36 protein-coding genes are annotated in these 43,764 nt (G+C 71.5%); 12 read left to right on the top strand and 24 right to left on the bottom strand.

Going from position 1 to position 43,764, the window contains the following annotated elements:
• Positions 1 to 122: 122 nt before the first annotated feature.
• The gene (locus tag ABD331_RS57580; protein WP_344495550.1) at positions 123 to 2,048 is read right to left on the bottom strand and encodes a Xaa-Pro dipeptidyl-peptidase; all 1,926 of its coding nucleotides are present in this window, start codon (positions 2,046 to 2,048) and stop codon (positions 123 to 125) included.
• A 74-nt stretch (positions 2,049 to 2,122) separates the two neighbouring features.
• On the opposite strand from ABD331_RS57580, the gene ABD331_RS57575 reads away from it, so the two are divergent.
• Positions 2,123 to 3,220, top strand: coding sequence for an ADP-ribosylglycohydrolase family protein (locus tag ABD331_RS57575; protein WP_344495548.1), 1,098 nt, complete (start codon positions 2,123 to 2,125; stop codon positions 3,218 to 3,220).
• A gap of 51 nt (positions 3,221 to 3,271) precedes the next feature.
• On the top strand, positions 3,272 to 3,931 hold the full coding sequence (locus ABD331_RS57570) for a FadR/GntR family transcriptional regulator (RefSeq protein WP_344495546.1): 660 nt from the start codon (positions 3,272 to 3,274) through the stop codon (positions 3,929 to 3,931).
• 48 nt (positions 3,932 to 3,979) lie between these two features.
• Here ABD331_RS57570 and ABD331_RS57565 read toward each other — a convergent pair whose 3' ends face one another.
• The 10 genes from ABD331_RS57565 to ABD331_RS57520 all read right to left on the bottom strand — a co-directional run bounded on the left by ABD331_RS57565 (position 3,980) and on the right by ABD331_RS57520 (position 17,493).
• Positions 3,980 to 8,377, bottom strand: a complete 4,398-nt coding sequence (locus ABD331_RS57565) for an SCO7613 C-terminal domain-containing membrane protein (RefSeq protein WP_344495544.1) — start codon at positions 8,375 to 8,377, stop codon at positions 3,980 to 3,982.
• Between the two features lie 352 nt (positions 8,378 to 8,729).
• Complete coding sequence (locus tag ABD331_RS57560; protein WP_344495542.1) at positions 8,730 to 10,031, bottom strand: NADH-quinone oxidoreductase subunit N; 1,302 nt, start codon at positions 10,029 to 10,031, stop codon at positions 8,730 to 8,732.
• Positions 10,028 to 11,491, bottom strand: coding sequence for a complex I subunit 4 family protein (locus ABD331_RS57555; RefSeq protein WP_344495540.1), 1,464 nt, complete (start codon positions 11,489 to 11,491; stop codon positions 10,028 to 10,030). Before ABD331_RS57555 ends, ABD331_RS57560 begins: the two co-directional genes overlap by 4 nt.
• A 2-nt stretch (positions 11,492 to 11,493) precedes the next feature.
• Positions 11,494 to 13,656, bottom strand: coding sequence for a proton-conducting transporter transmembrane domain-containing protein (locus ABD331_RS57550; RefSeq protein ID WP_344495538.1), 2,163 nt, complete (start codon positions 13,654 to 13,656; stop codon positions 11,494 to 11,496).
• Entirely contained in the window at positions 13,653 to 13,958 is a 306-nt protein-coding gene (gene nuoK / locus ABD331_RS57545) for an NADH-quinone oxidoreductase subunit NuoK (RefSeq protein WP_344495536.1), read from the bottom strand. Before nuoK ends, ABD331_RS57550 begins: the two co-directional genes overlap by 4 nt.
• On the bottom strand, positions 13,955 to 14,455 hold the full coding sequence (locus ABD331_RS57540) for an NADH-quinone oxidoreductase subunit J (protein WP_344495534.1): 501 nt from the start codon (positions 14,453 to 14,455) through the stop codon (positions 13,955 to 13,957). The genes nuoK and ABD331_RS57540 overlap by 4 nt, the downstream gene beginning before the upstream one ends.
• A complete protein-coding gene (locus tag ABD331_RS57535; protein ID WP_344495532.1) occupies positions 14,452 to 15,339 on the bottom strand; it encodes an NADH-quinone oxidoreductase subunit H in 888 nt (295 codons plus the stop codon). The genes ABD331_RS57540 and ABD331_RS57535 overlap by 4 nt, the downstream gene beginning before the upstream one ends.
• A gap of 33 nt (positions 15,340 to 15,372) precedes the next feature.
• Positions 15,373 to 16,350: a hypothetical protein gene (locus ABD331_RS57530; RefSeq protein ID WP_344495530.1), complete on the bottom strand. Its 978-nt coding sequence runs from the start codon at positions 16,348 to 16,350 to the stop codon at positions 15,373 to 15,375.
• A complete protein-coding gene (locus ABD331_RS57525; protein WP_344495528.1) occupies positions 16,341 to 16,670 on the bottom strand; it encodes an NADH-quinone oxidoreductase subunit A in 330 nt (109 codons plus the stop codon). The genes ABD331_RS57530 and ABD331_RS57525 overlap by 10 nt, the downstream gene beginning before the upstream one ends.
• 115 nt (positions 16,671 to 16,785) lie before the next feature.
• A complete protein-coding gene (locus ABD331_RS57520; RefSeq protein WP_344495526.1) occupies positions 16,786 to 17,493 on the bottom strand; it encodes a hypothetical protein in 708 nt (235 codons plus the stop codon).
• Between the two features lie 145 nt (positions 17,494 to 17,638).
• Here ABD331_RS57520 and ABD331_RS57515 point away from each other — a divergent pair, with 145 nt between their 5' ends.
• Positions 17,639 to 17,884, top strand: coding sequence for a hypothetical protein (locus tag ABD331_RS57515; protein WP_344495524.1), 246 nt, complete (start codon positions 17,639 to 17,641; stop codon positions 17,882 to 17,884).
• Positions 17,885 to 18,026: 142 nt separating this feature from the next.
• On the opposite strand, the gene ABD331_RS57510 is transcribed toward ABD331_RS57515, so the two are convergent.
• From ABD331_RS57510 to ABD331_RS57485, 6 genes are all read right to left on the bottom strand, one after another.
• Positions 18,027 to 18,587: a YybH family protein gene (locus ABD331_RS57510; protein WP_344495522.1), complete on the bottom strand. Its 561-nt coding sequence runs from the start codon at positions 18,585 to 18,587 to the stop codon at positions 18,027 to 18,029.
• A 415-nt stretch (positions 18,588 to 19,002) separates the two neighbouring features.
• Positions 19,003 to 19,374 carry a nitrite reductase small subunit NirD gene (gene nirD / locus ABD331_RS57505; protein ID WP_344495520.1) on the bottom strand — a complete coding sequence of 124 codons (372 nt, stop codon included), beginning with the start codon at positions 19,372 to 19,374 and terminating at the stop codon, positions 19,003 to 19,005.
• Positions 19,371 to 21,800, bottom strand: coding sequence for a nitrite reductase large subunit NirB (gene nirB, locus ABD331_RS57500; RefSeq protein WP_344495518.1), 2,430 nt, complete (start codon positions 21,798 to 21,800; stop codon positions 19,371 to 19,373). The genes nirD and nirB overlap by 4 nt, the downstream gene beginning before the upstream one ends.
• Entirely contained in the window at positions 21,797 to 23,191 is a 1,395-nt protein-coding gene (locus ABD331_RS57495; RefSeq protein WP_344495516.1) for an FAD-dependent oxidoreductase, read from the bottom strand. Before ABD331_RS57495 ends, nirB begins: the two co-directional genes overlap by 4 nt.
• Entirely contained in the window at positions 23,188 to 25,218 is a 2,031-nt protein-coding gene (locus ABD331_RS57490) for a molybdopterin oxidoreductase family protein (protein WP_344495514.1), read from the bottom strand. The genes ABD331_RS57495 and ABD331_RS57490 overlap by 4 nt, the downstream gene beginning before the upstream one ends.
• Entirely contained in the window at positions 25,205 to 26,518 is a 1,314-nt protein-coding gene (locus tag ABD331_RS57485) for an MFS transporter (protein WP_344495512.1), read from the bottom strand. The genes ABD331_RS57490 and ABD331_RS57485 overlap by 14 nt, the downstream gene beginning before the upstream one ends.
• A gap of 203 nt (positions 26,519 to 26,721) precedes the next feature.
• Here ABD331_RS57485 and ABD331_RS57480 point away from each other — a divergent pair, with 203 nt between their 5' ends.
• Positions 26,722 to 27,009, top strand: coding sequence for a hypothetical protein (locus ABD331_RS57480; protein WP_344495510.1), 288 nt, complete (start codon positions 26,722 to 26,724; stop codon positions 27,007 to 27,009).
• 128 nt (positions 27,010 to 27,137) lie between these two features.
• Here the strand turns inward: ABD331_RS57480 and ABD331_RS57475 are convergent, their stop codons facing one another.
• The gene (locus ABD331_RS57475; protein WP_344495508.1) at positions 27,138 to 27,614 is read right to left on the bottom strand and encodes a GNAT family N-acetyltransferase; all 477 of its coding nucleotides are present in this window, start codon (positions 27,612 to 27,614) and stop codon (positions 27,138 to 27,140) included.
• A 118-nt stretch (positions 27,615 to 27,732) separates the two neighbouring features.
• On the opposite strand from ABD331_RS57475, the gene ABD331_RS57470 reads away from it, so the two are divergent.
• The 4 genes from ABD331_RS57470 to ABD331_RS57455 all read left to right on the top strand — a co-directional run bounded on the left by ABD331_RS57470 (position 27,733) and on the right by ABD331_RS57455 (position 33,698).
• Positions 27,733 to 29,715 carry an ATP-binding protein gene (locus ABD331_RS57470; protein ID WP_344495506.1) on the top strand — a complete coding sequence of 661 codons (1,983 nt, stop codon included), beginning with the start codon at positions 27,733 to 27,735 and terminating at the stop codon, positions 29,713 to 29,715.
• Between the two features lie 91 nt (positions 29,716 to 29,806).
• Complete coding sequence (locus ABD331_RS57465; protein WP_344495504.1) at positions 29,807 to 31,189, top strand: aminotransferase-like domain-containing protein; 1,383 nt, start codon at positions 29,807 to 29,809, stop codon at positions 31,187 to 31,189.
• 79 nt (positions 31,190 to 31,268) lie between these two features.
• The gene (locus ABD331_RS57460) at positions 31,269 to 32,555 is read left to right on the top strand and encodes a vanadium-dependent haloperoxidase (protein ID WP_344495502.1); all 1,287 of its coding nucleotides are present in this window, start codon (positions 31,269 to 31,271) and stop codon (positions 32,553 to 32,555) included.
• Between the two features lie 165 nt (positions 32,556 to 32,720).
• A complete protein-coding gene (locus tag ABD331_RS57455) occupies positions 32,721 to 33,698 on the top strand; it encodes an aldo/keto reductase (RefSeq protein WP_344495500.1) in 978 nt (325 codons plus the stop codon).
• Between the two features lie 710 nt (positions 33,699 to 34,408).
• Here ABD331_RS57455 and ABD331_RS57450 read toward each other — a convergent pair.
• Positions 34,409 to 35,140, bottom strand: a complete 732-nt coding sequence (locus ABD331_RS57450; protein WP_344495498.1) for a DUF7873 family protein — start codon at positions 35,138 to 35,140, stop codon at positions 34,409 to 34,411.
• Between the two features lie 145 nt (positions 35,141 to 35,285).
• On the opposite strand from ABD331_RS57450, the gene ABD331_RS57445 reads away from it, so the two are divergent.
• Both ABD331_RS57445 and ABD331_RS57440 read left to right on the top strand, forming a co-directional pair.
• Complete coding sequence (locus ABD331_RS57445; protein ID WP_344495496.1) at positions 35,286 to 38,351, top strand: rhamnogalacturonan lyase family protein; 3,066 nt, start codon at positions 35,286 to 35,288, stop codon at positions 38,349 to 38,351.
• 142 nt (positions 38,352 to 38,493) lie between these two features.
• Entirely contained in the window at positions 38,494 to 38,763 is a 270-nt protein-coding gene (locus tag ABD331_RS57440) for a hypothetical protein (RefSeq protein WP_344495494.1), read from the top strand.
• A gap of 16 nt (positions 38,764 to 38,779) precedes the next feature.
• Here ABD331_RS57440 and ABD331_RS57435 read toward each other — a convergent pair whose 3' ends face one another.
• Together ABD331_RS57435 and ABD331_RS57430 are read right to left on the bottom strand one after the other, a co-directional pair.
• Positions 38,780 to 39,055: a hypothetical protein gene (locus ABD331_RS57435; protein ID WP_344495492.1), complete on the bottom strand. Its 276-nt coding sequence runs from the start codon at positions 39,053 to 39,055 to the stop codon at positions 38,780 to 38,782.
• An 85-nt stretch (positions 39,056 to 39,140) separates the two neighbouring features.
• Positions 39,141 to 39,512 carry a DUF5997 family protein gene (locus ABD331_RS57430; protein ID WP_344495490.1) on the bottom strand — a complete coding sequence of 124 codons (372 nt, stop codon included), beginning with the start codon at positions 39,510 to 39,512 and terminating at the stop codon, positions 39,141 to 39,143.
• Positions 39,513 to 39,566: 54 nt separating this feature from the next.
• Between ABD331_RS57430 and ABD331_RS57425 the strand changes: the two genes are divergently transcribed.
• Both ABD331_RS57425 and ABD331_RS57420 read left to right on the top strand, forming a co-directional pair.
• On the top strand, positions 39,567 to 40,277 hold the full coding sequence (locus ABD331_RS57425; protein ID WP_344495488.1) for a LysR family substrate-binding domain-containing protein: 711 nt from the start codon (positions 39,567 to 39,569) through the stop codon (positions 40,275 to 40,277).
• A gap of 94 nt (positions 40,278 to 40,371) precedes the next feature.
• A complete protein-coding gene (locus ABD331_RS57420; RefSeq protein WP_344495486.1) occupies positions 40,372 to 40,749 on the top strand; it encodes a PASTA domain-containing protein in 378 nt (125 codons plus the stop codon).
• Between the two features lie 50 nt (positions 40,750 to 40,799).
• Here the strand turns inward: ABD331_RS57420 and ABD331_RS57415 are convergent, their stop codons facing one another.
• The 3 genes from ABD331_RS57415 to ABD331_RS57405 all read right to left on the bottom strand — a co-directional run bounded on the left by ABD331_RS57415 (position 40,800) and on the right by ABD331_RS57405 (position 43,385).
• Positions 40,800 to 40,979: a hypothetical protein gene (locus ABD331_RS57415; protein WP_344495484.1), complete on the bottom strand. Its 180-nt coding sequence runs from the start codon at positions 40,977 to 40,979 to the stop codon at positions 40,800 to 40,802.
• A 149-nt stretch (positions 40,980 to 41,128) separates the two neighbouring features.
• The gene (locus ABD331_RS57410; protein ID WP_344495482.1) at positions 41,129 to 41,437 is read right to left on the bottom strand and encodes a CPCC family cysteine-rich protein; all 309 of its coding nucleotides are present in this window, start codon (positions 41,435 to 41,437) and stop codon (positions 41,129 to 41,131) included.
• A gap of 1,219 nt (positions 41,438 to 42,656) precedes the next feature.
• On the bottom strand, positions 42,657 to 43,385 hold the full coding sequence (locus ABD331_RS57405) for a hypothetical protein (RefSeq protein ID WP_344495480.1): 729 nt from the start codon (positions 43,383 to 43,385) through the stop codon (positions 42,657 to 42,659).
• Between the last annotated feature and the right edge of the window lie 379 nt (positions 43,386 to 43,764).

The raw sequence follows: 43,764 nt of genomic DNA, 5'->3' as shown, positions 1-43,764 counted from the left end.
CTCTTCAGCAGATCATCGACCCTCACGTAGAGTGCGGTTGCGAGGGTGTCCAGTTCGGTCGTCACAACCCGAGAATGGACATCCTCGCCCTATCTCCGCAGCTATGCCTTGGACTCATCCATCTAGAAGAACTGGAACTCGGGCTCGGGCTGCGGCAGCTCCACCCGCTCGGGCCCGCGGAACGTGGCCGCGTCCTTGGGCATGTCGGCCAGCGGCGTCCCCAGCACGAACGGCACGCTCACGCTGCTCCCGGCCAGATCGACGGTGACGGCCGCCCCCGTCCCCGCCTCGTCGGTGTACGTCGCGTCGGTGCCCGCGATCACCAGCCCGATCCGGTGTCCCTTCTTGAACGTGTAGTCCTGCGGCAGGGTCAGCCAGCGCACCGTGCCGTACGTCCCCGCGGGCAGCGGCGTGGACTGGCTGAGCGACAGCCGGTTCTGCACGTCGATCCAGCCGCGCGCGACGATCTCCAGCGGCCGGGTGGCGACGTTCGTGACCACCTTGCGGTAGCAGGCGTCGTCGGCCGCCGTGCTCTCGCCGTGGCAGTCCTCCTCCGCCAGCGTGGTGATGCCCTGGCCGCGCCGCCAGTCCACGCGGGTGTCCTCGCCGAAGTCCACCAGCAGCGCCGTCAGGTTGGCGGTGGGCTTGTCGAGCTTGACCCGCAGGTCGGCGGTGGGCGTGCCGGACAGCCGCAGGTTCAGCGGGAGCGCTCCGGTGGTGAACGCCACCCGTCCTGGGTTCGGCGTGCCCACGTCGGCCACCATGTCGTTCTCGCTCATGGCGACGTCGGTGAAGGAGGCGGTGCTGTTCCTGGCGGCGGGCTTGAGGCCGAGCGAGCCGTCGGGCGCGGGCCGCAGCGACGCCTTGATCGCGTACGGGGCGGGCCAGTCGCGCTGCGTGATCCACTGCGCCGGCCCGATCTCGACGTCGGCGCGGGGCTCGCCGGTGATCCCGTTGCGCACGCCGTGCAGCCAGTGGTCGAACCAGCGGTGCAGGGTGTCCACCCACAGGTCGCGGCGTCCCTGGAAGTCGAACGGGTCCACGTGCTGGGTCTGGCCGACCCAGATCTTGCGCGGCACATGCCGGTCGGCCAGGGCCTTCCACCAGGTGGAGAAGTTGTCGGGCTTGACGTTGAGGTCGTTGACCGTGTGCACGACGAAGACGCTCGCCCTGACCTTGGAGACGTCGGCGAGCAGGCCGCCGATGTAGTCGCGCTCGGCCCAGAAGGCGTTGTAGTTCCCCGTGTCGTCGCCGTCCTCGGCGTCCATCCTGGCGCGCACGGCCTGGCACTTGGCGTCGGGGTCGGTGTCGACGTAGTTGGCCAGGAAGGAGGCGTAGTCGTAGTTGTAGATCACGCCGTTCGAGCGCTGATACTTGTACCAGGAGCTGATCGCCGAGATGGGCACGATGGTCTTCAGCCCCTCGACGCCCGTGGCGGCGACGGCGTTGGCCAGCGTGCCGTCGTACGACTTGCCGATCATGGCGGACTTGCCGGTCGTCCAGTCAGCCACGGCCGGGGTGCCGTCGGCCCTGAAGGCCTTGGCGCGGCCGTTCAGCCAGTCGATGACGGCCTTGCCGCCCAGCACGTCGGCCTTGCCGCCGACGTCGGGGCAGCCGTCGGACTTTGTGGTGCCGAGCATGTCGACGTTCAGGACGGCGTAGCCGCGCGGGACGAAGTAGTTGTCATAGAAGAGCGGAAATTTCGTGACATTTCCGGCGGCGTCGTAGACCTTGCGCTCCGACTCGTTGCCGCGGCCCGAATTGTCGTAGTACGGGCTCTCATCGATGATCACCGGCACCCTCAGCGAGGGGCCGGACTCCCTGGGCCGGATGATGTCCACCCTGACCTTGTCCAGCGCGCCGTCGAGATCGCTGTCGACGGTCGACTCGACGTACACGTGTTCACGGACGGCGTCCGCGTACGAGAAAACCGGCTGCGTGCGGCCGTCCTGGACAGTGATCACAGGAGCGGCTGCGGCGGCCTGGGCAGGGGTCGCTATCGCGAGGGTGAGGGCGACTGCGAAGAGGGCTGGGCGTAATTGTGACACGCGTGACCTCCGGGACGGTTGGCCGAAACAAGCGCAATCTCTCAAACGGCCAGAGAGGTGGCAATATCCAGGGCATGGAAGTGTTGGATCGGGTACGGGGCTGCCTCCTCGGCGGCGCGATCGGCGACGCGCTCGGCGCGCCCATCGAGTTCCAGTCGCTGCGGGAGATCCGCAAGCATCACGGCACCAACGGCATCACGGGATATGTCACGACCTGGCGCGGCAGGACCGGCCTGATCACCGACGACACCCAGATGACCCTCTTCACCGTCGAAGGCCTGCTGGACGCCCGCATCACCGCAGCTCACGCTAGCGGAGCGGAGGGTGAGAGAGGCGGCGACGCGCGGGACACCGCGCGAAGCGGTGCCGGGGCCGGGTCCTCGGCCGCCGACCACCGGGCAGGGGCGGTGGCCGCCGTGCGCCGGGCCTACCTGCGCTGGCTCGACACCCAGCAGCACCAGGCCCCACCTCCGGCCACCCTCCCCCACCAGACGGGCCCGCTGCGCGAGGAGCCCTGGCTGTACTCCCGCCGCGCCCCCGGCAACGCCTGCCTGTCGGGCCTGCACCGCCCCTTCCCAGGCCCGTCCAGGTGGGGCGCGCCAGGCCCGGTGAACCCCGACTCCAAGGGCTGCGGCACGGTGATGCGCTCGGCCCCGTTCGGGCTGGTCAACCGCCTGCCGCAGGAGGCGTTCGAGCTGGCGGCGGCCTGCGCGCAGATCACCCACGGCCACCCGACCGGCTACCTCGCGGCCGGCGCGTTCGCGGCGATCATCACGCACCTCATGGCGGGCGAGGCGCTGGAGCCGTCCGTCCGCCAGGCGATGGAGCTGCTGGCGCGATACCCCGGCCACGAGGAGACCACCGGCGCCCTGCGCGCCGCCGTGCACCTGGCGGGCGGCGGCGGGCACTCGCCCGAGGCGGTCGAGTCGCTGGGCGGCGCCTGGGTGGCGGAGGAGGCGCTGGCCATCGGCGTCTACTGCGCCCTGGTCGAGCCCGCGGTGGACAAGGCGCTGCTGCTGTCGGTCAACCACTCGGGCGACAGCGACTCCACGGGCTCGGTGTGCGGCAACCTGCTGGGCGCCCTGCACGGCACCGCCGCGCTGCCCGCCGCCTGGCTGTCCCCGCTGGAGGGCAGGGACACGATCGAACGCCTCGCCGCTGAGCTCGCCTGATCGCGCCGGCGTCTAAGGTGGATGTTCTTCAGCCGTTGAGGAGATGGGTGCATGCGTAACGTCGCCAGGACGTCGCTCGTGGACGCCGCCATCGCCGAGCTGCGCCGCGAGATCGCCGCCGGGGTGTGGCCGGTCGGCACCAAGATCCCGTCCGAGAGCCGTCTCGCCGAGAGCCTGGGCATGAGCAGGCTCTCGGTGCGGGAGGCGGTGCGGGTCCTGGCACACGCCGGCCTGCTGCACACCCGGCAGGGCGACGGCACGTACGTGACCGCGACCGACGAGTCCAAGGTCGCGCTGCGGCGGCGGCTCGACACGGCCGCCGCCATGGACATCATCGACGTACGCCGCGGCCTCGACCTCGTCGCCGCCAGGCTGGCGGCCGGCCGGCGCACCGACCAGGACCTGACCGCCATGCGCGAGAGCCTGGCCCGCAGGGACGCGGCGGGCCGGGCCGGCGACCTCGACGGGTTCGCCGACGCCGACGTGGACTTCCACCTGATGGTGGCGGACGCGGCGCACAACGCGCTGCTCGGCGACCTCTACCGGAGCATGAGCGACGCGCTGCGCGACAGCGTCAGGGATCAGGAGGAGGCGGCGCTGGTCCCGGACACGTCGCACGAGGAGTTGCTGCGGGCGATCGAGGAGGGCGACGCGGCGAAGGCCGTGGCCGTTTCGGTGTCCATCCTCGACCAGCAGGAACGCGACCTCTGACCGCTCCTTCGACGACCGCTCCTTCGACGACCGCCCCTTCGACGACCCTCAGCGCATCCTGACGATCAACCGACGGATCCTGCGCAGATCACGCACCCTGTGCTCGTACGTGGCGCCGGTGAACAGCAGCAACGCGCCCGCCACCGCGATCGGCAACCAGCGCGGCCCCTGCCCCACCAACTCGGCCACCGCGGGCGCGAACTCCTGCGCCGCCGTCACCACCAGCACCGCCCCGCCAAGGATCAGCGGCGCCTGCAACCGCGCCCGCGCCCCGGCCAGGGTCGCGGCGAACGCGGCCACGCCCAGCAGCAGCGGCCTGGCCAGGCCGAAGTCGTTCCAGGCGGCGTACACGCTGGGCAGGAACGTGAGCGCCAGCGCCGCGCCGTACCCCGTCCAGGAGGAGATCCGGGGGTCGCGCCGCCTGGCCAGCCACGCCGCCACCAGCCCGGCCACCGTCAGGGGGACGGTGTACGCCTCGGGGGCCGTGACCCCGGACAGCGCCAGCCGCAGCCAGAGCGCCCCCTGCAGCAGCGCCAGGCCGGGCCAGACGGCGGCCCTGCGGTCGGGGCGCAGGGCCACGACCAGGGCCAGCACGCCGACGACGGCCAGGGCGGCGGCCAGCAGGCCCCGATCGCCGCCCGCCATCACCACACCCACCACGGCCAGCCCCCACCCGGCCACCTCACCCCCGACCACCACCCGCCCCAGCCTCGGCTCCTGCGTCGTGAGCCCCGCAGCGACCAGCACCCCTGCGGCGGCGACGCCGAGCACCGCGAACCCCGCCTCCGCCACACCCGCCCCCGCCGACAACGCCCACGCCGCAGCCAGCCCACCCGCCGCGACGGTGGCCCCCGCCGCGGCCCCCGTCCGTACGACGCCATCCCGCGCCCCCACCGAGGCCACCAAACCCACCACCACAACCCCGGCAAGAACCACCAGCGTGTACGCCTCCACGTCCATCGACCAGGCCACCACGTACCCACCGGCCACGAGCGCCATCACCCCGGCCACCCCCGCCCGCTCCCCCACCCCCGCCTGCACGGTCAGCGCCACCAGCACCACCCCGTAGAACCCCAGCACCCACGGATAAGCCAGCCCCGCCACAGCAGGCACGACCCCCAGGCACAACGGCGCCACCACGGTCGCCACAGCCCGAGCGGCCCCGCCCCCGCGCAACCTCCGCGCCATGATCACCACGGTCGCCACCACGAACACCCCGACCCCGAGCGCGGTCGCCGCCTCCCCCCGCTCGAACCCGAAGGCCCCCGACTCCCACACCTCCTGATACGGCACGAACCGCTCTTCCCACGGATGTCCGACCACCTGGGCCGGGAACCCCAGCACCTCACCCCAAACCCCCACATGCGGCAGGATCGCCACACCACCGGCAACCCCCGCCAGCGCGTACGCCGCCCCCCTGACCCCACCGCTCAACCGCCACGCCGAAGCGGCCAGCGCCAGCGCCCCCACGGCCAGCACCAGCGTCAGCCGCGCCACGTCCTGCGCCAGCACCGCGGCCACCGGCCACAACGCCAGCGCCGCCACCCCCAACGCCCCGGCCACCGCCGCGGGCAGGACGGGCAGCGCGGCGGCCCGCGACATCAGCACGATCACCAGCAGCAGCACCAGTGCCGCGTCCGACTCGCCGAGCCCGCCGCCCAGCGCCGCCGCCACGCTCTCCGCCCCGACGGCCAGCCCGGTGATCGTGGCCGCCACGCTGGTCACCGGCGAGCCCTTGCCCCGGACCGCGCACACCAGCCCGGTCACCACGATCGCCGCCAGCACCGCGAGGGTCGCCGTCCGGTCGGCCAGCGACCAGGACACGGCCAGCGTCGCCGTCCAGAGGCTCGCGCCGCCCGCCGCCGACCGGCTCACCGCCGACCAGAGCGCGAGCGCGGCCGTGAGCGTGACGAGGAAGGCCAGCGCCGCCCAGTACGGCAGGTCGGCCACCACCGGCAACGTCGTCGCCGCCACGGGGAACGCGATCCCGGCCACCCCCGCGGCGGCCTGCCTGCCCCAGCGCGCCCAGGCCGCCAGCGCACCCGCGGCTCCGGCCAGCACCAGCACGGGCATCAGCAACGGCTGCGCCTCCCAGGCCCCGGCCGGGCTGAGTGCCTCCCGCGCCCCTTCCGCCGCACCGGCCCACGCGTGCGTCAGCCATCCGTACGGGCCCACGAGCGCCGGCACGACGGCCCCGCTCAGCGGCAGCGGCGCGAGCACGGCCAGCAGGCACGCCTCCACCGCCGCCACCGTCCGCCACGCCCCTCGCGGCCTGCGCCACGCGGAGGCCGCGGCCAGCACCGCACCGACCGCCATCAACAGCGCCAGCCCCTCCTCCCCACCGAGGGACGGCACTGCCACGAACTGCGCCAGCCCTTCCTCACCACCGGCGGACTGCACCAGCCCCTCACCACCGGCGGACGGCGCTGCCAGCCCTTCCTTCCCGCCGGGCAACGGCGCTGCCGCGAACTGCACCAGCGCCACCGACCCCACCACCACGGCCGCCACCTCGGCCGCCGTCCTCCCACCCGGCCGCACCAGCCTGCTCAGCCGGTCGAGGATCCCGAGTGCGACGGTGGCGCCCGTCCTCTCGGCCCGCACCACGGCGGCGGCCAGCTTGCGCGACGGCCTCGTCACCACGAGCGTGGCGGCCCGCACCCCGAGCATCGCCGACGCCGCCGCCAGCCCGCTCCCGAACAACGCCCACACCAGCACCCCTGCCGCCAGCGTCGCCCCGGCACCCCCGACGGCCTGCACCACCCTCGGCCTGCCCGCCACGGCACAACCGGCCAGCACCCCCAGCAGCACGGCCGCCACCACGACACCGGCCTCCCGATCGGCCAGCGCCCAGCACAGAGCCAACCCCGCCAGATACACCCCGAGCCACAACGGCGCCGCACACCCACCCACCAGCACGCCCGCCAGCCCGCCCCTCAGCCTGCCCGCCGGCCCGTCAGCCCGCCTGCCCACCGGCGTGGTGCTGCCGGACCGGCGGGCGGCCAGCCACAGCAGCGCCCCTGCCAGCACCACGAGCACCCCCAGCGCCACCTCGTACGGCATCCCCGCCGCCACCGGCGCCGTGAACACCGCCAAGGAGCCCAGAACCAGGCAGAACGTCCGGCGAACCGCAGCCGTCCACAACTCCCCCCGAGGCGGCACCAGCACCAGCCCCACCGTCACAGCCGCAAGCACCACAGGCACGGCCCCGCCGTCGTCCCACCGAACCCCAGGGCCGAGCAGGTCAGACGCCCGACCAGCACGCTCCCCCCGCACGGACGTGAGCCAGCCGACCGGCCCGACCGCCACCGCGACCACCGCCTGCGTCTTCCAACAGGCGGCCACCGCCAGCACGAACCCACCACCGGCCCGCACCCCGTCCCGCAGCCGCACAGGCAACCGCAGCGCGGCGACCAGCACCAGCAGCCCCGCGCACGCGACGACGGCGGCCCGCCACGAGAGCGGCACCATCGAGGCGGGCACGGCACAGCAGGCGCCCACCGCAGCGAGCGCGGCACAGGCGGCGATCACCAGGCGCGCGTTCCTGCCCCGCGTCGCGCCCGCCCACAGGGTCGCCACCACCGAGGCAGCCCCCAGCACGACGGTCATCGCGGGCGCGTAACTCACACTCACCAGAGCGGGCCTAGGATCGGTGACGGGTGTGAAACCGCTGCTCGCCGTCACCGTCACGAACGCCGCCACCCCCGTCCCTCCCACCCAGGCCAGCGACCCGGCCACGGCGGTGGTCACGTATTCGGCCGCGAGCCGGGCCCGCCGCGCCACCCGCCACAGGACGAGATCGAACGCGGCAGTGACCACCAACGCCCCGGCAAGCCACGCCAGCCCGGGCACCGCAGCCCACCCGGCCGGCCCGGGGGACCACGTCAGCGCGGTAGACCAGGCCAGGCCGGGTCCGGTGGCGGATTCCATGGCCAGGGCGGCCAGCGGTAGAGGGGTCTGGGCCAGGGCGATCGCCACCGGGGTGGGGAGCCGCAGCGGGGCCCGCCACGCGTACAGGGCCCACAGGACGCTCAGCGCGGCGCCGCCCAGCGCCCAGCCCCACAGGGGATCCGGCCCCGGCCCTCCGGCGGGTCCGCCGTCGGCGAAGACCTGCGTGACGGCGACTCCATCCAGGGGGATCAGTACGAGGCCGAGCAGGGCGACGGTCTCGGCGGTCGCGACCAGCCGCCGGCGTACCAGCAGCCATGGGGCGGCCAGCACCACGAGCGTGAACACGATCAGGATGAGCGCCCGCAGCGCGGGGACCTGCCAGCTCACCAGCGTGAACACCACCGCCGCGATCGACAGCAGGGTGCCGCCGAGCAGGAGCAGCAGGTTCTGCACCGCCCGATGCGACAAGTCCCGCCGAGGCCCCCGCCCACCCACCGCCTGCACGACCGCCGCGGGCTGCACGTCGGCCGCCACGGGCACGGCCTGCACGTCAGGCACTGCGGACGCGATAGGCGCGGGCTGCGCGACCGGCGCGGGTTGCGCGACCGGTGCGGCGGTGGCTGCGCGCATGCACGCCAGCGCCTCCTCCCGCCGCCGCAACAACTCAACCCGCCGCGACTCAAGCTCAGCAAGCGCCCCGGAAACCTCCAGAAACGCATCGGCAGCAGCCCCATGAAGCACCAGCCCGCAAGCGGCGCACCTCTCGACCGCCCCGGTCAGGGCGGCGCCACAAGCGGGACAGTCCGGCAAGTCCATGGCACGAACCTCGCGAAGATCGGAGACGCCCACGACCATGCCGTACATTTCGTCATTTGTCTGGTAATCAGCAAAGCCGCATACACCCCACCGATCACCACCCGAGCAGCACCACCCCCGCCCCCACCCCCAACATCACCGACCCCCCAGCCGCGACCACCGCAACGACGCCCACCCCTCGCGCCTCCCCCGGCGCCCCTTCCAGGGCGAACACGGGCCGGATCCACCGCAGGTAGTAGAAGACGCTGGCCACGGTGTTGACGGCGGCCACCACCGCGAGCCACCCGTACCCCCCGTCCCAGGCCGCCGCGAACATCAGCACCTTGCCCGCGAACACCGCCGTGGGCGGCGTCCCGACCAGCCCCAGCAAGCACACCACCAGCGCGAACGCCGTCCACGGCGACCTCCGGGCCAGCCCCGCGTAGTCCCGCAACGAATCGGCGCCGACCGCGACCACCACGGCGAAGGCCCCAAGGTTGGTGATCGCGTACGCGGCGAGGTAGAACAGCAGCGCGGGCCCGGCCAGCTCGGTCCGCCCGGCGACGGCCACCGGCACCAGCAGGTACCCGGCCTGGCTGATCGTCGAGTACGCCAGCAGCCGCCGCACCTGAGACTGGTGAAAGGCGGCCAGGTTGCCCAGCGTCATCGTGGCGGCGGCGACGACCGCGAGCAGCGCCGGCTCGTCGAGCACCTCCGACGACGCCAGCCGGTACAACGCCGCGAAAGCCCCGACCTTAGGCACCGTGGTGACGAACGCCGCCACCGCCCGCGGCGTCCCCTCGGCCACGTCAGGCACCCAGAAGTGGGCGGGCACGCACCCGGCCTTGAACAGCGGCCCCGCCAGCAGCAGGACCGCCGCGACGGCGGGCGCCCGCGCGCCGGCGTAGGCGGTGGTGCCGGTCAGCCCGTACGCGAGCGTGACGCCGGCCAGCATGAGCACGCCGAGGAAGGCGCCCATCAGGTAGTACTTGAGTGCCGCCTCGGTGCCGGCCGCGTCCTTGGCGAACCCGGCGAGCGCGTACGCGGGGATGCTCGCCAGCAGGTACGCGGCCACGAGCACGAGCAGGTCCGTGGCCCCCGCCATGAGGATCGTGCCGAGGGCGGCCAGCGAGGTAAGGGTGTACAGCTCGCTCTCGCGCGGGTGCGCCCTGGCCTGCCCGGCGAGCAGGCACAGGACGAGGAGCGTGGTGAGGGTGACGGTGAGGCGGGCGACGCCGGTGACGGCATCGGCGGCGTACCCGTCGGACGTCGAGGCGACGGCGGCGGCCACCAGCGCCGCCCCGTTCACCCAGGCGGCCAGGCGCTGCCGTTCCCTGGCGACGAACAGGCCCGTGACCAGCCCGGCCACCGCGCCCGCCAGGATCAGCAGCTCCGGCAGGAGCGCCAGAGGGTTCATCGCCCGGCCAGGGTGACGAGGGTCCGGGCGGCGGGCTCGATGACGTCCAGCAGCCAGCGCGGGAAGACGCCGATGACCAGCGACAGTCCCAGCAGCGGGACGATCGCGGCCTGCTCGCCCGCCCGCAGGTCGGTGACGCGGCCGGTCAGCTCGCCGGGCCCGCCGAGAAAGGCGCGGTGCATCACGCGCAGCAGCAGGGCCGCCGTGATGAGGATGCCGAGCAGCGAGACCGCGCCGGCGACCACCGCGCCCGCCCCGATGACGCCGGTGAAGATCTGGAACTCCGCGATGAACCCCGACAATCCCGGCAACCCCAGTGAGGCGAACGCCGCCACCGCCGTCACCCCGGTCAGCATCGGCGCCTGCCCAGCGAGCCCGCCGAAGCGTCCCAGGTCGTAGCTGCCCGCCCGTTCCCACAGGACGCCCGCGATGAGGAACAGCGCGCCGGTGATGAGGCCGTGGCTGACCATCTGGGTGACGGCCCCGCTGACCGCCAGCTCCCTGGCCGCCCGGCCGCCGCTCAGCCCGGCCGCGCCCAGGGCGAGGACGATGTAGCCCATGTGGTTGACGGAGGTGTAGGCGATCAGGCGTTTGAGGTTGTCCTGGGCGAGGGCGACGAGGGCGCCGTACAGGACGCTGACCACGCCGAGCACGATGATCAGCCAGGCGTGGGCGCGCCACTGCTGCGGCAGCATGGGGACGGCGATGCGGGCCAGACCGTACGTGCCCATCTTGAGCAGCACCCCGGCCAGGATGGCCGAGCCGGCGGCGGGCGCGTCGGTGTGGGCGGGCGGCAGCCACGTGTGCACGGGCACGACGGGGATCTTCACCGCGAGCCCCACACCCACGGCGAGCAGCACCAGCGCGCCCGCTCGCGGCGGGTGCGCGGTCAGGGCCGTCATGTCGAACGTGTGCGGCTCGGCGGCCAGGAACAGCCCGATGAAGCCGAGCAGCAGCGCCAGCGAGCCGAGAAAGGTGTAGAGGAAGAACTTCAGCCCTGACCGGGCCCGGTCGCCGTGCCCCCAGCCGACGATCACGAAGTACATGCCGACGATCGCCAGGTCGAAGAAGACGAAGAAGAGCAGCAGGTCCAGCGCCGCGAACAGGCCGAGGCAGACGGTCTGCAGGAACAGGAACAGCGCCGCGTACGCCCTGGGGCGGTGCGTCTCGCGCAGCGAGTAGACGGCGCAGACCAGGAACAGCAGCGACGTCATCGCGATGAGCGGCAGCGACAGGCCGTCCACGCCGACGTGGTAGCCGGCGCTGACGGACGGGATCCAGCGCAGGCTGGTCTCGTACGCGATGCCGGCGCCGGGGTAGCCGATCCACAGGGCGATGACCAGGGCCAGGTCGGCGGCCGTGGCGGCGATCCACACCCGGACGGCCGTTCGCGCGCTCAGCCGGGGCAGGGCCAGTGCCGAGGCCGCCAGCAGCGGCAGGAAGATCACTACAGTCAGCACGGTCACCTCAGCAGGGCGAAGACGATGGCCAGCACGGTCAGCGCCACTGCGGCCTGGGCGAAGTAGAGGTGCACCTGGCCGGTCTGCGGGCGTCTGGCCAGCCCGCCCAGCCTTCCCGCCGCTCCCGCTACCGTTTGTACGACGTCGTCCAGGCGGGCTTCGAACGGTTTCCTGGCGAGTCGCGCCATGCTCATGCCCGCGCGCGGCACGGCCTCCACTGCGGCGTCGATCGCCCGGTCGTCGAAGCGGGCCAGCGCTCTGGCCAGGGCCATGACCGGGCGCGCGATCACCGTCACCGCCGCCCGCTCCAGCCACAGCCAGCTCGCGAACCCCTCACCGGCCCGCGCTCCCCACCCACCGATCCGCGCCACCCACGCGCCGACCCACGCGCCGACCCGCGCCGGGCGCCCAACAGCGCGCAGCGGCGCCAAGCGCCCCACGGCGCGTTGTGCCGGGTGGCCGACGGCACGCAATCGGGCTAGACGCCCATCCGCGCCCAGCCGCGTAGGGCGTTCATCCGCGCCCAGCCGCGTAGGGCGCTCGTGCGAGCGTGCCAGGCGCGTGCCGGGGTGTCGCCGCATGAGCGCCACCGTCACCGTCGCCGCCACGACGATCGCCAGCCCGCCGGACCAGGCCAGCCCGCTCGCCGACGGTGCAGCGGCGTGCGGGTCGCCCACCAGCCGTCCCCACGCCTCGAACACCCCGGGCAGCCCCACGGCCCCGAGCCCGGCGGCGGCCAGAGCCAGCACCGGCAGCGGCGCCTGCTCCCAAGCCGTCACCTCCCGCACACCGGCCCGCCCCGCACCGGCCCGCCCCGCCTCGTCCCGCCGCGCACCGGCCCGCACCTCACGAGCCTTCCCCGCCTCGTCCCGCCCCGCACCGGACGGCTTCTCGCCGGCCCGCCACACCGAGGCGAGTGCCTTGGCCGAGTAGGCGGCGGCCAGCACCGCGGCCCCGAGCAGCACCACGTACAGCCCCGGCGAGCGCACCGCCCCCAGGATCACGTCCTTGGTCACCCACAACGACCACGGCGGCACCCCGGCCAGCGCCACCGCCCCCACCCAGAACGAGACCCCGACCACCGGCCACCGCCGCCCCGCCCCACCCAGCCTCCGCAACTCCTGCGTGCCGAGCGCCGACAACCACACCCCCGCGGCGAGAAAGAGCAGGCTCTTCACGGCGGCGTGCGCGACGAGCTGCGCCGCCCCACCGGCCACCGCGCCGACCCCCGCCGCACACACCATGAACCCCACCTGCGCGCAGGTGGACGCGGCGAGCAGTTGCTTGAGCTCCCGCTGCCCGACCGCCACCGCCCCCAGCAGCAGCGCCGTCACCGCACCGGCCCACGCCACCACACCGGCCGCCCACCCGACGGCGGCGAGCAGGGGTTGCACGCGCAGCAGCAGGTAGGCCCCGGCAGCCACCATGGTCGCCGAGTGCAGCAGCGCCGAGACGGGGCTGGGCCCGTCCATGGCCCGCGACAGCCAGAACGAGAACGGGAGCTGCGCCGACTTCCCCAGCGCCGCCAGCACGATCCCGCCCGCCACCAGATCCCGCCACGGCTCCCCAAGCCCCGCCAGCCCGCCCCCACCCAGCCCGCCCTCACCCAGCCCAGCCGCACCGGCCGCGTCCAGTCCCATCGCTCCGGCCCCCGCCACGGCCGCGCCCGCCGCGAAGTAGAGCCCGAGATCACCGGCCCGGGTGGTGAGAAAGGCGACCGTCCCAGAGCTCACCCGGCGCCCGTCGTGCCACCAGTACCCGATGAGCGCGTACGACATCGCGCCCATGACCTCCCACCCCATCAACAACAGCACGAGATCACCGGCGGTGACGGTCACGAGCATCGCCCCGACGAAGACCAGCATCAGCCCGTAGAACCGCGCCTCCCGCACCTCCCCCGCCGCGAACACCAGCACAACCAGCCCCACCACCGCCACGACCACGACCATGACCGCCGACAGCCCGTCCACCGCCAGCCCTTGCCCGCCACCGAGCACGAGCCGAACGGTCGCGACAGGCCGGGCCAGGGCCACCACCACGGCGGTGACCAGCGTCAGCGCTCCCACGGTGATCGCCACGGAACGCCCGCAGCGCCGTACGAACAGCAGCAGCAGCCCGCCCGAGCAGGTGGGAAGGCCGGGAAGCAGCCACAGCAGAGCCGTCATCCCTTGAGGTCCCCCGCGTCGTCCGTCAGGTCCACGTCGCGGGCGCGGAAGATCGCGGTGACGACGGCGAACCCCATGGCCATCTCCAGCGCCATGACGGTGACGGCGACGAGCACGAGGACCTGCCCGTCGGCGTTCTGGGGCGCGACGTGGTACCAGAACGCCCCGCCGGCCGCGATCAACCCGTTGATCATGAGTTCCAGACCCATCATCAGCATCACGATGGACTGCTGGGACAGCACCCCGTACAGGCCGATCGAGAACAGTGCGGCGGCGAGCAGGAGGAAGGCCTGGAGCGTCATCGGTCGTACCGTCCCCGGTGCGTGGCGAGCACCACGGTGGAGATCATCGTCGCCAGGATGGCCACTCCGATGACCATCATGACCAGCGTCTGCTGTCCCATGATCGCCAGCCCGAGCGCGTGCGTGGGGTCGGCGGGCGGCGGCCCCTGACGCCTCGGCCACGGCGTCACGAACACCCCGGCCGACAGCAGCACGAAGACGCTTGCGGCGATGGCGATCGCGCCCCGCTGGTTGTGCACCATCGTCATGGGCGTCAGCCCGCCCGGGTTCATCATGTACATGATCATGAAGACGGCCATGATCAGCATCTCCATGACCATCATCAGAACGACCAGCACTCCTAGGTACCGCAGCCCGACGAGCAGCAGCGTGCCGCCCACTGCGAGCAGCGAGGCCAGCAGCGCGAACGTGGCCCGCGCCATCGAGTCCACCACGAACACGGCCACCCCGCCCGCCACCGCCACCAGGCTCAGCACCCAGAACAGCACTCCGCTCACAGCAGCACCACGATTCCGACGGCCAGCGTCTGCACGAGCGTGAGCGGGATCAGCGCCACCCACGCGAACTCGGTGAACCGATCCATCCGTACGGCCGGAACCCGGTGCTTGACCAGCACCAACACGCCCAGCACGGCCACCGTCTTGACCGCCGCCCACGCCCATCCCGGCAGCACGGGGCCCGCCCCGCCGCCCAGGAACAGCGGCACGGAGGCGGCGGCCACGACGACCAGCAGCGCGTACCGGCCGGTCTCGAACAGCAGCCGGTCCGCCCCTGACAGCTCCGCGGGCACCCCGCCGGCCACGTTCCGGCCGACCGGCTCGCCCATGGGGCCCCAGAAGGCCATCGCGAGCGCCGAGACGAGGTAGACGACGAACGCGACGGGCATCCACACGACGAACCACAGCTCGCGTTGCGCCGCCACCACGTCCCCGATCCGCAACGAGCCGGCCCCGAGCGCCACGGTGATCAGCGCGAACATGTGCGGCAGCTCGTAGCTCAGGCCTTGCACCAGAAACCGGTAGCCGCCGATCAGCGGATACACCGAATTGACGCCCCACCCGACCAGCCACAGCGCGCCCCAGACGCACACCTCCATGGCGTTGAACCAGACGATCCCCACGTCGCTGTCCAGCACGGGCCTGTCGCCGACGGGCAGCACGACCGCCGCCAGGAGCGGGGCGAGGAGGAGGGTGGTGATGCCGGTGCGGACGAGCAGGGTGTCGGGGGCGAGCGTCCGCCGCCGCTCCTGGACGAGCAGCCTGGCCGCCTCCCGCAGCGGCACGCCCGCCGCTCCTCGCGCCCCGCCCAGCCGGGCGTCCAGGGCCGCCGCCAGGTACGCCAGCGCCGCCAGCGCGGCCACCAGCCCCACGGCCTCACCCATCGGACGCTCCCCTTCGAACGGCCGGGGTCTCACTCACGGTGTGCCGTCACCTCGCCCGGCAGTCGTTCGAGGTCCCGGTCGAGGCTCGCCAGGCAGCCGTTCGAGGTCCGGGTCGAGGCTCGCCACGATCAGCCGCGCCACGGCCAGCTCGGCACCGGTCAGCAGGCCGGGCAGCAAGGCGAGCGCCACAGCGGCATCACCACGCCCCCCGCCCCCGGCGTGGTCGGGCGCGGCGATGCCGGTCTCAACCGCGTTCAGCCACGCGTACGTACGGTCCAGCACGTCCCCCCGCATCCACCCCGGCACGTCCCCCTCGACGCGCCCCACCCCCCGCAACATCCACCGCAGCACCCTCGACCCCCGCACCCGCCGCGCGAACCGCTCGTGCTCCCGCCCCACATCACCCCCGTGGAGCAGCCGATCCCGCAACCGGCGCGCCTCCCGTGCCGCCCACGGCCACCCGGCCACCCCGAACAGCCGCCCAAGGCTGTCCAAACGCCAGGCCGCGTCCCCGTCCGCCCAGAAACACATCCCCTCCTCCCCAGGCGGAAGGACCCGGACCACGGCCTCCTGAATCACGTCCCCTTGCAGGACCGTCTCGACGACCAGCCCGGCAGGCCAGTCGGCCAGCACCGGCCCGAGCGGCACATGCAGCCGATCGAGCCGCAGCCCGTCCCGATCCGCCCCCCGCGCGGCCATCCCCACGTCACCACGCGGTCCCGTCCAGGAAGGGTCGGACCCGTCAGAAAGGTCCAGGGCCCGGGCCACCTCCGCCCCGGACGCGCCCGCCGCCAGCTCCACCAGCGTCCGAGGCCGGGGCACGGCCTCCCACACTCCCCGGACGGCCGGCCTCATCGAGTCGCCGGGTGTCCCGCACACCACCATCACCCCGGCCTCGGCAGGAGTCACGGCCACGCCCCACCCCCGCCGCCCCATCTCGGCCTCCACGAGGAGCCGGACGCGGGTCCCGTACAGGCAGCTCACGACGAGCACGCGAGGCCTCACACCCACCGGAACGCCCCCTCGCGCCACGCGTACAGCACCCCGACCAGCAGCAGCGCAAGGAAGGCGAACATCTCGGCCACCGCCATGGCGCCCAGCTCGGCCACGACGACCGCCCACGGGTACATGAAGATCATCTCCATGTCGAAGGCGAGGAAGACCAGCGTCACGGCGTACCACCGCACGTGGAAGCGGGACAGCGCGTGCTCGCGGGGCCATGCCCCCGACAGGAAGGGCCCCACCTCGGCGACCCCGCGGGGCGCGAGGCGGGCGGACACCGCGTACACGCCGGCGATGCCCGCCGCCAGCAGCCCCACGAGACCGAGCACCGCCCACACAGCGCCTCACCCCCGGCCGGGCATGGCCGGAGCCGGGGTGAGCCCCGACGCGCGCCGCTCGGGAAAGGGGGCGTCGGGTGCGCACCCCGGCGGTCTGCCCCCGTCTCTACCCAGAAATGACGATGGTGTCCGCCGAGGAGTGATCCGGCTTGTCCTCGCGGCGCCGCCGCGCCGGCGTCGGCAGCCCGAGCACCACCCAGACCAGCAGCGCGCCGCCGGCCGCGGCCAGCAGCAGCGTGTACGCGGGCACCCCGCCGCCCTCGTCACCGGTGCGCGCCGCAGGGGAGGGCGTGACCACGGGCGCGGCCGAAGCGGTGGGCGCGGCCGACGAAACGGGTTCGTCGCCTGCGGGGAAGCCGGGCGGCCGCACCTCGCCCCAGTACTGCTGCCCGCTCTCCCCCACGGAGTCGACCAGCCCGGGGTCCACGGGCTTGATCCGCAGCCCGCCCGGCACGGTGAGCGTCCCCACCTCGTGCGCCGCGAAGGGCCCCTGCACGCCCTCCACCTTCCACACGCCCGCCGGCACGACCACGGACGCCGCGTAGTGCGCCGCCTCCGGCAGCGCCGTCCCCGCGAACAGGAGACTCTCGCCGCTCTCCGCGGTGAGCCGCAGCCCGACGGGCTCCATCTTCCCCTCGTACGGATGCGTGCCGTGCTGCAGCACCCAGAACCCCAGCGCGTACGACTTCCCCTCCTCGAACCGGGCGGGGGCGGGATCCAGGTACGTCACCGCCCATCCACCGGCCGCCGCGGCCGGCACTCCCCCGGCGATCAGCGCCAGGGCCGCGATCACCACGGCCAGGATCTTCTTCATGGGACCACCTCCGGTGTTGGTACACCGGCGGCCCGGCGGAGGTTCCCGGGGCTGCGATCGATTCCGTCAAAGACATTTCCCGAAACGGCGCGCACAATGGACGGCAAAGGGCGAGAATTCGGCGAGGAGCGAGGAGGCTTGCGCCGTGTCCGCCGCCGGGCGTGAATATCTGACCGCGATGCTCGACGTGCTCGTTTACGAGAACGTTTTGGTCGCGTGGCGGCGAATGCCGCTGGGCGGGTACATGATCGTCTCGCACGAGGGCGAGGAGATCAGGCTGACCGCGCAACAAGCGGAGATGTGGGCGCGGGGTGCCTTCGCGGTGTACCTCGCCCTGGTGGATCAGCGACGCATCAACCCCCGTATCCCCGGCGACACCACCCAGAATTAAAACGCTTATTTCTGGATATGCCGCGCCCTAACCGCACAAAATACGGTCAGTTGCGAACCGGGTTTCCGGCGCTTACCGGGATCCCCGGTCAAGGCGGCGGCCGATCCCCCGACCCGCCGCCGCCCCCGTACAGTGACCTCGCTCAGGAAGCCTTGTTGTTCATGAACTGCGAGATCTTCCAGTCCTCGCCGTCCTTGGTGAGCACGAACAGCTCACGGTAGTTGTCGCTGCCCTGCTTGCTCGTCGAGCGGACGATCGCGTCCGCGTCGCCCGCCGTGCGCGACTCGTCGATCGTGTGCGTGGCCTGCTTCATGCCGTTGCCCTGGAGCTGCTTCTGGAACAGCGTGCGGATGGCCTGGCTGCCCTCCGCCGTGGCCTGCCCGTTCACGGCGGCGACCGCGTCGTCGGAGAAGGAACTGACGACCTGGTCGACGTTCCCCGACTTCAGCGCGCTGAAGAAGCCCTGGACGGTCGACTGCGCCTGTCCGCCGCCGCCCGCGGTGTCCGTCGGGGAGGCCGTGTCCGTGGCGTCGGGGGAGGTGTCGGTCTCCTCCGGGGACATGGAGTCCATGTCGGTGGGCGTGCCGGGGCTCGCCGCGCCCTTCATCGCCTGGGTGTTGTTCCCCGCGGAGCAGCCCGCGACGAGGAGGGCGGGCACGATCGCCGCCAGCAGGAGTGCCCTGCGCTGAGAAATCTTGCTCATGGCCGCTTTGATGCCCCGGCTGATCGGCGGCGAATGCGCGGTTTAGGCACTCCGCACGACCCCTTTACCTGGTTGGGGTATAACTCACGGTAACGCTTCACGCCCGTGGAAGAGACCGGTCAGAGCCGCGATCGTTGCCGTGCCGATACCAGCGCGCCCGATACCGCCTATAGCGTCCATTCAGTGCCGCGAATCAAGGCGAATCCCTCCCCCCTTCCCCAGCGCGAAGACGCCGAGCGCTGTGACAACCTCGACTCCGGACGGCGCTGCGTGCTTCCCGCGGCGCACCGCGGCGCACACGTCTACCCACCGGCCGAGGTAGGCACGGTCGCCTGAGAACGCGAAGAGCCTCAAGAACGCGAAAGGCCCAGGCCGCCGTGCGAGCCGGCGACCTGGGCTGTGATTCGGCAGAGGGCTAGACGCCGACCTCCACCCGCTCTTCCAGACCGGCCTCCACGCGCTGTTCGAGGGTGACCTCCACCAGCCCGCCGTCCCCCACCCGCACGCCGTAGACCGGCACCGACAGCGTCTCGTCGTCCAGGCACCGCCCGCTCACCAGCGAGTACACCTGCTTGTGCAGCGGCGAGGCCACGGTCGGCTCGCCCTGCCTGGTGCCGACGATGCCGCGCGAGAGCACGTACGCGTCGGTGTAGGGGTCGAGGTTGGACAGCGCGTGCAGGTCACCGTCGTAGGTCATGAAGACGGCCACCTGGACGCCGTCCACCAGGGCGCAGACGCCGCTCTCCGGCCGCAGGGCGTCGATGGAGCAGATCGGGGTCCAGCTCATCGGGCCATCACCGGCTTGATCTGGCCGCGCTCGCTGGCGAACACGATCGACGGGTCGGGCACGCCGGGGGCGTTGACGAAGCTCACGAACCGGCTCAGCTTCTCCGGGTCGTCCAGCGTCGCGGCCCACTCGTCGGCGTACGTGGCGATGTGCCGTTCCATCTGCGCGTCCAGGTCGGCGCAGATGCCCAGCGTGTCTTCCATGATCACCTCACGGAGGTAGTCGAGCCCGCCTTCCAGCGACTCGAGCCAGGTGGACGTGCGTTGCAGCCTGTCGGCCGTGCGGATGTAGAACATCAGGAACCGGTCGATGGTCCTGATCAGCTCGTCGGTGCTCAGGTCGTTGGCCAGCAGGTCGGCGTGGCGGGGCTTGAAGCCGCCGTTGCCGCCGACGTACAGGTTCCAGCCCTGCTCGGTGGCGATGATGCCGAAGTCCTTCGAGCGGGCCTCGGCGCACTCGCGGGCGCAGCCGGAGACGGCCGACTTGAGCTTGTGCGGGGAGCGCAGGCCCCGGTAGCGCAGCTCCAGCGCGATGGCCATGCCGACCGAGTCCTGCACGCCGTAGCGGCACCAGGTCGAGCCCACGCACGACTTGACCGTGCGCAGCGCCTTGCCGTACGCGTGCCCCGACTCGAACCCGGCGTCCACCAGCCGCCGCCAGATCGCCGGGAGCTGGTCGACGGTGGCGCCGAACAGGTCGATCCGCTGCCCGCCGGTGATCTTGGTGTAGAGGCCGAAGTCGCGGGCCACCTCACCGATCACGATCAGCTTCTCGGGTGTGATCTCGCCGCCGGGGATGCGCGGGACGACCGAGTACGTGCCGTTCTTCTGCATGTTGGCGAGGAACTTGTCGTTGGTGTCCTGAAGGGTGGCCCGCTCGCCCTCCAGCACGTGCCCGTTGTGCAGCGAGGCCAGGATCGAGGCCACGGCCGGCTTGCAGATGTCGCAGCCCCTTCCGGTGCCGTGCCGGCCGATGAGCTCGGAGAACGTCGTGATGCCGCGTACCCGCGCGATGTCGAACAGCTCGGCCCGCGAGTACGTGAAGTGCTCGCACAGCGCCTTGCTGACCTCGACGCCCGACTTCTCCAGGAGCTGCTTGAGCATCGGCACGCAGCTTCCGCAGGTCGTGCCGGCCCGCGTGCAGGCCTTCAGTCCTGGCACGTCGGTCACGCCCTTGTCGGCGATGGCCGTGCGGATGTCGCCCGCGCACACGTTGTTGCAGGAGCACACCTGCGCCTCGTCCGGCAGGTCGAGCTGCGCCCCCGCCCCGCTGAACAGCAGGTCGGACGGCGAGGCGGGCAGCTCTTTGCCGACGAAGGGCCTCAGCTGCGTGTACGGCGAGGCGTCGCCCACGCAGATGCCGCCGAGCAGCGTCCGCGCGTCGTCGCTGATGAACAGCTTCTTGTAGACGCCGCCGACCGGGTCCATGTAGGTGACGTCGAGCGCCCCCTCCATGGCGCCGAACTGCGCCACCTCCACGCCCAGCAGCTTCAGCTTGGTCGACATGTCGGCGCCCTCGAACGTCGAGGAGCCGCCCATGATCCGGTCGGCCGCCACCTCGGCCATCGTGTTGCACGGCCCGACCAGGCCGTACACCATGCCGCCCGCCAGCGCGCACTCACCGATCGCGTAGATCGCGGGGTCGGAGGTCAGCATGCCGCCGTCCACCACGATGCCGCCGCGCGGGCCGACCTCCAGCCCGGCCGACCTGGCCAGCTCGTCACGGGGCCTGATGCCCGCGGAGAACACGACGACCTGCGCGTCCACCATGCTCCCGTCGGGCTTGCGCAGGCCGGTGACCTGGCCGGAGCCGTCGGTCACGACCTCCTGGACGCCCGCGCCGGCGTGCACGCCCAGGCCGAGCCCCTCGATGTGCGACTTCAGCACCGAGCCGCCGCCCTCGTCCACCTGGCGCGGCATCAGCCAGGGGCTCATCTCGACGATGTGCGCCTTGAGGCCGAGCGCCCGCAGCGCGTCGGCCGCCTCCAGGCCGAGCAGGCCGCCGCCGACCACGACGCCCTCGACGGCGTCCTTGGCGGCCACCCTGATCGCGTCGAGGTCCTCGATCGTGCGGTAGACGTAGGCGTGCTCGGCGCCGGGCACCGGCGGCACGAACGGCGCGGAGCCGGTGGCCAGCACGAGCACGTCGTACGGCTCCACGCCGCCGTCGGCCAGCGCGACCCGCCTGGCCTCTCGGTCGATGCCGGTGACCTTGGTGTTCAGCCTGGTCACGATCCCGGAGGGCACCTCGTAGGTGAGGTCGTCGGCGCTGGTGCCGGACAGGTACGAGGTCAGGTGCACCCGGTCGTAGGCCGGGCGCGGCTCCTCCCCGATCACGGTGACGGTGCCGCCGAAGCCCTTGCTCGTCAGAGTCTCGACGAGCCGGTGAGCCGTCGGACCATACCCTACGACGACAATCCTGTTCATACCGAAACTCCTTCTTGCTCGCACAGCCAGCCGACGATGCCCTCGACGGCGTCGCGGCAGGTTCCGCATCCGGTCGTGGCCCTGGTGGCGGTCGCCACCGCGGCCACGTCCCTGGCCCCGGCCTCCCAGCAGGCCCTGATCTGACCCTTGGTCACGTTGTTGCACTGGCAGACCTTGGCCGCGTCGGGCATCAGCGTCGGGCTGTCGGCCACGGGCGCCGAGGCCAGCCCGGGGAAGAGCAGCCCGGCCCGGTCGCCGGGCACCGGCCCGCCGCGGTCGAAGAGCTGGGTGAGCGTGCCGACGGCGTCGCTCTCGCCCAGCAGGATCGCGCCGACCAGCCGGCCGTCCTTGATGACGAGCTTGCGGTAGGTGCCGCGGGCCCGGTGGCTGAAGCGCACCACCTCGGCGTGCTCCTCGCCGAGCTGGGTGTCGCCCATCGCGGCCAGCTCGACGCTCTTGGCCTTGAGCCTGGTCACCAGCCGGGAGCCGCGGTAGAGGCCCTTGCCGCCGGTGATGACGTCGGCGGCCACGGACGCCTGCTCCCAGGCGGGGGCGACCAGCCCGTAGACGGTGCCGTCGTGCTCGGCGCACTCGCCGATGGCGAAGATGGACGGGTCGTCGGTGCGCAGCTCGTCGTCCACGACGACGCCGCGCCGCACCTCCAGGCCCGCGTCGGCGGCCAGGCCCGTGACGGGGCGGACGCCGCAGGCCAGGATGACGAGGTCGGCCTCGACCAGCTCGCCGTCGTCGAGCCGGACGCCGTGCTCCTCGACGCCGGAGGCGGAGACGCCGGTGCGGATCTCGACGCCGAGCCCGTTCAGCGTCTCGCCGAGCACCTCGCCGGCCTCCACGTCGAGCTGGCGCTCCATGAGGTGGCCCGCCAGGTGCAGCAGGGTGACCGGGAGGCCGCGCCCGGCCAGGCCGCGGGCGGCCTCGATGCCGAGCAGGCCGCCGCCGACGACCACGGCCTTGCGGGCGCTCGCGGCGGCCTCGATGATCCGCTCGCAGTCGTCGAGGGTGCGGAACGGGATGGCCCGCTCGACGCCGGGGATCGGCGGCACGATCGCGTCGCTGCCGGTGGCCAGCACCAGCAGGTCGTACGGCTCGCGCCGGCCGTCCTCGGTGACGACGTGCCTGGTGTCCCTGTCGATGTGCGCGACCGCGCTGCCGAAGGCGGCCTCCACGCCGTGCGCGTCGTACCAGGAGGGGTCGAGCAGCCGCACCTGTTCGGGGCGGGAGCTGCCGGCCAGCACGTTGGACAGCAGCACCCGGTTGTACGGGTGCCGCGCCTCCGCGCCGAAAACAGTGATCTTCATCTGCGGGTCACGGGTGCGCACCTCGCTGACCAGCCGCGACCCGGCCATCCCGTTGCCCACGACGACGAGCCTCATGAGTCCCTCTCCACCCTGACAGCGCAGACCTTGAACTCCGGCATCCTCGACGTCGGGTCGAGTGCCGGGTTGGTCAGCCGGTTGGCGCCCTCCCAGTGGAAGGGCATGAACACGGTGTCGCGCCTGATGGCGTCGCTGATCCTGGCGACGGCCTTGCCCTCGCCTCTCCTGCTGCTGACCCGCACGACGTCCCCGGCGGTGATGTCGAGCTGCTCGGCCAGGTCCGGGTGCAGCTCGACGTACGGCTCGGGGGAGGCCTGGACGAGCGAGGCGATGCGCCGGGTCTGCGCACCGCTCTGGTAGTGGGCGAGCACCCGGCCGGTGCTCAGGTAGACGGGGTAGTCCTGGTCGGGCTCCTCGGCGGCCGGCCGGTGCTGGACGGGCACGAACCTGGCCCGCCCGTCGGGGTGGGCGAACCGGTCGAGGAACGGGCGGGGCGTTCCTGGGTGCTCGGGGGAAGGGCACGGCCAGAAGACGCCCGTTTCGTCCGCGATGCGGTCGTAGGTGATGCCGGAGTAGTCGGCGGGCCCGCCGGCGCTGGCCCGGCGCAGCTCGTCGAAGACCTTGACCGGCTCGGTCTCGAAGGTGTGGCCGAGCCGCCCGGCGAGCCCGGCGAGCACGTCGAGGTCGCTCCTGACGCCCTCGGGCGGCGTGGCGGCCCGGCGGCGGAGCAGGACGCGGCCTTCGAGGTTCGTCATGGTGCCGCTCTCCTCGGCCCATTGCGTGACGGGGAAGACCACGTCGGCCAGCGCCGCGGTCTCCGACATCACGAAGTCGCAGGTGACGAGCAGGTCGAGGGCGCCGATGCGCCCGGCGACGTGCTCGGCGGCGGGGGCGGAGATGACGGGGTTGGAGCCGAACAGCAGCAGCGCCTTCGGCCCCTCGGGGGTGCCGAGCGCGTCGAGCAGCTCGTACGCCGACCGCCCCGGCCCGGGGATGTCCTCGGCCGGGATGCCCCAGATCCGCGCCAGGTGCTCGCGGGCCGCCGGGTCGTCGATCTTGCGGTAGCCGGGGAGCTGGTCGGCCTTCTGGCCGTGCTCCCTGCCGCCCTGGCCGTTGCCCTGCCCGGTCACGCACCCGTACCCGGAGCCGTGCCTGCCGGGCAGGCCGAGCGCGAGGGCGAGGTTGATGAACGCGGTGACGGTGTCGGTGCCCTTGGCGTGCTGCTCGGCGCCGCGGCCGGTCAGGATGTACGCCTTGTCCACGGCGGCCAGCGCCCTGACGGCCTGCCGCATCTGGTGGACGGGCACCCCGGTGATCCGCTCGACCAGCTCGGGCCACCAGGCCGACAGCGAGGTGCGCACCTGTTCGAACCCGGTGGTCCTGGCGGCGACGTACTCCTCGTCCACCAGGCCGTCGGCGATGGCCAGGTGCAGCATGCCGAGGGCGAGCGCCAGGTCGGTGCCGGGCGTGGGCTGCAGGTGCAGCCAGGCCAGCTTGGCGGTCTGGGTGCGGCGCGGGTCGATGACGATGAGGCGCGGCCCGTCCAGGTGGCGCACGAACGGCGGCATGGTCTCGGCGACGTTGCCGCCGGCGATCATGACGACGTCGGCGTCGTCCAGGTCGGTGATCGGGAACGGCATGCCCCGGTCCAGGCCGAACGCCCTGATGGAGGCGGCGGCGGCCGAGGACATGCAGAAGCGGCCGTTGTAGTCGATCTGGCTGGTGCGCAGGGCGACCCGGGCGAACTTGCCGAGCGTGTACGCCTTCTCGTTGGTCAGCCCACCCCCGCCGAACACGGCCACGGCGTCGGGGCCGTGCTCGGCGCGGATGGCGGACAACCGGTACGCCACGTAGTCCAGCGCGACGTCCCACTCCACGGGCTCGCCGTGCAGGAGGGGGGTGGTCAGGCGCTCGCCGTTGGTGAGCAGCTCGCCCGCCGTCCAGCCCTTCTGGCACAGCGCCCCGGAGGCGTTGGCCGGGATGTCGGTCCTGGGGCTGATGGTCAGCTCAGGCCCGATCTCCATGCCGCACTGCAGGGCGCAGTACGGGCAGTGGGTCTTCACAGGCACGTCAGATCCGGGCATAGGAGAGACTCGCGATCACCTTGACGCCGACCGTCCTCGTGTAGCACCACCAGGTCAGGCCCAGGCAGGCGACGTAGAAGATGCCGAAGGCGAGGAAGGCGGGGGCGGGGGTGCCGGCCGCGGCGAACGCCATGCCGAACGCCCGGTTGATGAGGAACCCGCCGAGGGCGCCGACCGCCGAGATGATGCCGATGGCGGCGGAGGCCTGGCGCTTGCCGTACAGCAGGGTCTCCTCGGTCTCGTCGCCGCGCTCGGCGACGGCCTTGGCCTGGAAGATGGCCGGGATCATGCGGTAGGTGGAGCCGTTGCCGACGCCGGCGGTGAGGAAGAGGAGCTGGAAGGACAGGAAGAACATCCAGAAGTTGCCGGAGGTGCTGGCCCACCAGACGAGCAGGACGCCGCCGCCCATGGCGGCGAAGTTCCACAGGGTGACGGGGGCGCCGCCGAGCTTGTCGGCCAGCAGACCGCCGACGGGCCTGATCAGCGAGCCGATCAGGGGTCCCGCGAAGGCGACGGCCGCGTACGGGGCGTCGGGGAAGAGGCTCTGGCTCAGCAGGGGGAAGGCGGTGGAGTAGCCGATGAACGAGCCGAACGTGCCGATGTAGAGGAAGGACATGATCCAGGTCTGGGCCTTGCCTGCCACCGCGAGCTGCTGGCGGGGGTTGGCCTTGGCGCTGGTCAGGTTGTCCATGAAGAAGAACGCGCAGGCGGCGGCGACGACGATGAACGGGATCCAGAACCATCCGGCGGCGGCCAGCCCGAGCGAGCCGATCACCAGCGGCATGACGAGCTGCACGGAGCTGACGCCGATGTTGCCGCCGGCGGCGTTGAGGCCGAGCGCGACGCCCTGCTTGTTGCGCGGGTAGAAGTAGGTGATGTTGGCCATGCTGGAGGCGAAGTTGCCGCCGCCGAAGCCGGCCAGGGCCGCGATGACCAGGAAGAGCCAGTAGGGCGTGTCCGGGTTGTTCACCGCCACGCTGAGCAGCACGGCGGGGATGAGCAGCAACGTCGCGCTGATCACGGTGAAGTTGCGGCCGCCGAACTTGGCGGGCCCGAACGTGTAGGGCACCCGCAGCACGGAGCCGATCAGGTTCGGCAGGGCGACCAGCCAGAAGAGCTGGTCGGTGGTGAACTCGTACGAACCCATCTTGGTCGCCACGATGCTCCACAGGGTCCACACCGTGAAGCCGAGGTGCTCGGCAGCGATCGAGAAGATCAGGTTGCGGCGTGCGACTCGTTTGCCTGACTTCTCCCAGAATGCTGGGTCATCGGGGTGCCACTCGGCGATCCAGCGCGCCATCGACCTCTCCTACGCTCGGCGTCCGGGGATCTCCAAGGTAGGAAGGGCTCGTTACGCACTTTGACCGTGCGTGGCTGTGCGTTGGTTACGTGTGATTCACCTCGGTAACAAGTCACGCACAACCGTCACTGCGGAAACACGCCCGTAATGATCGGTTACCTGCCCTGCCCTGGGGTAACTGCACTGGGAGCAAGGGGGGAAACATGATCAAAAAGCTTCATGACATGGGTGTCAAGTCGGGGCACATGTACACCGCGGGGCTGGCGTCCATCGCCCTGTCCTTCGGCACCTGGCTGCTGTCGAAGAACACGGAGCAGGCTGGGCTGGACCGGGCCGACCGCTGGGGCATCTTCATCGGGGAGTGGGCGCCCACGTTCTTCGCGCTCGGTGTCGCGCTCCGGATGGAGGAGACGCACCGCGACCTCGAAGAGCCGTCGGCGGGCATGTTCGAGCAGGAGAGCAGCCGGGCGCGCTCGCACGCCGGGGTTTAAACGGATGTGTCACGCAGGTCACGTCACGGTGCGTGACCTGCGTGACGGCTGCCCGGGCCCAGTTGGCCGGGCTCAGTCGCGCGGGGTCAGTCGCGCGGGGTCAGTCGCGCGGGGTCAGTCGCGCGGGGTCAGTCGCGGCGGGCGGCCAGGCGGGCGAGCGGCTCGTCGGTCAGCCGGTAGCGGTACCAGTCGTCCTGGTTGACCGCGCCGAGCTTCTCGTAGAAGTCGATGCTGGGCCGGTTCCAGTCGAGGACCGCCCATTCGAGGCGCTGGTAGCCGCGCTCCGCGCAGATCTCGGCCAGCTTGCGCATCAGGCCGACGCCGTGGCCGCCGCCGCGGTGCTGCGGGCGCACGTACAGGTCCTCCATGTAGATGCCGTGCGTGCCGCGCCAGGTGGAGAAGGTCAGGAACCACAGCGTGAAGCCCACCACCGCGCCGTCCTGCTCGGCGATGTGCACGAAGGCGGCGGGGTGGTCGCCGAAGAGGGTGTCGTGGAGCTGCTCCTCGGTGACGCGCACCTCGTGTGCGGCCTTCTCGTACGTGGCGAGCTCAAGGATCATGCTGACGATTTCCGGCACGTCAGCGGGTGTGGCAGGACGAATCATGGCATTGAGGCTACGCGGGATTGAACCCTCCCCGTACGTCATACGTGCTTCACCTAGAACGGTATTCGGACCAGCGTGGGGACGCTCAGTCCGGATGACCGACAGGGGAGCGGGAATCGTGAGCGTTGCACAAGGACTGGGTGTTCGCCCGCCGTCATGCCCGGATCTCGAAGCGGCCCTCGTCCGGGGCGAGCGCGCGCTGTTCGAGGACGGTGACCTGCAGCGCGCCCGGCGCTGGTTCGACCAGGCCTACGTGCGGGCGGAGGAGTGCGGCGACCAGGCGGCACTGGCGCAGGCGGCGCTGGGGCTGGGCGGGATCTGGGTGCACGAGTACCGCACCGCCGTCGAGTGGGAGAAGGTACGGGTCCGCCAGCGGCACGCGCTGTCCCAGGTGGACCCCGGCTCCCCGCTCGCGCTGCGGCTGCGGCTGCGCATCCAGGGCGAGGAGGACTACCGCGGCGGCGCCCACGACGGCATCCTGCGGCTGCTGGACCAGGCCAGAGGCTCGGGCGACGCGCTGGCGCTGGCGGAGGCGCTGAGCCTGGCGCACCACTGCGTGCTCGGGCCGGAGCACGGGAAGCTGCGGATGCAACTGTCCGGCGAGCTGATCGGCCAGGCCGCCGTCACCGGCCGCAGGAGCGACCTGATCATGGGCCTGATGTGGCGCACGGTGAACCTCCACCTGGCCGCCGACCCGCACGCGGAGCGCTGCATGCAGGAGCTGCGCGCCGTGCTCGGCGAACACCCGAACCTGGCCATCGAGTTCGTGGTGCGCGCGCTGGAGGTCATGCTCACCATCCGCGCGGGCCGCCTGGAGGAGGCCGAGCGACTGGCCGGCGTCTGCTTCGAGCGCGGCGTCGCAGCCGGCGACATCGACGCGATCGGCTGGTACGGCGGCCAGCTCGGCGCCATCCGCTGGTACCAAGGCCGCGCCCCCGAGCTGCTGCCCGCCCTCGCGGACCTGGTCAACTCCCCCACGCTCAGCCCCATCGACAACTCCTACGTGGCCGCCCTCGCGCTGGCCGCCGCCGTCGCCGGGGACCGCCGGCTGGCCACCGGGCACCTGGCCCGGTTACGCGGCCGGGACCTGGCGGAGGTGCCCAGCTCCAGCTCCTGGCTGACCGCGATGTACTGCGTGGTCGAGGCCGCCCACCTGCTGCAGGACGCCGACACGGCCGCCTGCGCGTACGCGTTGCTGAGCCCGTACGCGCACCTGCCGGTGATCGCCAGCCTCGGCGTGGCCTGCTTCGGCTCGGTGCGGCACTCCCTGGGCATGGCCGCGCTCACCACCGGCGACCTCGACCTGGCCATCGCGCACCTGCGCGAGGCCGTGCACGACAACCTGGCGCTGGGCCACTGGCCGGCCGCGACGCTGTCGCGCTGCCGGCTCGGCCAGGCGCTGGCGCTGCGCGACGGCCCCGCCGACGAGACGGCCCGCGCCGAGCTGGCCACCGCCGCCCGCGAGGCCGCCGACCTGGGCATGGTCCTCCCCGCGGTGGTCGGACGGCCACCGCGGGCGGACGGGGCGTGCCGGTTCCGGCGCGACGGGCGGCACTGGCGCGTCGAGCTGAACGGGCGGGTGGCGCTGGTGGACCACAGCGTCGGCATGGCGCACCTGGCCACGCTGGCCGCCAACCCCGGCCACGAGATCCCCTCCGCGGACCTGGCGGCGGGCACCGCGGCGAGCGCGGCGGCGAGCGCTCTCGCGGGCAAGGCTGCGGGCAGGGCGGCCGGCGGGAAGCGGCGGGAAGGCTCGCGCGAGTCGGTGCAGCCCATCCTCGACGACGTGGCCAGGAACTCCTACCGCCGCCGCCTCACCGGGCTGCAGGCCGAGATCGACGAGCACGAGGCGATGCACGACCTCGAACGCGCGGGGGCGCTGCGGATGGAACGCGAATGGCTGATCGCGGAGCTGGCCGCCGCGACCGGCATGGGCGGCCGGGCGCGGCCGTTCGCGGGCAACGAGGAACGCGCGAGGATCGCCGTCGGCAAGGCCATCAGGCGGGCGCTGGACCGCATCTCGGCAGTGGACCGGACCATCGGCGAGGAGCTGCGCGCCACCGTGCAGACCGGGGTGCGCTGCTCGTACCGGCCGCGCTGACGACCCCTGGCCCGCGATGGCACGGCGTGGAACAGAGTGTCACGCCTAAGTGGAGGGGGCCTGTTTCCGTACGTCGACTGGGGGACGATCCATGCGCCATCCGCAAAGGCTCAGCATACCCATCCATCTTGAGCGTGGCCTGCCCGAGCCGCTGCAGGACCAGCTCACCGCCCAGCTCAGGAGGGCCATCGTGCGGGGGCAACTGGCCCCCCGCAGCCGGATGCCGTCCACCCGCACGCTGTCACGCGTGCTGGGGATCTCCCGGGGTGTGGCGCTGGCCGCCTTCGAAAGGCTGCTGGCCGAGGGGTACATCACCGGGCGGCACGGCTCGGGCACGTACGTGTGCGAGCAGGCGAGCGCCGCGCCCCGCGCGGCCGCCTCCGGCGAGACGCTGCTCGACCTGCGGCTGGACCGGCCGAGCACCCAGGGCTTCCCGCTGGCCGCGTGGCGGGCGGCCTGGCGGCGCGCCGGCCTGCACCGGCCGCCGCTCGGCGGGCTGCCCGCCACCGGGCTGCCCGCGCTGCGCGCCGCCATCGCCGCCCACCTGCGGCACGTGCGCGGCCTGGAGCTGGACGGCCACGAGGTGATCGTCACGCCCGGCATCGCGGACGCGCTGCGGCTGATCCTGCGCGCGCAGGGCGGCTCCGACCCGGTGATCGCGCTGGAGGACCCGGCTCCGCCGAAGCTCAGGGCCGCGCTCTCCCGGCTCGGCACCGTGCTGCCCCTGCCCGCCGACGGGTCGGGCGCGCGTACCGACCGGATCCCCGCCGCCTGCGACGTCGTCGTGGGGCTGCCCGAGCGCGGCGACCCGCTCGGCACGCGGCTGCCGCTCGAACGGCGCCACACGCTGACGCGGTGGGCGCGCGACAGCGGCGGCCTGGTGCTGGAGCCGGCCTTCGACGGGCTGTTCGCCGAGGCGCCCGAACCGTTGCCCGCCCTCGCGTCGCTCGGCGACCCGTGGTCCACGGCCATGGTGGGCTCGTTCGCCGAGGTGCTGACGCCGACGCTGCGGCTGGCGTTCGCGGTGGTGCCGCGGCGGCTGGCCGGGGAGATCGAGCAGTTCATGCCCGCGGGGCCGTCCATCACCTCCCAGCTCGCCGTCACGGACCTGCTCAGGTCGGGCTGCGTGGCCGGGCGGACGGCCGAGCTGTCGGCCCAGTACGCGGCCAAGCGGGCGCTCGTCCGGCAGGCGCTGGAGGCGTACCCGCACACCAGGCTGCTCGGCGCGCGCACCGGCGCGGCGGCCACGCTGCTGCTCCCGGTGTCGGTGCCGGCCGCCTCGGTGGCCGCGGCGCTGCTCGCGCGGCGGGTGCAGGTGGCCGAGCTGGCCGCCTACCACCATCCGGAGTCGCAGCCGGGCAACGGGATCGTGCTCAGCTTCGGCCACCTGGACGGCGTGTCGCTGCGCCGCGCGCTGCACGCGCTCACCCGCACGCTGGACGAGCACCGGCTGGCGCGGCGCACGGCCGCATGACCGGGCGGGGTAGTGGCGGGAGCGGCGCGTGAGGCGCATCTTTCAGTGATCGGCTCTCCGCACCACAAGAGGGGATCTCATGAACAAGCTCATCGCGCTGCTGCTCCTCGCCCCGCCCCCCATCGTTTCCGCCACCGATGTCGATCCGGTTCGGGGGTGGAACGAGCAGGCGCTCCAGGTCGTCCGCGCCGAACGGGCCTCCGACTCCGACGCCGCCAGAACGTACGCGATGCTCAACATCGGCATGTACGACGCCGTCAACGGCATCGCCACCGCCCGCGGCGACCACCACGCCAGGACGCCCGCGCTGCGCGACCCGAAGGGCGCGCCCGCGCGCGGCGACCAGCAGGCCGCGGCCGTGGCGGCGGCGCACGCGGTGCTGACCCGCCTGTACCCGGGGCAGGAGGCCACGCTCACCGAGCGGCTCAACGCTGACCTGGCCCGATTAGGGACGGGGTCGCGCATCGCCGACGGCCGCGCGTGGGGCGAGATCGTCGGCAGGGACGTGCACGCGGCCAGGCAGGGCGACGGCTCGTCACCGGTGGAGACGCAGCCCGCCGGCTCGGGGCCCGGCGTGTTCGCGCAGGCTTGGCCGGGCGTGCAATACCGGAACATGACGCCGTTCGGCATCGCCGACGCCGCCCCGTACGTCGGCGACGGCCCGCCCGCCCTCGCCGGCCTCGACTACGCGGCGGCGTTCGCCGAGGTCAGGCTGCTCGGCGACGCCTCCATCACCGACGCGGACAAGTCGGCCGTCTACCAGTACTGGTCGCTGCCCACCGGCACGGCGCAACCACCGGGCGAATGGGTCAAGATCGCGCTCGCCGTGGACCGGCCGCTGCCGCTGGCAGCGGAGGCCCGGCTGTTCGCGCTGCTCGGCATGGCCCTGGCCGACACCTCCATCCCGACGGTCCGCACGAAGCACACCTTCCGCCACTGGCGGCCCACGGCGGCCATCCAGCAGGCGGACACCGACGGCAACCCCTACACCGAGCCCGTCCCCGGCTGGCGGGCGCGGGCCGGGAGCGCGGGCAGCTCCCCCGAGTACATCTCGGGCCACAGCTCCTTCAGCGGCGCGGGCGCCGCCGTCCTGGCAGGCTTCTTCTGCGCCGACCGCATCCCGTTCACGCTGGTCACCGACAGCGCGCCGATCGACCCGGCGACCGGGCAGCCGTGGCGCAGGACGTTCCCCGCCTTCTCGGCCGCCGCGGCGGACGCGGGCCGCTCCCGGGTGCTGGGCGGGCTGCACTTCTCCTTCAGCAACTTCGACGGGCTCGCGATGGGGGCGGACGTCGCCGCCGAGATCCTCGCCAAGCGCCTCCTCCTCAAATCCGGCCCCACCCACACAGGCGCCTGCCCCCGCTGACCCCGTACCTCCTGCTTCTGCCGACGCATGCCCCGACGCGCGCCCCGCCCCTCCCACAGACGCGCGCCCCGCCCCTCCCCACCACCCGGGGGCGGGGTGTGCCCTTCCCCCTTCCATCCGGAAGACTGTTGCTGGTCAGGCACATCAGCTATGAGGTGGACACACATGGAACAGCGCGTGTTGGGACGCACCGGACGCCGCGTCGGCGTGGTCGGGCTCGGCGCCTGGCAGCTCGGCGCCGACTGGGGCGAGGTGTCGGAGGACGAGGCCGTCGCCACGCTCACCGCCGCCGTCGAATCGGGCGTGACCTTCATCGACACCGCCGACGTGTACGGCGACGGACGCAGCGAGCAGATCGTCGGCCGCTTCGCCAAGGCCCACCCCGAGGTCACCGTGGCCACCAAGATGGGCCGCCGGATGGAGCAGATCCCGTCCAACTACGTCATGTCCAACTTCCGCGCCTGGAACGAACGTTCCCGCCGCAACCTGGACGTGGACACCCTCGACCTGGTCCAGCTCCACTGCCCGCCGACGCCCGTCTACTCGACGGACGCGGTCTTCGACGCCCTCGACACGCTGGTGTCGGAGAAGAAGATCGCCGCGTACGGGGTGAGCGTCGAGACGTGCGAGGAGGCCCTGACGGCCATCGCCCGGCCCGGCGTGGCGACGGTGCAGATCATCCTCAACGCGTTCCGGCTCAAGCCGCTGGAGCAGGTCCTCCCTGCGGCCCGCGCGGCCGGGGTGGGCATCATCGCCCGCGTCCCGCTGGCCAGCGGGCTGCTGTCGGGCAAGTACGACGAGCAGACCACCTTCTCCGCCGACGACCACCGCAACTACAACCGGCACGGCGAGGCGTTCGACGTCGGCGAGACGTTCTCCGGCGTGGACTTCGCCACCGGCCTGGAGGCGGTCCGCCGCCTGGCGCCCCTGGCGCCCGACGGGGTGAGCATGGCGCAGTTCGCGTTGCGGTGGGTGCTGGACCAGGAGGGCGTCTCGGTCGTCATCCCCGGCGCCCGCAACCCTGCCCAGGCCCGCTCCAACGCCGCCGCCGACACGACCCCGCCCCTGGACGCCGCCACCCTGGCCGCCGTCCAGGACGTCTACGACGACCTCATCCGGCCCCAGGTCCACGACCGCTGGTAGGAGCGGGCGTCAAGCGTCCCGCCCGGAACAGCAGAGGCACCGTCAACCGGCGGCAGGTCTGGTGACCTTGTCGGCCACCGCCACCCATCTCGCTGTCCGGGCGGGACAACCCGCCGGAGAATTCCACTCCGGACGGTCTGACGCTCATGCGCGGATTGCGTACCTCCACCATCTGCCCCTGAACGTGCTCAGGCAAGGGCCCCTTGCCCGGCGGTCTCAGCAGGTGACCGTTCTGTCCTACGAACCGGCCTTGAACGTCCATTCGCGCGAGCGCCCGGTGGCCCGGCGGACACAGGTGGGCCCCCCGGATCTACCCATCCGAGGGGCCCGAGAACGACCGCCATATGTGAGTGCCGGCGGCTTTTAAGGGAACGGGTCAGCCCTTACGACGCGCGCTCTGCCATTGAGCCACCGCCGCATGGTGAGAGCGGCGGGCCGGATTCGAACCGGCACCTCAACATCCACAGCCCGTCCCGATCGATCCGGCACTCGACGATCAATGCTGAATCTAGAGCGAGAATCTGAAATTGAGACGGCCGCCTCTGCCAGTTGGGCTACCGGGGCGCGGATGCCCCGGGAAGGACTCGAACCTTCACTGTCACCGTCATGTCAGCCTCAGGCCTCAGCCTCAGCTTGCGCTCTTCGCGCGCCCTCGCACGAGGCGAGGGAGTCCTTAGCGTAGTTCACCGGGCGCCGGCGGCAAGCCCGGTTCAGGCGAAGAGGTAGGCGAACACCCTCTCGCCGACCTTCCTGTCCACGATCTCGGCGCCGTTCGCCTCCTCACGGGCGTACTTCACCGCGTCCTGCAGCTTCTGCACGCGCGCCAGCAGCTCGTTGACCCGCCGCTGCGGCAGCGCCCCGGAGAAGTTGACCTTCGTCCAGTAGCCGACGACGATGTCCTCGTTGTAGACCTGCACCTGCGCGGGGTGCTTGTCGGTCGCCTCCGCCAGCACGTGGTTGCGCGGCACCTTCTTGGTGCGGGTGGTCTTGACGGGATCGGTCCGCCAGGTGTCGGTGGCCTCGTCCCGCGACCACGTCTCGGCCGGGTCCAGCGTGGGCAGCTTGGAGACCAGCGTGTAGACGTCCGTGAGCTGCTTCTCCAGGAAGAGCAGGTACGTCACCGGCACGTCCTCCAGCAACACCGTGCCGTCGACGACGACGCTGGCCTTGGCCTCGCAGTTGGCCCAGTCCTTGGTGGCGGTCACGTCGAACAGCCGCGCCATTGCGGTTCCGACGCCCTTGAGCACCTCGTCGGCCTGCACCTGCACGCGCGTGGACTCGGGCGGCAGTTGCTCGCCCTCGTCGTCGATCGGCTGGTACGTCCGGGAGATGCCGGAGAGCAGGGGTGTCTTCTGGATCTGGTGGTAGGCGTCCGTCACCTTGCGCTGGACGTCCGACTTCACACCCTTCTCGACCGCGAGGATCTGGTTGAGCTTGGTCACGATCGAAACCCTAGAGCCAATCCGGACCACCTCACACCCGATTATTTCCCCTTAGTTGATTTACCCGCGAAAGTAAAGCCTTGGCAAGCGCTTTCCCTGCCGCTAAAAACGTTCTAATCTCAGATCACCCGGCAGGAGTACACCTGTGAGGCTCGCTCTCATCGCCGCCGCACTCACGTTATCCATCCCGGCCACCCCAGCCGCCGCAGCACCCCTGGACCCGTCCCCCGGGCTCAAGTTCGACTTCGGCTCCACCACCAGCCCCCTGGCCGACGGCTACACGCGCGTCGCCCACACCACCCTCTACACCCCCGACCTCGGCTACGGCCTGGACCGCGCGGTGGGCTACCGCGACCGGGGCACCGCCGACCCGGTGACGCGGGACTTCACGGTCGCCGCCTCGTACGGCTTCGCCGTGGACGTCCCGAACGGCGAGTACGAGCTGAAGGTGATCTCCGGCGACGCCATCGCCCCGAACACCACCACCCTCGCCGTCGAAGGCGAGCCCCGTGCCACGATCACCGCGAGCACCGGCGCGTACGGCGACTACACCGGCACAGCCCGCATCACCGACGGCCGGCTCGACCTGGGCTTCGGCCAGGACGGCCGGGTGAACGCGATCCTCGTCGCCCCGGCCACCGCCCCCACGGGCCTCGCGGCCTCCGCCATCGAGGCCACCGCCACCCCGGCGGTCACGCTCACCTGGAACGCGACGGGCTCGTCCGGCTACGAGGTCTATCGCGCCGGGACGGCCACCGGCCCCTGGGCCAAGCTGGGCGACAGCACGGCAGCCACGTTCACCGACACCACGCCCGAGCTGGGCCTGACCTACGCCTACGCGGTCAAGACCCCCGGCGGCACCCTCGGCGCGCCCCTCACCGTCACCGTCAAGGACGCCGCGAGCCCCGCCCCGGCCACCCCCGAGGGCCTGCAACTCGTCACCGCCACCACCAAGAAGATCACCTTGCGCTGGCGTCCGGCCGAGAACGCCCTCCTCTACCACCTCTACCGCGACGACGAGCGGATCGGCGTCGTCACGGACCCTGACAAGGCCTCCTACACCGACGAGATCGTCCCCGGCGCCCGGCACGCCTACCGCGTCGTGGCCGCGGGCCCCGGCGGTCTCTCGGCGCCGTCGGCCACGCTCACCTCACCGGTCACCGCGTACCCGCTGCGCCGGATGCCCGAGCTGGACCGGGGCCTGGTGGCCGTACCGACCGGGCAGGGCACGCTGGTGAGCTGGCGGATGCTCGGCACCGACCCGTCCGGTGTGCGCTTCAAGCTCTACAAGGACGGCAAGCCCCTCACCAGCACCGACCGGACCAACCACCTGGACGCCGGCGGCACCGGCTCCTACACCGTCGCCCCGGTCCTGGACGGCAGAGAGGGACGCCGCTCGGCCCCGGCCCGCCCGTGGACGGCCGCGTACCTGGACATCCCGCTCGAAAAGCCGACCGGCGGCGTCACCCCCGCCGGGAACGCCTACGACTACCGCGCCAACGACGCCGCCGCCGCCGACCTGGACGGCGACGGGCAGTACGAGATCGTGCTCAAGTGGGACCCGTCCAACAGCAAGGACAACTCCCAGGGCGGCTACACAGGCCCGGCCGTCTTCGACGCCTACGAGCTGGACGGCACCCGCCTGTGGCGCGTCGACCTGGGCCGCAACGTGCGCGCCGGCGCGCACTACAGCCCGTTCCTGGTGGACGACTTCGACGGGGACGGCCGCGCCGAGTTCGTCGTCAAGACCGCCGACGGGACGGTGGACGGCGCGGGCATGGTGATCGGCGACCCGGCCGCCGACCACAACACCGGCGGACGCATCCTCAGCGGCCCTGAATACCTGACCGTGTTCGACGGCCGCACCGGCAAGGCCCTGGCCACCGTGGACTACGAGCCGGCCCGCGGCAACCTGGCCGACTGGGGCGACAGCAGCGCCAACCGCTCCGACCGCTTCCTGGCCGCCTCCGCCTACCTCGACGGTTCCCTGCCCAGCATCGTGATGACCCGCGGCTACTACGCCAAGAGCATGCTGGTCGCCTACGACTGGCGCGGCGGCAGGCTGACCAAGCGGTGGACGTTCTCCAGCTCCGGCAACCCGGGCTACGGCGGCCAGGGCAACCACAACCTGTCCGTCGCCGACGTGGACGCCGACGGCAGGGACGAGATCGCCTACGGCGCGATGACCCTGGACGACGACGGCACCGGCCTCTACACCACCAAGCTGGAGCACGGCGACGCCATGCACCTCGGCGACCTCGACCCGGCCCGCCCCGGCCTGGAGATCGTCGGCGTGCACGAGCACACGAACATGCCGTGCGGCCTGGAGATGCACGACGCCGCCACCGGCGAGATCCTCTGGTGCGTCAGGACCGGCCAGGACACCGGCCGCGGCCTCACCGGCGACATCGACCCCGCCCACCCGGGCGAGGAGGCCTGGGCCTCCAACGGCGCCGGCCTGCACACCGCCACCGGCGACCTCATCTCCGCCGACAGGACCCCGGCGATCAGCAACACCATCTGGTGGGACGGCGACCTGTCACGCGAGATCCTCGACCACGACTACTCCGCCGACAAGCTGGCCGGCGTCCCCACCATCGGCAAATGGACCCCGTCCACCCAGACCACCACCAACCTCCTCACCGCGACCGGCACCTACTCCAACAACACCACCAAGGGCAACCCGTCCCTCCAGGCGGACCTCCTCGGCGACTGGCGCGAGGAACTGCTGGTCCGCACCGAGGACTCCACCGCCCTCCGCCTGTACGCCACCCCTTACGCGACGGAGCACCGCTTCCCGACGCTCACCCACGACCCCGTCTACCAGTCGGGCGTCACCTGGCAGAACGTCGGCTACAACCAGCCCCCGCACACCGGCTTCTTCCTCGGCACCGGCATGACCACCCCGCCCGCCCCGTACCTGACCACCGGCGCGCCGCTTCCCACCCGCGTCCAGCTCCACCACCAGGACCAGCTCCAGGTGAAGGTCTCCGGGACGCGCGCCGACGTCCTGCCCGCCACGGTACGGGCAGTCGCGGACGGCAAGATCATCCCCTTGTCCGCCGTTCCGCTCCGCCACGATCGGTTCCGGGTCGATGCCACCGGCGTCGAGCAGGCCCTCTCCGGTTACACCGGGACGGTCACCGTCACCGTCAGCGGCCATCTGTCCGACGGCCGCACGTTCACGGGCGAGCTCAAGCTCCGCCCATAGCTCCGGCCCCGTCCGCGTGGACGGGGCCCAGCCTTGATCTTGGTCACGGGCCTTCGGCATGATGTCGCGGCAGGGCGTCCCCGCCCTCGTGACCCGCGAGAGGCGAACTCGGATGATCCTCCCCGCCTTACAGGTGGCGGCCGTGACCGCAGCAGGCCTGAACTTCGCACTCGGGCTGTATGTGCTGATCACGAACCGCACCCCCCGCCTGTTCAGCCGCCGTCAGCAGCGCAACCCTCGCCTCTTCGGAGCAGGCCTGATGCTCGTCGGCGCGGGCATCGTCCCCATGGTCCTGAACGGCCTGCTGCCGGACCTGCCTCTCCTGATGTCGCTCACGCTGGTCGTCGTGAGCGCCGCATGCTGGCTGTCCGGCTCGGTCCTGGTGCTCCTGTCGGCGGCCGACTCGTCCTGACGATCGTCATCAGGGCTCAGCCCGCCTCCTCCGTGAGCGCGAACGGCGAGTCGGGGTCGGACGGCGGCAACGGCACGTCGAGCCGTTCGAACGCCGCCCTGAGCGCGCTCTCACTGGCCAGGACCAGCTCGAAGGCGTTCGCGTGACGCTGCGCGTCCACGATCTTCGCGAAGAGTTCGAGCAGTTTGTCCGCCTTCTCCTTCCGTTCCGCTCGGCGCGCGCCCCTCGGGCAACCGGGCCAGGAACGTGCCCAGCGGCCAAGAGTCTTCCCGGTGGCTTCCCAACGGCGCACCTCCAGCCCTTCTTCCGCACTATGACACCGAAGAAGAGCCGGACCAACACCCACCGTGCCGGGGACGCGGAACCCCTGCTCGCGCTCAGCGCTGCTTGAGGCGCTGAGCCTCCTTGCGCGTCTCAGCCTGAACGGCCTGCTCGTGCTCCAGCCAATCCGGATTCTCCGCCTTCAGCGCCTCGATCTCGGCGGTGGTGAGCGGCTCGGTGATCCCGCCCCGGATCAGCCCGGAGACGGAAACCCTCAGCTTCGCGGCCACGACCTGCTTCGGGTGCGGCCCGTTGCGCCGCAGCTCCACCAGCCACGCGGGCGGCTTGGCCTGCAGCTCGTTCAGCTCGTCCCTGGAGACGACGCCCTCACGGAACTCGGCGGGAGTGGCCGACAGGAGCACACCCAGCTTCTTGGCCGCGGTCTCGGGCTTCATCGTCTGGACGGACTTCGGTTTGGACGAGCTCATGAGGCCAAGCGTAGTCAGTCGGTAGGGGTTTCCTGACATCGGTACCCTGAGGCGGTGACTGATGGTGAGACGTTCCGGCTGGCGTACGTGCCCGGGGTGACCCCCGCGAAATGGGCGGGCATCTGGACCGAGAGGCTGCCCGACGTACCGCTCGCCCTGGTCACGGTCCCCGCCGCCGAGGCGGTGGACCTGCTGCGGGGCGGCGGCGCGGACGCCGCCTTCGTCCGGCTGCCGATCGACCGCGACGCGCTCAGCGTCATTCCCCTTTACGTGGAGACCACCGTCGTCGTGGTGCCCAAGGACCACGCGGTGGCCGCCGCCGACGAGATCGTCCTCGCCGACCTGGCCGACGAAGAGGTGCTCCGCCCCCAGGACGACACCATCGAATGGCCGCTCAGGCCGGGACTCCCCGCGTTCACCGACCCCGCCACCACGGCCGAGGCGGTCGAACTGGTGGCGTCCGGAGCGGGGCTGCTGGTGGTGCCGCAGTCGCTGGCCCGCCTCCACCACCGCAAGGACCTCACCTACCGGCCGGTGACGGACGCGCCGCAGTCGCAGGTCGCCCTCGCCTGGCCCACGGACGCGACCACCGACCTGGTGGAGGACTTCATCGGCATCGTCCGCGGCCGGACCGTGAACAGCACCCGCGGCCGTAACACCCCTCCGCCCGCGGAGAAGCCGGCCCGCCGGCAGACTCAGAAACCGGCGCGAAGCAGCTCAGGCCGCCGAGCCACACGCCGGGGCAAGGGCCACCGACCCCGATAAACCAACCTAGAAGCGTAGGGTGACAACTCGATCACCCTTCGGCGCGTCTCATCTCCTGTCACGGTTCATCTCCCCGACCGCAGGAGGGGGCACGTTGCCCAAGCGCTTCGCTCTCGCCGTCCTCACCACCGCCGCCATCACCGCGTGCGGCACCGGCACACCACCCGCCGCCCCCGTCGAAACCGTCACCGTCCAAGCCACCTCGACAGCGAGCTCCGGCCCGCCCAAGCCGAGCGAGACCGCGGCGGAGCAGAAAACGCTGCCGGACGTGGTCGGCATGAACCTCCAAGAAGGCCAGGACACGCTGCAGGCGGCGGGCTTCCACGCACTGAACGACAAGGACGCCACCGGGCAGAACCGGCTCCAGGTCCTCGACCGCAACTGGGTCGTCACCCGGCAGTCGCCGCCCGCCGGCAGCAAGGTGAGCACCGATACGCTGATCACCCTTTACGCCAAGAAGATCGGCGAATAGCGAGGGCCCGCCCTCCTCCCCCAGAGGCGGGCGGGCCCTCACGATCAGGCCTACAGGTCCTTGCACCACATCCACTTGCCGTCGACGTAGCACTTGTACCAGCCGTCGTTCGCGGGGTTCCACGCGTGAGCGGGACTGCTCGTCACGCCGATCGTCAGCACGGTGGTGATGGACAGCAGGACCAGAGCCAGCGCCCGGCGCACGCCACGGGCCGCAATCAGGTTTCTCATGGCGCCATGCAACATGCCGCCACTTGGACCGCTCTTGGACCTGGCTGCAACCCGCCCGGAGCCTTCTGGCAGCACACGCTCCCGAATGCCACGGAAGGTCATCCCGCGTATGTCCCGAGAGGCGGTGCCTCCGTTCGCAACCGCTGCTGTCACAGCTCCAGCGGCGGCAGTCCTCGCCTCTCCCGGTAGCGCTGCCGCTCCGCGGTCAAACTCTCCGACCCGTTGGGGCCGCCCATGACGACATCCGCATTGTGATCATCCTGCCCGTCGTCCTCCCACCAGCATTCATCACACATCTGAAAGCCGCCGCGGTAGCAGAGGGTGGGGCGGAAACAGCATGGGCACGTGTACGGCTCATCACGCGGCGGCAACCGAAGGAAGATCCCATCGTGCTCATCCATCACGCACAGGACCCACCGCTTGCGTTCACGGATTTCCTCGATGCTGAGGGGGGTCATGTTCCGTCATGATGCCAGCCATACGGTGGCGATCCGACCGGAAGGTCGCCGTCCACGTGACCCACGGATGCGACAGTCCCATGGTGTCTCCGGGAAGCCCCAGGCCAGACGGCATTCGGCGAGTGCTTACGAGCAACGCCGACCTGCCACGCCCATCTCCGTCCAGTAGAGAACAATCAGGCTTTCGCCTCCTACGTCTCAGGTGGGGTCGCGGTCAGCAACCCTGCGCTGGTTCCCTTTTGCCTTCATTCCTGCATCGAAGACACGCAGGTGTACCGCGTCAGGAGAACCTGGCTCTGGCGCTAAGTACTGAAAGGCCGGGACAAGATTCACGACTTCCTCTCCGTCCTCCACCTCGACCAAGACCCTGGCATTTCGCACCCATATGCGGTTGGAAGGTGTTTGAAAGACGAGCGCTCTGAACGTGATGTGGGCGACGTCGCCTGCCACGCGGGGCGCATGATCGCGGACGACCGCGTACGTGGTGATGGAGCACGGAGGAAGGTTCCCCAAGTCAGCGAGACCTCCTCGGGGCGCGCGCGGGATGCCACAGCCCGTTCCTGCTGCTCCAGGTTGTCCACCCGGTCCAACACCTGTAGGGACAATGCCGCCAGAGAGACGGCCAGTGCAACGACTGCGGCAACGCCGGCCATCATCGTGCCGATCATGGTTGTCTTGCTGTGGCTGTCCCACTCCAAGCGTAGGCAGCCGGCATCAGAAGGGGGCGCTCAGGAAGATCCGATGAGGCAGTTACGGCCCCTGCCGGGGTGCCCTGTTGCGAACACCTCACCAAGGCCTTGACGAGGCCTTCCGCGTACGACGCCGAGCGCCTGCCCCAACTCATATTGAGACGGCAGCCGACTGTCCGGCGGTAGGTGCCGTCCGTGATCCTCGTCTCCGCCACGTCGGCTTTCCGCTTCCATTTTCGCGAGCAGCGTCTGTAACTCCATGTACGGCGCCATCCCCTCTACTGAAAGAGCGTCGCGCCGATGCTCGACAAGTGGGTCGTTATCGACCTCGTACATCTACTTGCCGTGCCGGATCTGCGCACGCAGCAACTCCTTGTAGGCCTCGTCCACGATGACGGCGCCTAGCGGCAGAACGCGGGCGCCAAGTCGAGGTCGTCGGTAGCCCTCGCCATCGTGGCCCAACAGTCACGATCGAAGTACTCACGGTCTGCCGCCTGCTTGGCTGATGTTGATTCACGTGTCAGGCCGTCTTATGAGGAGAACTCATCTCCGGGATCCTTCGACCGCCTGCCGCGGCGTAGGAGCAACGCGGCCGCGGCCTCCTTGACTGGATAAGCTGCCGGCCTCGTACCCGGGATCTCCAGGCCCTTCAGGAGCTTTCTGATGCGCCGGGGTTGGAGTGGTCCCTTCTCCAGAAAGTGAGCGAGTTGCCCAGCCGTCGCAGTCTTGATCTCTTCTTCGGGTTCAGGTGCAGCCGTCAGCAGGGGCGTGACTGCCGGGTTCCCGCCGCTGCCGGCCGCGTCAAGGAGATCCTTACGGGCGGCGATCAGCCATACTTCGATGCGCCGATCGATCTGGCCGCTGATCTCGTTAGCGACTCTAGCCCTGACAGCGTTCTCCAGGCTCTCCTCGAACACGGCCTTGAACCGCTGGTCGAATCGCTCCTGGAAGCCCGCGCTGTCGGCCCACGTGTTGGCGTAGACGGTGAAGAGGTTGTCGAACCAGTTGGTTACCCACGCGTCGAACCCCTTCTTGAGCTCGCGATCCTGCCACGCCTTGATGCGCTTGTTGCACCGCGAATCGAACTGGGCGTCGAAGTGGGTCCTCATGCCTTCCTGAAGTCGATCGTCTTCGTTGCCGAGCCACGCCTGAACTCGTTGGTCGATCTCGGTGCCCAGCCGTTCAGCGATCCACTGATCAAACTTGGCCTGGAACCACTTCTCGAAGTCGTCCTCTGTCGTCCGCGCCCAGAATGCCATGCAGCGCCCTCGCTACCAGCAGGAGATATGGATCAGTCATGTGGAAGATACGAAGGATCACACATGCCGGATAGTCCATGGTCACGGCACTGTTGGGTCTCTCTAGAGAGATAAAATTCCGTCGTTGACCGCCGGATCGTGTGCCTACTTCTCACGATGACCACCGTGGCATCGTCAGAGGTGTCGAAGCGGAGCGCGGCAGGTGTACGAACACGGGGCCACTGCGCCAAAGCCCCCGAAGATGACTCCTACCCCTCCCTGTCAAAATGGACAGAGGTAGCAAACAGGCATGAAACTCTGTGCTGAGGGTGGGGAAGGAGACATCCCTTCGTGGGAGCAAGCAAGCCGGATCCGGAGGTCCCTGATCCTCAGGTGCGGG

Origin of the sequence: Nonomuraea monospora (assembly GCF_039531895.1) — a bacterium.
Taxonomy (GTDB): domain Bacteria; phylum Actinomycetota; class Actinomycetes; order Streptosporangiales; family Streptosporangiaceae; genus Nonomuraea; species Nonomuraea monospora.
This window is presented reverse-complemented; position numbering and strand designations above follow the sequence as displayed.

Excerpts from the sequence above, each read along its gene's own strand:
- ABD331_RS57575 (WP_344495548.1), top strand. The coding sequence starts at position 2,123 with ATGGAAGTGTTGGATCGGGTACGGGGCTGCCTCCTCGGCGGCGCGATC.
- ABD331_RS57570 (WP_344495546.1), top strand. The coding sequence starts at position 3,272 with ATGCGTAACGTCGCCAGGACGTCGCTCGTGGACGCCGCCATCGCCGAG.
- ABD331_RS57560 (WP_344495542.1), bottom strand. The coding sequence starts at position 10,031 with ATGAACCCTCTGGCGCTCCTGCCGGAGCTGCTGATCCTGGCGGGCGCG.
- ABD331_RS57550 (WP_344495538.1), bottom strand. The coding sequence starts at position 13,656 with ATGACGGCTCTGCTGTGGCTGCTTCCCGGCCTTCCCACCTGCTCGGGC.
- nuoK (WP_344495536.1), bottom strand. The coding sequence starts at position 13,958 with ATGACGCTCCAGGCCTTCCTCCTGCTCGCCGCCGCACTGTTCTCGATC.
- ABD331_RS57535 (WP_344495532.1), bottom strand. The coding sequence starts at position 15,339 with ATGGGTGAGGCCGTGGGGCTGGTGGCCGCGCTGGCGGCGCTGGCGTAC.
- ABD331_RS57520 (WP_344495526.1), bottom strand. The coding sequence starts at position 17,493 with ATGAAGAAGATCCTGGCCGTGGTGATCGCGGCCCTGGCGCTGATCGCC.
- ABD331_RS57510 (WP_344495522.1), bottom strand. The coding sequence starts at position 18,587 with ATGAGCAAGATTTCTCAGCGCAGGGCACTCCTGCTGGCGGCGATCGTG.
- nirD (WP_344495520.1), bottom strand. The coding sequence starts at position 19,374 with ATGAGCTGGACCCCGATCTGCTCCATCGACGCCCTGCGGCCGGAGAGC.
- nirB (WP_344495518.1), bottom strand. The coding sequence starts at position 21,800 with ATGAACAGGATTGTCGTCGTAGGGTATGGTCCGACGGCTCACCGGCTC.
- ABD331_RS57495 (WP_344495516.1), bottom strand. The coding sequence starts at position 23,191 with ATGAGGCTCGTCGTCGTGGGCAACGGGATGGCCGGGTCGCGGCTGGTC.
- ABD331_RS57490 (WP_344495514.1), bottom strand. The coding sequence starts at position 25,218 with ATGCCCGGATCTGACGTGCCTGTGAAGACCCACTGCCCGTACTGCGCC.
- ABD331_RS57485 (WP_344495512.1), bottom strand. The coding sequence starts at position 26,518 with ATGGCGCGCTGGATCGCCGAGTGGCACCCCGATGACCCAGCATTCTGG.
- ABD331_RS57480 (WP_344495510.1), top strand. The coding sequence starts at position 26,722 with ATGATCAAAAAGCTTCATGACATGGGTGTCAAGTCGGGGCACATGTAC.
- ABD331_RS57475 (WP_344495508.1), bottom strand. The coding sequence starts at position 27,614 with ATGATTCGTCCTGCCACACCCGCTGACGTGCCGGAAATCGTCAGCATG.
- ABD331_RS57465 (WP_344495504.1), top strand. The coding sequence starts at position 29,807 with ATGCGCCATCCGCAAAGGCTCAGCATACCCATCCATCTTGAGCGTGGC.
- ABD331_RS57460 (WP_344495502.1), top strand. The coding sequence starts at position 31,269 with ATGAACAAGCTCATCGCGCTGCTGCTCCTCGCCCCGCCCCCCATCGTT.
- ABD331_RS57455 (WP_344495500.1), top strand. The coding sequence starts at position 32,721 with ATGGAACAGCGCGTGTTGGGACGCACCGGACGCCGCGTCGGCGTGGTC.
- ABD331_RS57430 (WP_344495490.1), bottom strand. The coding sequence starts at position 39,512 with ATGAGCTCGTCCAAACCGAAGTCCGTCCAGACGATGAAGCCCGAGACC.
- ABD331_RS57415 (WP_344495484.1), bottom strand. The coding sequence starts at position 40,979 with ATGAGAAACCTGATTGCGGCCCGTGGCGTGCGCCGGGCGCTGGCTCTG.
- ABD331_RS57410 (WP_344495482.1), bottom strand. The coding sequence starts at position 41,437 with ATGACCCCCCTCAGCATCGAGGAAATCCGTGAACGCAAGCGGTGGGTC.
- ABD331_RS57405 (WP_344495480.1), bottom strand. The coding sequence starts at position 43,385 with ATGGCATTCTGGGCGCGGACGACAGAGGACGACTTCGAGAAGTGGTTC.